Annotated in this window: 56 protein-coding genes, 1 tRNA gene and 1 pseudogene (2 of these 58 only partly in view); 15 read left to right on the top strand and 43 right to left on the bottom strand. The window is 65.6% G+C overall.

Annotated features, from left to right (window positions below):
• From atpD to rpmE, 13 genes are all read right to left on the bottom strand, one after another.
• Window positions 1–534, bottom strand: the 5' portion of a protein-coding gene (gene atpD, locus ACIA48_RS25885; RefSeq protein WP_396738405.1) for a F0F1 ATP synthase subunit beta. It extends 972 nt beyond the left edge of the window; the window shows 534 of its 1,506 coding nt (coding positions 1–534); its start codon is at window positions 532–534; its stop codon lies off the left edge, out of view.
• A gap of 24 nt (window positions 535–558) precedes the next feature.
• Entirely contained in the window at window positions 559–1,488 is a 930-nt protein-coding gene (locus tag ACIA48_RS25880; RefSeq protein WP_396738402.1) for a F0F1 ATP synthase subunit gamma, read from the bottom strand.
• Between the two features lie 27 nt (window positions 1,489–1,515).
• On the bottom strand, window positions 1,516–3,159 hold the full coding sequence (gene atpA, locus ACIA48_RS25875) for a F0F1 ATP synthase subunit alpha (RefSeq protein WP_396738399.1): 1,644 nt from the start codon (window positions 3,157–3,159) through the stop codon (window positions 1,516–1,518).
• Window positions 3,160–3,206: 47 nt separating this feature from the next.
• Complete coding sequence (locus ACIA48_RS25870) at window positions 3,207–4,541, bottom strand: F0F1 ATP synthase subunit B/delta (RefSeq protein WP_396738397.1); 1,335 nt, start codon at window positions 4,539–4,541, stop codon at window positions 3,207–3,209.
• Window positions 4,542–5,042 (bottom strand): F0F1 ATP synthase subunit B, encoded by a 501-nt coding sequence (locus tag ACIA48_RS25865; RefSeq protein ID WP_396738394.1) that lies wholly within the window; start codon window positions 5,040–5,042, stop codon window positions 4,542–4,544.
• A gap of 9 nt (window positions 5,043–5,051) precedes the next feature.
• The gene (locus tag ACIA48_RS25860) at window positions 5,052–5,306 is read right to left on the bottom strand and encodes a F0F1 ATP synthase subunit C (RefSeq protein ID WP_014212097.1); all 255 of its coding nucleotides are present in this window, start codon (window positions 5,304–5,306) and stop codon (window positions 5,052–5,054) included.
• An 88-nt stretch (window positions 5,307–5,394) separates the two neighbouring features.
• The gene (gene atpB, locus ACIA48_RS25855; RefSeq protein ID WP_396738391.1) at window positions 5,395–6,177 is read right to left on the bottom strand and encodes a F0F1 ATP synthase subunit A; all 783 of its coding nucleotides are present in this window, start codon (window positions 6,175–6,177) and stop codon (window positions 5,395–5,397) included.
• A gap of 10 nt (window positions 6,178–6,187) precedes the next feature.
• Window positions 6,188–6,634, bottom strand: a complete 447-nt coding sequence (locus ACIA48_RS25850; RefSeq protein WP_396738389.1) for an ATP synthase subunit I — start codon at window positions 6,632–6,634, stop codon at window positions 6,188–6,190.
• A gap of 245 nt (window positions 6,635–6,879) precedes the next feature.
• Window positions 6,880–8,082, bottom strand: coding sequence for a glycosyltransferase family 4 protein (locus ACIA48_RS25845; protein ID WP_396738386.1), 1,203 nt, complete (start codon window positions 8,080–8,082; stop codon window positions 6,880–6,882).
• An 11-nt stretch (window positions 8,083–8,093) separates the two neighbouring features.
• Window positions 8,094–8,747, bottom strand: a complete 654-nt coding sequence (locus ACIA48_RS25840) for an L-threonylcarbamoyladenylate synthase (RefSeq protein WP_396738383.1) — start codon at window positions 8,745–8,747, stop codon at window positions 8,094–8,096.
• A gap of 12 nt (window positions 8,748–8,759) precedes the next feature.
• A complete protein-coding gene (gene prmC, locus ACIA48_RS25835; protein WP_396738380.1) occupies window positions 8,760–9,596 on the bottom strand; it encodes a peptide chain release factor N(5)-glutamine methyltransferase in 837 nt (278 codons plus the stop codon).
• Entirely contained in the window at window positions 9,593–10,666 is a 1,074-nt protein-coding gene (prfA, locus tag ACIA48_RS25830) for a peptide chain release factor 1 (protein WP_396738377.1), read from the bottom strand. Before prfA ends, prmC begins: the two co-directional genes overlap by 4 nt.
• Window positions 10,667–10,767: 101 nt before the next feature.
• On the bottom strand, window positions 10,768–11,004 hold the full coding sequence (gene rpmE / locus ACIA48_RS25825; RefSeq protein WP_396738374.1) for a 50S ribosomal protein L31: 237 nt from the start codon (window positions 11,002–11,004) through the stop codon (window positions 10,768–10,770).
• Between the two features lie 205 nt (window positions 11,005–11,209).
• Between rpmE and ACIA48_RS25820 the strand changes: the two genes are divergently transcribed.
• Entirely contained in the window at window positions 11,210–11,815 is a 606-nt protein-coding gene (locus ACIA48_RS25820; protein WP_396738371.1) for a TetR/AcrR family transcriptional regulator, read from the top strand.
• 52 nt (window positions 11,816–11,867) lie between these two features.
• Here ACIA48_RS25820 and rho read toward each other — a convergent pair whose 3' ends face one another.
• From rho to argS, 6 genes are all read right to left on the bottom strand, one after another.
• Entirely contained in the window at window positions 11,868–13,799 is a 1,932-nt protein-coding gene (gene rho, locus ACIA48_RS25815) for a transcription termination factor Rho (RefSeq protein ID WP_396738368.1), read from the bottom strand.
• A 299-nt stretch (window positions 13,800–14,098) separates the two neighbouring features.
• On the bottom strand, window positions 14,099–15,043 hold the full coding sequence (gene thrB / locus ACIA48_RS25810) for a homoserine kinase (protein WP_396738366.1): 945 nt from the start codon (window positions 15,041–15,043) through the stop codon (window positions 14,099–14,101).
• Window positions 15,044–15,058: 15 nt separating this feature from the next.
• A complete protein-coding gene (thrC, locus tag ACIA48_RS25805) occupies window positions 15,059–16,168 on the bottom strand; it encodes a threonine synthase (RefSeq protein WP_396738363.1) in 1,110 nt (369 codons plus the stop codon).
• Entirely contained in the window at window positions 16,165–17,490 is a 1,326-nt protein-coding gene (locus tag ACIA48_RS25800; protein WP_396738361.1) for a homoserine dehydrogenase, read from the bottom strand. Before ACIA48_RS25800 ends, thrC begins: the two co-directional genes overlap by 4 nt.
• 2 nt (window positions 17,491–17,492) lie before the next feature.
• Entirely contained in the window at window positions 17,493–18,842 is a 1,350-nt protein-coding gene (lysA, locus tag ACIA48_RS25795) for a diaminopimelate decarboxylase (RefSeq protein WP_396738499.1), read from the bottom strand.
• A 65-nt stretch (window positions 18,843–18,907) separates the two neighbouring features.
• A complete protein-coding gene (argS, locus tag ACIA48_RS25790) occupies window positions 18,908–20,560 on the bottom strand; it encodes an arginine--tRNA ligase (RefSeq protein WP_396738359.1) in 1,653 nt (550 codons plus the stop codon).
• 104 nt (window positions 20,561–20,664) lie between these two features.
• On the opposite strand from argS, the gene ACIA48_RS25785 reads away from it, so the two are divergent.
• A tRNA-Arg gene (locus ACIA48_RS25785) sits at window positions 20,665–20,737 on the top strand.
• Between the two features lie 59 nt (window positions 20,738–20,796).
• Complete coding sequence (locus ACIA48_RS25780) at window positions 20,797–21,171, top strand: hypothetical protein (protein WP_396738356.1); 375 nt, start codon at window positions 20,797–20,799, stop codon at window positions 21,169–21,171.
• A 4-nt stretch (window positions 21,172–21,175) separates the two neighbouring features.
• Here the strand turns inward: ACIA48_RS25780 and ACIA48_RS25775 are convergent, their stop codons facing one another.
• The gene (locus ACIA48_RS25775) at window positions 21,176–22,576 is read right to left on the bottom strand and encodes a serine/threonine-protein kinase (protein WP_396738353.1); all 1,401 of its coding nucleotides are present in this window, start codon (window positions 22,574–22,576) and stop codon (window positions 21,176–21,178) included.
• A 206-nt stretch (window positions 22,577–22,782) separates the two neighbouring features.
• Between ACIA48_RS25775 and ACIA48_RS25770 the strand changes: the two genes are divergently transcribed.
• The gene (locus ACIA48_RS25770; RefSeq protein WP_396738350.1) at window positions 22,783–23,751 is read left to right on the top strand and encodes an alpha/beta fold hydrolase; all 969 of its coding nucleotides are present in this window, start codon (window positions 22,783–22,785) and stop codon (window positions 23,749–23,751) included.
• A gap of 56 nt (window positions 23,752–23,807) precedes the next feature.
• Here ACIA48_RS25770 and ACIA48_RS25765 read toward each other — a convergent pair whose 3' ends face one another.
• Both ACIA48_RS25765 and ACIA48_RS25760 read right to left on the bottom strand, forming a co-directional pair.
• Window positions 23,808–24,707, bottom strand: a complete 900-nt coding sequence (locus tag ACIA48_RS25765) for an SDR family NAD(P)-dependent oxidoreductase (protein WP_396738348.1) — start codon at window positions 24,705–24,707, stop codon at window positions 23,808–23,810.
• A 23-nt stretch (window positions 24,708–24,730) separates the two neighbouring features.
• Window positions 24,731–25,399: a DUF899 domain-containing protein gene (locus tag ACIA48_RS25760; protein WP_396738345.1), complete on the bottom strand. Its 669-nt coding sequence runs from the start codon at window positions 25,397–25,399 to the stop codon at window positions 24,731–24,733.
• A 39-nt stretch (window positions 25,400–25,438) separates the two neighbouring features.
• Between ACIA48_RS25760 and ACIA48_RS25755 the strand changes: the two genes are divergently transcribed.
• Entirely contained in the window at window positions 25,439–25,873 is a 435-nt protein-coding gene (locus ACIA48_RS25755) for a hypothetical protein (RefSeq protein ID WP_396738342.1), read from the top strand.
• On the opposite strand, the gene ACIA48_RS25750 is transcribed toward ACIA48_RS25755, so the two are convergent.
• Entirely contained in the window at window positions 25,858–26,748 is an 891-nt protein-coding gene (locus ACIA48_RS25750) for an LLM class flavin-dependent oxidoreductase (protein ID WP_396738498.1), read from the bottom strand. The two genes, ACIA48_RS25755 and ACIA48_RS25750, sit on opposite strands and share 16 nt — an antisense overlap.
• Window positions 26,749–26,788: 40 nt before the next feature.
• Here ACIA48_RS25750 and ACIA48_RS25745 point away from each other — a divergent pair, with 40 nt between their 5' ends.
• A complete protein-coding gene (locus ACIA48_RS25745) occupies window positions 26,789–27,202 on the top strand; it encodes a VOC family protein (protein ID WP_396738339.1) in 414 nt (137 codons plus the stop codon).
• On the opposite strand, the gene ACIA48_RS25740 is transcribed toward ACIA48_RS25745, so the two are convergent.
• The 4 genes from ACIA48_RS25740 to ACIA48_RS25725 form a co-directional block, all read right to left on the bottom strand.
• Window positions 27,203–28,048 (bottom strand): class I SAM-dependent methyltransferase, encoded by an 846-nt coding sequence (locus ACIA48_RS25740; protein ID WP_396738337.1) that lies wholly within the window; start codon window positions 28,046–28,048, stop codon window positions 27,203–27,205.
• Between the two features lie 75 nt (window positions 28,049–28,123).
• Window positions 28,124–29,464, bottom strand: a complete 1,341-nt coding sequence (locus ACIA48_RS25735; RefSeq protein ID WP_396738335.1) for a flavin monoamine oxidase family protein — start codon at window positions 29,462–29,464, stop codon at window positions 28,124–28,126.
• A 49-nt stretch (window positions 29,465–29,513) separates the two neighbouring features.
• Window positions 29,514–30,530 carry a nitronate monooxygenase gene (locus tag ACIA48_RS25730; protein WP_396738332.1) on the bottom strand — a complete coding sequence of 339 codons (1,017 nt, stop codon included), beginning with the start codon at window positions 30,528–30,530 and terminating at the stop codon, window positions 29,514–29,516.
• On the bottom strand, window positions 30,530–31,057 hold the full coding sequence (locus tag ACIA48_RS25725) for a GNAT family N-acetyltransferase (RefSeq protein ID WP_396738329.1): 528 nt from the start codon (window positions 31,055–31,057) through the stop codon (window positions 30,530–30,532). Before ACIA48_RS25725 ends, ACIA48_RS25730 begins: the two co-directional genes overlap by 1 nt.
• Window positions 31,058–31,112: 55 nt before the next feature.
• Here ACIA48_RS25725 and ACIA48_RS25720 point away from each other — a divergent pair, with 55 nt between their 5' ends.
• Complete coding sequence (locus ACIA48_RS25720; protein WP_396738325.1) at window positions 31,113–31,505, top strand: VOC family protein; 393 nt, start codon at window positions 31,113–31,115, stop codon at window positions 31,503–31,505.
• Here ACIA48_RS25720 and ACIA48_RS25715 read toward each other — a convergent pair.
• Window positions 31,474–32,133: a maleylpyruvate isomerase family mycothiol-dependent enzyme gene (locus ACIA48_RS25715; RefSeq protein WP_396738322.1), complete on the bottom strand. Its 660-nt coding sequence runs from the start codon at window positions 32,131–32,133 to the stop codon at window positions 31,474–31,476. The two genes, ACIA48_RS25720 and ACIA48_RS25715, sit on opposite strands and share 32 nt — an antisense overlap.
• A pseudogene (locus ACIA48_RS25710) lies at window positions 32,120–33,034 on the bottom strand (alpha/beta hydrolase); the annotation flags it as partial. The pseudogene ACIA48_RS25710 and the gene ACIA48_RS25715, both read right to left, overlap by 14 nt.
• A gap of 67 nt (window positions 33,035–33,101) precedes the next feature.
• Between ACIA48_RS25710 and ACIA48_RS25705 the strand changes: the two are divergent.
• On the top strand, window positions 33,102–33,743 hold the full coding sequence (locus tag ACIA48_RS25705; protein ID WP_396738319.1) for a TetR/AcrR family transcriptional regulator C-terminal domain-containing protein: 642 nt from the start codon (window positions 33,102–33,104) through the stop codon (window positions 33,741–33,743).
• Window positions 33,744–33,752: 9 nt separating this feature from the next.
• On the opposite strand, the gene ACIA48_RS25700 is transcribed toward ACIA48_RS25705, so the two are convergent.
• Genes ACIA48_RS25700 through cysD form a run of 4 tightly spaced genes read right to left on the bottom strand, consistent with a single transcriptional unit; the run spans window position 33,753 to window position 37,736 of the window.
• Window positions 33,753–34,229, bottom strand: a complete 477-nt coding sequence (locus tag ACIA48_RS25700) for an Rrf2 family transcriptional regulator (RefSeq protein ID WP_396738316.1) — start codon at window positions 34,227–34,229, stop codon at window positions 33,753–33,755.
• Between the two features lie 8 nt (window positions 34,230–34,237).
• Complete coding sequence (locus tag ACIA48_RS25695; RefSeq protein ID WP_396738313.1) at window positions 34,238–34,969, bottom strand: 3'(2'),5'-bisphosphate nucleotidase CysQ; 732 nt, start codon at window positions 34,967–34,969, stop codon at window positions 34,238–34,240.
• Window positions 34,966–36,810 carry a sulfate adenylyltransferase subunit CysN gene (gene cysN / locus ACIA48_RS25690; protein ID WP_396738311.1) on the bottom strand — a complete coding sequence of 615 codons (1,845 nt, stop codon included), beginning with the start codon at window positions 36,808–36,810 and terminating at the stop codon, window positions 34,966–34,968. The genes ACIA48_RS25695 and cysN overlap by 4 nt, the downstream gene beginning before the upstream one ends.
• Window positions 36,810–37,736: a sulfate adenylyltransferase subunit CysD gene (gene cysD / locus ACIA48_RS25685; protein WP_396738309.1), complete on the bottom strand. Its 927-nt coding sequence runs from the start codon at window positions 37,734–37,736 to the stop codon at window positions 36,810–36,812. The genes cysN and cysD overlap by 1 nt, the downstream gene beginning before the upstream one ends.
• Window positions 37,737–37,932: 196 nt before the next feature.
• Between cysD and ACIA48_RS25680 the strand changes: the two genes are divergently transcribed.
• On the top strand, window positions 37,933–38,358 hold the full coding sequence (locus tag ACIA48_RS25680) for a PaaI family thioesterase (protein WP_396738306.1): 426 nt from the start codon (window positions 37,933–37,935) through the stop codon (window positions 38,356–38,358).
• Window positions 38,359–38,363: 5 nt separating this feature from the next.
• On the opposite strand, the gene ACIA48_RS25675 is transcribed toward ACIA48_RS25680, so the two are convergent.
• From ACIA48_RS25675 to ACIA48_RS25650, 6 genes are all read right to left on the bottom strand, one after another.
• Window positions 38,364–38,855: a beta-class carbonic anhydrase gene (locus ACIA48_RS25675; protein WP_396738304.1), complete on the bottom strand. Its 492-nt coding sequence runs from the start codon at window positions 38,853–38,855 to the stop codon at window positions 38,364–38,366.
• A gap of 105 nt (window positions 38,856–38,960) precedes the next feature.
• Complete coding sequence (locus tag ACIA48_RS25670) at window positions 38,961–40,874, bottom strand: ArnT family glycosyltransferase (protein WP_396738301.1); 1,914 nt, start codon at window positions 40,872–40,874, stop codon at window positions 38,961–38,963.
• Window positions 40,871–42,172 (bottom strand): glycosyltransferase, encoded by a 1,302-nt coding sequence (locus ACIA48_RS25665; protein ID WP_396738298.1) that lies wholly within the window; start codon window positions 42,170–42,172, stop codon window positions 40,871–40,873. Before ACIA48_RS25665 ends, ACIA48_RS25670 begins: the two co-directional genes overlap by 4 nt.
• Before the next feature lie 47 nt (window positions 42,173–42,219).
• Complete coding sequence (locus ACIA48_RS25660; RefSeq protein WP_396738496.1) at window positions 42,220–44,061, bottom strand: ArnT family glycosyltransferase; 1,842 nt, start codon at window positions 44,059–44,061, stop codon at window positions 42,220–42,222.
• A 62-nt stretch (window positions 44,062–44,123) separates the two neighbouring features.
• Window positions 44,124–45,707 (bottom strand): sensor histidine kinase, encoded by a 1,584-nt coding sequence (locus tag ACIA48_RS25655; RefSeq protein WP_396738295.1) that lies wholly within the window; start codon window positions 45,705–45,707, stop codon window positions 44,124–44,126.
• Window positions 45,685–46,389, bottom strand: a complete 705-nt coding sequence (locus ACIA48_RS25650; protein ID WP_396738494.1) for a response regulator transcription factor — start codon at window positions 46,387–46,389, stop codon at window positions 45,685–45,687. Before ACIA48_RS25650 ends, ACIA48_RS25655 begins: the two co-directional genes overlap by 23 nt.
• A 186-nt stretch (window positions 46,390–46,575) precedes the next feature.
• Between ACIA48_RS25650 and ACIA48_RS25645 the strand changes: the two genes are divergently transcribed.
• Window positions 46,576–47,112: a hypothetical protein gene (locus tag ACIA48_RS25645; protein WP_396738292.1), complete on the top strand. Its 537-nt coding sequence runs from the start codon at window positions 46,576–46,578 to the stop codon at window positions 47,110–47,112.
• 4 nt (window positions 47,113–47,116) lie between these two features.
• Here the strand turns inward: ACIA48_RS25645 and ACIA48_RS25640 are convergent, their stop codons facing one another.
• Both ACIA48_RS25640 and ACIA48_RS25635 read right to left on the bottom strand, forming a co-directional pair.
• Entirely contained in the window at window positions 47,117–47,347 is a 231-nt protein-coding gene (locus ACIA48_RS25640; protein ID WP_396738289.1) for a hypothetical protein, read from the bottom strand.
• Window positions 47,348–47,469: 122 nt separating this feature from the next.
• Complete coding sequence (locus ACIA48_RS25635; RefSeq protein WP_396738286.1) at window positions 47,470–47,736, bottom strand: hypothetical protein; 267 nt, start codon at window positions 47,734–47,736, stop codon at window positions 47,470–47,472.
• 184 nt (window positions 47,737–47,920) lie between these two features.
• Here ACIA48_RS25635 and ACIA48_RS25630 point away from each other — a divergent pair, with 184 nt between their 5' ends.
• From ACIA48_RS25630 to ACIA48_RS25615, 4 genes are read left to right on the top strand one after another with little or no spacing between them, the layout of a single operon-like run.
• Window positions 47,921–48,898 (top strand): ABC transporter permease, encoded by a 978-nt coding sequence (locus ACIA48_RS25630; RefSeq protein ID WP_396738283.1) that lies wholly within the window; start codon window positions 47,921–47,923, stop codon window positions 48,896–48,898.
• Entirely contained in the window at window positions 48,895–49,824 is a 930-nt protein-coding gene (locus ACIA48_RS25625) for an ABC transporter permease (RefSeq protein WP_396738280.1), read from the top strand. The genes ACIA48_RS25630 and ACIA48_RS25625 overlap by 4 nt, the downstream gene beginning before the upstream one ends.
• Window positions 49,821–51,689 carry a dipeptide ABC transporter ATP-binding protein gene (locus tag ACIA48_RS25620; RefSeq protein WP_396738277.1) on the top strand — a complete coding sequence of 623 codons (1,869 nt, stop codon included), beginning with the start codon at window positions 49,821–49,823 and terminating at the stop codon, window positions 51,687–51,689. Before ACIA48_RS25625 ends, ACIA48_RS25620 begins: the two co-directional genes overlap by 4 nt.
• 11 nt (window positions 51,690–51,700) lie before the next feature.
• Window positions 51,701–53,368 (top strand): ABC transporter family substrate-binding protein, encoded by a 1,668-nt coding sequence (locus ACIA48_RS25615; protein WP_396738275.1) that lies wholly within the window; start codon window positions 51,701–51,703, stop codon window positions 53,366–53,368.
• On the opposite strand, the gene ACIA48_RS25610 is transcribed toward ACIA48_RS25615, so the two are convergent.
• Window positions 53,358–54,620, bottom strand: coding sequence for an alpha/beta fold hydrolase (locus ACIA48_RS25610; RefSeq protein WP_396738272.1), 1,263 nt, complete (start codon window positions 54,618–54,620; stop codon window positions 53,358–53,360). The two genes, ACIA48_RS25615 and ACIA48_RS25610, sit on opposite strands and share 11 nt — an antisense overlap.
• A gap of 81 nt (window positions 54,621–54,701) precedes the next feature.
• Between ACIA48_RS25610 and ACIA48_RS25605 the strand changes: the two genes are divergently transcribed.
• Complete coding sequence (locus ACIA48_RS25605; protein WP_396738269.1) at window positions 54,702–55,115, top strand: DUF1622 domain-containing protein; 414 nt, start codon at window positions 54,702–54,704, stop codon at window positions 55,113–55,115.
• Between the two features lie 3 nt (window positions 55,116–55,118).
• Here the strand turns inward: ACIA48_RS25605 and ACIA48_RS25600 are convergent, their stop codons facing one another.
• On the bottom strand, window positions 55,119–56,410 hold the 3' portion of the coding sequence (locus tag ACIA48_RS25600) for a GMC family oxidoreductase (protein ID WP_396738267.1). Its footprint extends 244 nt past the window's final position; only the last 1,292 of its 1,536 coding nucleotides appear in the window; its start codon lies off the right edge, out of view; the stop codon is at window positions 55,119–55,121.

The raw sequence follows: 56,410 nt of genomic DNA, 5'->3' as shown, positions 1-56,410 counted from the left end.
GGCGATGCGGTTGATCATCTCCTGGATGAGCACCGTCTTACCCACGCCGGCACCACCGAACAGGGCGATCTTGCCGCCACGCACGTAGGGGGTCAGCAGGTCGACGACCTTGAGGCCGGTCTCCAGCATCTCGGTGCGAGGCTCGAGGTCGGCGAATGCCGGCGGCTTGCGGTGGATCGACCAGTGATCGAAGTCCTTGCCGTAGCCGGGCTCGTCGAGGCAGTCGCCGAGGGCGTTGAACACGTGGCCCTTCACGCCGTCACCGACGGGCACCGAGATCGAGGCACCGGTATCGGTCACCTCGACACCACGCACCAGGCCGTCGGTCGGCTGCATGGAGATGGCGCGCACCAGGTTGTCCCCGAGGTGCTGCGCGACCTCCAGCGTCAGCGTCTTGGCCATCTGCTTGTACGTGATCTCGGCGTGCAACGCGTTGAACAGTTCAGGCACGGAGCCGCGCGGGAACTCCACGTCGACAACCGGACCCGTGATGCGGACTACCCGGCCTGCGGTCTTTTCTGCGGTAGCAGTCATATCTCTCTTCGCTTCCTACGGGGCTTACTTGGCGTCGGCCAGCGCGTTGGCGCCGCCGACGATCTCGCTGATTTCCTGGGTGATCTGGGCCTGACGTTCACGGTTGGCCATCAAGGTCAGATCCTTGATCAGATCGTCGGCGTTGTCGGTGGCGGACTTCATCGCGCGGCGCCGCGAGGCCGACTCGGACGCCGCGGCTTCCAGTAGTGCGGCGTAGACCCGGGTGGCGACGTAGCGCGGGAGCAGCGCGTCGAACAGCGTCTCGGGGTCCGGCTCGAACGAGAACAGGGTTTGCGGACCGTCTTCCGGCGTCTCGTCCTCGACGTACTCGACGACCATCGGCGCGATGCGTCGCGCGACCGCACTCTGGGCCAGCATCGACTTGAACTCCGTGAAGACGATGTGCAGTTCGTCGACACCGAGAATGCCGTCCTCGCCCGGGTCGTCGTCATCGTCGTCAGCGCCCGACATGAAGGACGTCACCAGGGTCTCGGCGATCTCGCGGGCATTCTCATACGTCGGCCGCTCCGAGAAGCCGGTCCACGATTCGACCACCTCGCGCTGCCGGAAGCTGAAGTAGCCCAACGCTTTCCGCCCGACGGTATAGAGCACCGGACTCTTACCCTCTTCACGGAGCAGCGCGAACAGCTCCTCGGCCTGCCGCAGCACGTTGGCGTTGTAGGCACCGCACAGGCCGCGGTCCGACGACACCACCAGCACAGCCGCCCGCTTCGGGTTCTCCCGCTGAACGAGCAACGGGTGGTCGAGCGCGCTGGCGCTGGCGAGTTCGGTGAGCATGTTGGTGATCTCGGTCGAGTAGGGCCGAGCGGCCTCTACTCGGGCCTGCGCCTTGGCGATTCGCGACGTGGCGATCAGTTCCTGAGCCTTGGTGATCTTCTTGATCGACCCGGCGGAACGGATGCGCCCGCGTAGCTCACGCAGTGTTGCAGCCATCTAGCTTCTCCAGACCCTTTCGGTGTCTTACTTCTTGCCGGCCTTGCGGACCTTGACGGATTCCTTCTCGACGTCTTCCTCGTCCATGGCCTCGGCGTCGGCCTCGTTCACCACGACCGAGCTGCCGTCACTGGCCGAGAAGCCCTTCTTGAACTCGTTGATGACGTTGGAGAGCTGCTCCTCGGCCTCCTCGGAGAGCTTCTTGGACTCGCGGATCCCCTTGAGGATGTCGTCGTGCGAAGCCTTGACGTGCTCCAGCACCTCCTGCTCGAAACGCGCGACGTCCTCGATCGGCACCGAGTCCAGGTGACCGCCGGTGCCCAGGAAGATCGAAACCACCTGGTTCTCAACCGGGTAGGGCGTGTACTGCGGCTGCTTGAGCAGTTCCACCAGACGCGCACCACGGTCCAACTGCGCCTTGGAGGCCGCATCCAGGTCGGAGGCGAAGGCGGCGAACGACTCGAGTTCGCGGTACTGCGAAAGCTCCAGTCGCAGCGAGCCTGCCACCTCTTTCATGGCCTTGATCTGTGCGGCGCCACCGACTCGGGACACCGATACACCGACGTTGATGGCCGGTCGGACACCCTGGTTGAACAGGTCGGACTCCAGGAAGCACTGACCGTCGGTGATCGAGATGACGTTGGTGGGGATGAACGCCGAGATGTCGTTGGCCTTGGTCTCGATGATCGGCAGTCCGGTCATCGAGCCGCCACCCAACTCGTCGGACAGCTTCGCGCAACGCTCCAGCAGCCGCGAGTGCAGGTAGAAAACGTCGCCGGGGAAGGCTTCGCGGCCCGGCGGGCGACGCAGCAGCAGTGAGATCGCCCGGTAGGCGTCGGCCTGCTTGGTGAGGTCGTCGAACACGATCAGCACGTGCTTGCCGTCGTACATCCAGTGCTGGCCGATGGCCGAACCCGTGTAGGGCGCAAGCCATTTGAAGCCGGCGGCGTCGGATGCGGGCGCGGCGACGATGGTGGTGTACTCCATCGCGCCACCCTCCTCGAGAGCGCGCTTCACACTGGCGATCGTGGTGCCCTTCTGGCCGATCGCCACGTAGACGCAACGCACCTGTTGGTCCGGATCGCCGGTTTCCCAGGCCTCACGCTGGTTGAGGATGGTGTCGACGCAGACCGCGGTCTTGCCGGTCTTGCGGTCGCCGATGATGAGCTGGCGCTGACCACGGCCGATCGGGGTCATCGAGTCGATGGCCTTGATGCCGGTCTGCAGCGGCTCCGAAACACCTTGGCGCTGAACCACGGACGGCGCCTGCAGCTCGAGTGCGCGACGGGCGTCGGATTCGATGTCGCCCTGTCCGTCGATCGGCTCACCGAGCGGGTTGATGACGCGTCCGAGGAACGCGTCGCCAACCGGCACCGAGAGGACATCGCCGGTGCGCTTGACCTGCTGGCCCTCCTCGATCTTCTCGAACTCGCCGAGGATCACGGCGCCGACGCTGTGCTCGTCGAGGTTCAGCGCCACGCCGAGTACGCCGCCCTCGAATTCGAGCAGTTCCTGCGTCATGACCGAGGGCAATCCCTCGACGTGGGCGATGCCGTCACCGGCATCGATGACGGTGCCGATCTCTTCCCGCTCGGTGTCGGCGGAGAACGAGGATACGTAATCCTCGATGGCACCTTCGATGTCAGCAGCGGAGATGGTCAGCTCTGCCATGGTTTCTCGTCTTCCTACCTTGCGTTAACGGGTGGTCTTGGGGGTTATCAGTCGGGCAACTGGCTCTCGGCGGCCGCGAGGCGAGATGCGATCGAGCCGTCGATCACCTCGTCGCCGACGGTGACGGAGAGTCCGCCGAGCAGTTCGGGCTCGACATGGATCTGCACAGCGACGGGATGGCCGTAGATACGGGTGAGCACCTCGGTGAGCCGGGTGCGCTGCGCGTCGGACAAGTCGGCCGCAGCGGTGACGTGGGCGACGATCTCGCCCCGTCGTGCAACGGCCAGCTCGGCCAGATCGAGGACAGCCTCATCGGCCCGTTCACCGCGCAGCAAGCGCACGGTCTGCGTCAGCAGAGCCTTGGCCGTCTGGTTGGCGCCGTCGCCGTCAAGCACCTTGTCCAGCAGCTCGATTCGGCGTTCGGCGGCAATGGGGTAGTTGCTGAGCAGCGTCGTCAACTGCGGCTGCGCGTCAAGGACGCGGCCGAACCGGAACAGCTGTTCCTCCACGTCATCCACTTCGTCGTTGAGCTCTGCGAGCTTCAGCAGCGCGAGCCGCGCGATGTGCTCGATTCCGGCCAGCAGGTCGGCATCCGACGACCAGCGCTGGGAAGCCGCGGTCCGCAGCAGTTCCAGAGTGTGGGTGTCCAGCTTGTCCGACAGCAGACGGTCGACAAGACCGATCTTGGCGTCCGAGTTGTCGCTGGGCTCCGCGAGGTGCCGGTTCAGAATGGGCTCGTTCACGAGAAGCGTGACGACGGAGGTCAATTCGTCGGCCAGCGTGGTGAGGCCGGGTTCGCGCAGCCGACCCGCGACGTTGTCGAACTCCTCCGTCAACGCGGTCATCGCCTGTCGGCTGGCGGCACGCAGCCTGGCCGATGCCCCGGTCTCGATCACCGCGGTCGACGAGGACATGCCGTCGAGGTCGTCGAGGAAGCGGTCGACGGTCGCGGCTTGGGCCGCTGGATCGGCGACATGAGCACGCACGAGTTCGGCGGCCTTCTGTACCGACCCCTCACCGAGGCCGGTGCGCAGCTGCCGGATGACCTGTTGACGGAGCAGATGGACCTGTTGTGCGCCTTGGGCTTTGATCCGTTCGGCGTCGGTACCCGCCTGCTCTTGCAACTGTTCGGCGATTCGCTCGGAATCCTGTCGCGCCTCGTCGGTCACCTTCGCGGATTCGGCTTTGGCATCCTCCACCGCCCGGGCGTGCATCGCGTCGGCGTCTTCGAGTTTCTTCGCCGCCTCGGCGCTCTCTTCGAGAGCGGTGCGGATCGCGTCCTGCTGCTTGCGCATCATGTCGCGCACCAGCGGAACAACCCACTTCATCAGAATGAAGACGATGACGGCGAAGCCGATCAGCTGACCGATGAAAGTCGACATCTATTGCTTCCCACCTGGTTTCACGTCTACGCCGAGAATCTTGCTGGCCAACGTCGCCGACAGCCCGTCGACCGACGAGTACAGCTCGGTCTGAGTTGCCGCGCCCTGCGCCGACAGCCGCTGTTCGGCGTCATGCAGGGTGCTGGCGACCTCGCCGTTCGCCTCCGCGCGCTTCTCGTCGATGACCTTCCGGCCGGCCGTACGAGCCTCGTCGCGGATGGCCGACGCCTCGCTGCGCGCACCGGCCATCTTCTCGTCATAGTCGGCCTGCGCGGCCGCGAGTTGCTCAGCCGACTTGCGGTTGTCGGCCGTCGTCTTGGCCAGCATGGCTTCGCGTGCGGCAAGTACCTTGCCGACCGGAGGCACCACCCACTTCCAGATCACGGCGAGCGTGATCAGGAAGATGAGCAGCACCGCGAAGAAGGTGCCGTTGGGGACGAGGAAGTTACTCTGTCCCCCACCTTCTTCCGCGGCGAGGATGGTTGTGGTCAGTTCGGTCATGCTGTTGGACTACGACGCACCCGGCGTGGCGAAGACGAACAGCGCCATGAAGGCCAGGTTGATGAAGTAGGCCGCCTCGACCAGACCAACCGTGATGAAGAACGGCGTGAACAGCCGGCCCTGGGCCTCGGGCTGACGGGCGATGCCGGCGATCAACGCGTTACCCGCGATGCCGTCACCGATACCGGCACCGATGGCGCCGCCACCCATGATCAATCCACCGCCGATCAGAGCGCCAGCCGTGATGAGGGCGTTTGGATCCATTTCCTTTTTCCTCCTTGATAACTGGCGGCCGCGCCACCAGAGTTCTTGGTCGTTGGTGCTACAAGATTCAGTTGTTTCGGTCTAGCGCTCAGTGATGCTCGTCTTCGAGCTCCATCGATTGGCTGAAGTACAAAATTGTCAGCAGCGAGAAGATGAATGCCTGGATGAGGCCGACGAAGAGGTCGAACGTCTTCCAGATCGCGTTCGGCGCCCACTGGATGTACCAGGGGAACATCGCGATCAGCGCCACCAGGATGCCGCCGGCGAAGATGTTGCCGAAAAGTCGGAGTGCCAACGAGATCGGCTTCGCGAGTTCCTCGACGATGTTGATCGGCGCCAGGAGCGCGACGTGACCCTTCACGACCTTGATCGGGTGACCGATGATGCCGCGCCGCCAGATGCCGGCCGCGTGGTAGCAGACGAACACGAACAAGGCGAGCGCGAGCACGAAGTTGATGTCTGATGCTGGCGGCTTGTAGAGCTCCGCCGCGGCGCCGTCGGCCCCGCCGTACTGCAACGGCAGGACTGCCAGCCAGTTGGAGATGAGGATGAAGACGAAGATCGCGATGGCCAGCGGCAGAACGAAAGGCGCAACCTTCATACCAATGGCGCTCTCGATCTGATTGCGCATCTGGATGGTCAGCGCCTCCCAGAACAGCTGCACCCCACCGGGAACGCCCGTCGACGTGACCTTGGCCCGCAGGACGAACGCCAAGGCGATGACAATCAACGCGGTGATCCCGGTCGCCATGATGGTGTCGCCGTTGAACGTCATGCCGAACAACTGGAACACCATCGTGTGATGGCCGACGTGGATGGCGGCGCCGCCCTCTTCCGCGGCGGCGAGAACGATCTGCGACGTCCCTGTCATGAAAGTCTGCTCAACCCTTCGAATCCGTGTCCACGAAATCCAGACCGTCTTTTCGGATCTTCTTCAGCACGGGAATGCTGGTGCTGAACACCAGCAGCGGCTGGAAGACCGCGAGTCCGATTAACACTCCAAGTCCACCGTTGGTCCTGAATACGAACGCGATGGTGAGCGCGATCGCGGTGATCACGAGCAACCTCGTCGCCGAATTCAGCGCCATCTTCTTCTTCAGCGGGTGATCCTCGGCGGTGATCGACTCCACCGCCCGCTTCACCAGGATGGCGTTGAGCAAACCGAGCAACAGTCCGACGCCGAAGAAGGCACCGAACAGTGGGTGGCCGGTGAACCAGGCTGCGGTGACCGCGATGGCGGTGAGCGCAACGCAGACGATGAGCAGCCGCAACGGCCGAAATGCTACCGACGGAAACACCAACGGCGCGTCTTGCGCTGGTGTCGTCACTGCTTCACCTCAATCTGGCGGTCAGAGGAAGATTGCCCTGATGATCCCAATGTTCCTGTGAGTGGCGCCCCGAGCGTATCGGAGTGCATTGGGCTCACTGGAATCACCCTGGGGTCGCTCCCTTTGTCGGTCGTTGTTCCGCGCCGATCGGTGGTCAACCGATGGCCCGGAGGCCGGCAACCCGCGAGGTTTTTTCGGGTTCTGACTGCACCCTAACACATGGTGAGAGCCATAAAAGCGGTCTACTACTTTTTGTCGTACATTTCATCCAGCTGCCCGTCTTGGCGGCGCAGCAGAGGGATCAGCGTGACCACCATCGCGACCAGAATCGCCGCCAGCATGACGGCCCCGGTGTAGCGCGGATCGAAGAAAATCGTGCTGGCCGCGCCAACCGCAATGATGCCCACCCAGAGGTAGATGAGCAGCACCACCCGCCGGTGTGAATGACCGATCTGAAGCAGCCTGTGGTGCAGATGCATCTTGTCTGGACTGAACGGGCTGCGGCCTGCCCGGGTACGCCGCACAATCGCCAGCAGCATGTCCAGAGCGGGAACGAACAGAACGGCGACGACCAACAGAAACGGTGACAGCAACGCGAACACGTCGCGGGCGCCGTAGGCGGTCTGCGATATCGGGCCCGCGGCGGTGGTGGAGGCCGCGGCGAGCATCAGGCCGATCAGCATCGAGCCCGAGTCGCCCATGAAGATCTTCGCGGGGTGGAAGTTGTGCGGCAGGAAACCCAGGCACGCCCCGGCGAGCACCACTGAGATCACCGCCGGCGGATAGAACAGAACATCGCCGCCGTGGTCGCGCAGCAGCCCGATCGAGAAGATGCAGATGGCCGACGCGGTGATCAGACCCAGGCCCGCGGCCAGGCCGTCCAGCCCGTCGACGAAGTTCATGGCGTTGACGATCGCGACGGTCAGCGCCAGCGTCAGCAGGATCGACGCCACCTGGTCCAACACGATCGTGCCGACACCGGGGATGTAGAGCACGCTCCAGGCGACGCCCATCGTGACGAGCACGCTCGCAGCGGTGATCTGGCCGGCGAACTTGGTCAGCGCATCAAGCCCCCACCGGTCGTCGATCAGACCAATCGCCATGATGAGCCCGCCGGCGACGACGACCGCGGGCATCCCAGAGGAGTACACGAACCCACGGGTGAGCGCGGGCAGCTGCGACGCCAACAGAACGGCGGCCAGTACGCCGATGTACATCGCCAGCCCGCCCATTCGCGGCGTCGGCTGCAGATGAACGTCGCGTTCGCGCGGATACGCGACCGCGCCGAGGCGCCGGGCGATGACGCGCACCCACCCCGTAGCGAAGTAGGTGATGATCGCTGCTGTGAGTCCGACCAGAGCGAGCTCGCGTAGTGGGACGCCCGTACCGCGATCGTTGAGCGCCAGCAGACTGTCTGCCGCGTAGACCACCGATGAACCGTTTGTCACGTCGCCTCAGATCAATCCGCCAGCGTCGCGGGTTCAACAGCGAGTACTTGCGCCACCGCGTCGACGGTCACCGGCCCCTGCCGCAGCACTCTGGGATGTGCACCGGTGAGGTCGACGATCGTCGACGCCGCCTGCTGTTCGGACGGTCCGGCGTCGAGATAGACCTCGACGAGGTCGCCGAGTTGATCGCGGGCGTCTTTCGCGGTGACGGCCGGCGGACGGCCCGAGATGTTCGCACTCGACACCGCCATCGGCCCGACCTCGCGCAGCAGCTCGATGGCCACCGGATGCAGGGGCATGCGCACCATGACAGTGCCGTGGGCATCGCCGAGGTCCCATTGCAGCGATGGCGCCTGCCGTACGACGAGACTCAGGGCGCCCGGCCAGAAGGCACGGATCAGTTCGCGGGCGGTGTTCGGGACGGAGTACACCAGGCCCTCGATCGTGTGCCAGGAGCCGACGAGCACCGGAACGGGCATGTCACGACCGCGGCCCTTGGCCGAGAGCAGCGCCGCCACGGCCTCACTGTCGAAGGCGTCGGCACCGATGCCGTAGACGGTGTCGGTGGGCATGACCACCAGGCTGCCGCCCTTGACCGCGCTGACGGCCGAGGCGATACCGATCGCCCGCGTCTGCTCATCGAGGCAGTCGAACGTCTCCGTCATGGGTCCAGCATGTCACCGGTTCCTGACCGCGGTGACGAAGCGGGGCCGTCCCGTCAGGTCGCGGCGGCTGGTGACGTCATCGAATCGCCCTGTCCGGGTGAACGCTTCGACCGTGCGCTCCGCGGTGGTGTCGTCGTGCTCGACGGCACACCACCCGCCGGCACGCAGCCACCTGACAGCGAGCTCGGCGATCGCATCGATGACAGCCATTCCATCCGGGCCGCCGAACAGCGCATGCGGTGGATCGTGTTCGGCCACTTCGGGTTCGAGGATCGCGCCGTCGGGAATGTAGGGCGGGTTGGCGACGAGGAGGTCCACGGTGCCGTCGAGTTCGGGCAGCAGATCCGGTGCTGTGACATCAGCGCGCATCAGTTCGACGCCGGTGCCTGCGAGGTTTCTGCTCGCGTAGGTCAGCGCACTCTCTGAATCGTCGACGGCGATGATGCGGGCGGTGGGCCAGTTCTTCGACAGCGCGAACGCCAGCGCACCGCTGCCGGTGCACAGGTCGACGATCACCGATTCTGGTGATAGTTGTTGTGCGACAGACCATTCCAGCATCGATTCGGTCTCGGGGCGCGGAACGAAGACACCCGGACCGACGTGCACGGTGACCGGGCCGAACGCCGCGGTTCCGACGATGTGCTGAAGCGGCTTTCGGCTGACACGCTCGGCGACGAGTCCGTCAAAGGTTTCATAGAAGTCCGGTCCGGCGTCGAAGAACGCCAGCCGCCCGCGCTCCACACCGGCGGCGTGGGAGGCGAGAAGTTCCGCGTCAGCCCGGGGGGACCCGACTCCCGCCTGCGCCAATGCCGCCTCGGCGGCATCGATCGCCTGGCGGAGGCCCGTCATGTGATCTGTAGCCGGGACTGCTTGTCGGCCTCGGCGAGCGCGTCGAACATCGGATCGAGGTCACCGTCGAGGACCTGGTCGAGATTGTGGGCCTTGAAGTTGATCCGGTGATCGGCGATCCGGTTCTCCGGGAAGTTGTACGTGCGGATCCGCTCGCTGCGGTCGACGGTGCGGATCTGGCTGGCCCGGTCCGCGGACGCGTCAGCGCTGGCTTGCTCTTCGGCCAGGGCCTGCAGCCGTGCTGCCAGCACCAACATGGCGCGGGCCTTGTTCTGCAGCTGGCTGCGCTCGTTCTGGCAGGTGACGACGATGCCGGTCGGCAGGTGCGTGATGCGCACCGCCGAGTCCGTCGTGTTGACGCCCTGACCGCCCTTACCCGACGACCGGTAGACGTCGATGCGCAGATCGGATTCGTCGATCTGGACTTCCTCGACCTCTTCGGGTTCGGGGTAGACGAGCACGCCGGCCGCGGAGGTGTGCACCCGGCCCTGCGACTCGGTGACCGGTACGCGCTGGACACGGTGCACGCCGCCCTCGAACTTGAGCCGCGACCAGACGCCGTCGGCCGTGTCGCCCTTGCTGCGGATCGACAGTGTCGCGTCCTTGTAGCCGCCGAGGTCCGAGAACGTCTCGTCGAGCATGGTGACCGACCAGCCGTGCCGCTCGGCGTACCGGATGTACATCCGCGCCAGATCGGCGGCGAACAGCGCCGACTCCTCGCCACCCTCACCGGACTTGACCTCGAGGACGATGTCGTCGGCGTCGTGCGGGTCGCGGGGCGCGAGCTGATCGGTCAGCTGCGTGTCGAGCTGTGCGACGGTGGCCTCGAGCTCGGGCACCTCCGCGGCGAACGACTCGTCGTCGGCGGCCAGTTCCCGGGCCGCCTCGAGGTCGCCGCGAGCGGCTTCGAGCTTGCGGTAGGTCGAGACGATCGGCGAGACCTGGGCGAACCGTCGACCGACCTTGCGGGCGGCGGCGGCATCGGCGTGCAGATTCGGATCGGAGAGCTGGCGCTCGAGGTCGGCATGCTCGGCGAGCATCGCCTCGATCACGGGTGCCGTGTCGGCCATGTCGTCCTCCTTACCGCTGCTGTAAGCCCGCCGTTCTTTCGCCAAACGCAAACCGACGCCCGGGCTGCGCAAGCGCGCAGCGTCGGGCGTCGGAGAGACAGCTAGTTGTCGGCGGCCTTATCGGCCCCGGCCTTGCGCTTGCCGTAGCGCTTCTCGAAGCGGGCCACGCGGCCGCCGCTGTCGAGGATCTTCTGCTTGCCGGTGTAGAAGGGATGGCACTGCGAGCAGACCTCGACGTGGATCTGGCCGCCCTTCTTGGTGCTGCGGGTCTGGAACGTGTTGCCACAGCCGCAGTGCACCGTCGTGTCGGCATAGTCAGGGTGAATGCCTGATTTCATGGTTTCCTCTTCAATCGTGGGCCCCGGGTCGCCCCTCCGAGGACCACTTGGGCCCAGGAGGTATCGGCGTGAACCGGAACCGAGGGTGTCGGCGCCATTATGCCAGGTCAACCGCCAAAGGCCTAAACGCGTGCGCCGGGGCCGCTATTCCTTGCCGTCAGCGTGAACAGATCCGCCAAAGTGTTCACAGTGGCAGAATGCTTACGTGACGACGGGCACCGCCACCAAGAACGTCCGCGATCGACTGACCGACGCGGCAGAGATCTGTATGCGCGCAAAGGGCATCCGCGCAACGACGGTGTCCGAGGTCGCCGAAGTCGCCGGGGTATCGCGCGGCTGGCTGTACCGCCACTTCCCCGACAAAGTCACGCTGCTCGGCGCGGCGATCGTGCGACTGAACGAGGCGTACTGGTCGGATGCGCACGCGATGCTCGAGCAGGTCGACTGCCTAGACCTCCAGATGGCGCTGGGCATCCGTCACGCGCGCACCGCATACGACGATCCGGGTGCGCTGCTGATGAAGCTGCGGATGGAAGAACCCGAGGAGTTCGCCGCCTGTGCGGGCGCGGGTGTCCAGGGGCTGGTGCCCGACCTGGCGGACTTCTGGTCGCGCTACCTCATCGCGGCCCGCGATCGCGGCGAGATCCACGCCGACATCGACATGGCCGAAGCATCGGAATGGATAGCGCGCGTGATGATTTCGCTTGCGACCGTGCCGGGCGACACGCTCGATCCCGAAGACGCCGACGCCCTGCTCGTGCACGTGCGCCGCTACGTGATGCCCGGCCTGAAGGCCGACCCCGCCGTGTGATTTGTGTGCGTTTCCGTGCGCTGAGCGCACGCGAAAGCACACAAATCGCGGCTTAGTCGGAGTCCGCGGAGCCCGGAGCGGTCTTGGAGACCTGGACCAGGAACTCGTAGTTGTTCTTGGTCTTACGCAGCTGGCTCATCAGCAAGTCGATGGCCTGGTGCGGGTCAAGGCCCGAGAGCACGCGACGCAGCTTGTGCACCACCCCGAACTCGTCGGTGGACAGCAGCAGCTCATCCTTGCGGGTGCCTGACGGGTTGACGTCGACCGCGGGGAACACGCGCCGCTCGGCGATCTTGCGGTCGAGCTTGAGCTCGGCGTTGCCGGTGCCCTTGAACTCTTCGAAGATCACCGTGTCACCGGTCGAGCCGGTTTCGACCATGGCCGTGGCGATGATCGTCAGGGACCCGCCCTCTTCGATGTTGCGCGCCGCACCGAGGAACCGCTTCGGCGGATACAGCGCGGTCGAGTCGACACCACCGGAAAGGATGCGGCCCGACGCCGGGGACGCGTTGTTATAGGCGCGGCCGAGGCGGGTGATCGAGTCGAGCAGCACGACGACGTCCTTGCCCTGTTCGACGAGACGCTTGGCCCGCTCGATCGCGAGCTCGGCGGCCTGAGTGTGGTCTGACGGCGGGCGGTCGAAGGTCGAAGCGATGACCTCACCCTTGACCGAACGCTGCATGTCGGTGACCTCTTCCGGGCGCTCGTCGACGAGCACGACCATCAGATGGCATTCCGGATTGTTGCGGGTGATCGCGTTGGCGATGTCCTGCATGATCGTCGTCTTACCAGCCTTGGGCGGCGACACGATCAGGGCGCGCTGGCCCTTGCCGATCGGCATGATCAGGTCGATCACGCGGGTCGTCAGCTTCTCCGCCGTGGTCTCCAGGCGCAGCCGCTGGTTCGGGTACAGCGGGGTCAGCTTGGTGAACTCGGGACGGTTCTTCGCGTCCTCGACGGGTCCGCCGTTGACCGTGTCCAGCCGAACGAGCGGGTTGAACTTCTGCCGCGGGTTCTGACCGCCGCCTTCACCCTCTTTCGGGACGCGGACGGCGCCCGTCACCGCGTCGCCGCGGCGCAGACCGTTCTTGCGGACCATGTTCATGGACACGTACACGTCGTTCGGCCCGGCCAGGTAGCCCGACGTGCGGACGAACGCATAGTTGTCGAGCACGTCGAGGATGCCCGCAACGGGCTGCACGACATCGTCCTCGCGCAACTCGGTGTCGCGGTCTCCCCCGCCGCCACCTTCGCCGCCGCGCTCACGGCGCCTGCGGTCACGGAACCGGCGACCACGGCGACCGCCACGGCCCTCGCCGTCGTCGTCGCCGTCGTTGTCGTTCTGGTTGTTGCGGTTCTGATTCTGGTTTTGATTGCGGTTCTGGTTGTTGCGGTTCTGCTGGCCGCCCTGCTGGTCGTCGCCGTCGGACTTGTCACCCTCGGACTGGCCGCGTTGCTTGGCAGGTTGCTCGTCGGCGTCGGACTTGGGGTCCTGTCCGCCGTCCTGAGCGGGCTGGTCGGAGCCACTCGGGGCCCCCGACTCACGTGAGGAACCGCGACGCTCCCGGCGCGGGCGCTGCTGCTCGGTCTGCTCGCCGGCCTCGGCCGGCGCTTCTGGAGCAGTCGTCGTGGAGGCAGGCGCTGCGTCTGCCGGGGCGGCCTTGGCGTCGTCGGCCTTGGCGGTCGCGCCGTTCGAGTCGCCGCGACGCTCGCGGATAGCGGCGACCAATTCGCCCTTGCGCATTCCGGAGGCGCCCTCGACCCCGATCTGCTTGGCAAGTGCCCGCAGTTCGGGCAGCACCATGGTCGATAGTGAGCCCGCACGGTTGCCGGACGCTACGCCGGACGTCGCTACGGTTTCCGCGGTGGGCGTGCTGGTAGACGCTTCTTCAGCCGCGGGAGTCGAGATGTCTGAATTCACGGGGCTCGACAGCTGTTCGTTGTCGCTGTTACCGCCAGCCGTGATCAGGTCCGTTTCGGTCACGGATTTCCTTTCTTTCCCTCGCTGATCGAGTCATGCGGGGGTTCGTTGCGTTCAGCTAATCCGCTGAACGCGGGGTCCCACCATTGCCTCTGCAACAGTGATCGCCGGGATTCGCCGCTAAACGGCGAACCGTCATTCCACGAGATGAACACTTGAAAGAAGAGTGGTCGTCCTAGTGTCGACGCAGGCAGAGACGCTGCAATTGCTGGACGAGAGCGAGAATAACCCGCTTCCGTGCTGGAAGCAAGAAAGACACTGGTTCGCATGTGACTCATGTTGTCGGTGCGTTCCAGCTCAGATCACGTCCGGACAGCAACACCCGACGCCCAGCGGACGCCCTCGCCAACCGCCACCTCGTTGACGGTGAACCCGTTTACGGTGCCGTACTCCAGGGCTTCGGCCGGCAGTTCCGAATGCGTACTCAATGCAATAACCGCAGGCCCAGCACCGGATAGCACCGCTGGAACACCACAACGCCGAAGAATCTGCAGGTATTCCGCCGAGCGCGGCATCGCAGCAGCACGTTGCGGTTGGTGCAAGACGTCCTCGGTGGCCTCCATCAATAGGTCCGGCCGCTGCGTCAGGGCCACCACCAGCAATGCGGCGCGGCTCAGGTTGAACCGGGCATCGGTGTGGCTGACGTGCTCCGGTAGCAACACGCGCGTCTGGGCTGTCGAGGAACGCTCCTCGGGGATCGCGGGGAACAAATGTATGTCGGGGTGTAGCCGCACCGGCACCGCCGAGTAGCGCGGCAAAGCGCCTTCATGTTCGGTCCACGACACCACGGCCCCACCGAGCACCGCCGCCGATGCGTTGTCGGGGTGACCTTCGAACTCGCTGGCCAGCTGGATCAACTCAGCTTCATCCAGTGGATCCGAACCCACTTGTGTCACAAGGCCGTTGACAACAGCCAGCCCGCCGACAACCGCCGAGGCAGACGATCCCAGCCCTCGCGAATGCGGAATGTCATTGCGGCAGCTGAGCTTTAGACCCGGCACTTCTACGCCTGCGCTCTGCAGCCCATGCTTGATCGCACGCACGACAAGATGCGTCGAGTCCAGCGGAGCCTGGCCGGCGCCCTCACCCTCGACCTCCACGACGAGGCCGGATTCGATGATCTCCACGACGATCTCGTCGTACAGGCTCAACGCGAGACCCAGGCTGTCGAAGCCGGGACCCAGGTTCGCGCTCGACGCCGCCACGACGGCGGTGGCCGTCAGCCCGACCGGCAGGGTTTGCGTCACCGACGAAGCCACCTGCTAGACCAAACCCAGTTCTTCGACGACGGCTGACGGGTCGACCGGTAGCGCGGTGACCGTCGGCATCCCCTTGAGCGCCGTATCGGGATCCTTCAGGCCATTGCCGGTGACCGTGCAGACGACCGTCGAACCCTTGGCGACCCAACCGTCCTCGATCGACTTGAGCAACCCGGCGATGCTTGCCGCCGACGCGGGTTCCACGAACACGGCTTCGGTGCGCGCTACCAGGTGATATGCGGCGAGAATCTCCTCGTCGGTGGCCGCGAGGAAGCGGCCGTTGGACTGTTCCTGCGCCTCGACCGCCGTCGTCCACGACGCAGGTGAACCGATCCGGATCGCCGTGGCGATCGTCTCGGGATTGGTCACCGGCTCACCCAGTACCAGCGGCGCGGCACCGGCGGCCTGAGTACCCAGCATCCGCGGCAGTCGATCGGACACTCCGTCGCGGTGGTACTCCTTGTAGCCCTTCCAGTAGGCGGTGATGTTGCCTGCGTTGCCGACCGGCAGTGAATGCACGTCCGGAGCAGCGCCGAGCGCGTCGACGATCTCGAACGCGGCGGTCTTCTGCCCCTCGATGCGGAACGGGTTGACCGAGTTGACGAGCGACACCGTCGGATAGTCGTTGGTGAGCTTGCGGGCCAGTTCGAGGCAGTCGTCGAAGTTCCCGTCGATCTGAATGATTTTCGCACCATGCATGACGGCCTGCGCCAGCTTGCCCATCGCGATCTTGCCCTGGGGCACCAACACCGCACAGGTGATGCCCGCGCGGGCAGCGTAGGCGGCCGCCGACGCGGACGTGTTTCCGGTGGACGCGCACAGCACGGCCTGCTGGCCGCGGGCGACGGCCTCGGTCACGGCCATCGTCATACCGCGGTCCTTGAACGAACCCGTGGGGTTTAGACCTTCGACCTTCAGATGCACTGTGCAGCCGGTGTATTCAGACAGCCGAGGTGCGGGCAGCAGCGGAGTGCCGCCCTCGTGCAGTGTGATCGGGGTCCAGCCGTCCTCGACCGGGAGGCGATCGCGATAAGCGGCGATCAACCCGGGCCAGGGCTGATGAACTGTGCCCCTCGCTGCGCTGGCGGTACCCCCATTGGAAGGAGAACTCATTCGCTGGTTCCTTCCAGTCGAAGCACGCTGTTGATGCCCTCGACGGCATCGAGGTCGGCCAGCGCCTCGACAGTCTCGGACAGCGCGGCATCAGTGGCCTGATGGGTGACGACGACAATCCGGGCGCCGCACCGCTGGCCTTCCTCGTCGACCATGCCCTCCTGGCGCACTTCGGCGATACTGACCTCGCGCTTACTGAATTCGGCTGCCACGGAGGACAACACGCCGGGGCGGTCAGCGACGTTAATGCTCACGTAGTACCGGGTGGGGATGAATCCGATGGGCGAGATCGGCAGCTTGGCGTACTTGGACTCGCGTGGGCCCCGGCCACCCTGCACCCGGTTACGCGCGGCCATCACCAGATCACCCATCACCGCGGACGCGGTCGGCGCGCCGCCCGCGCCCTGACCGTAGAACATCAGCCGTCCCGCGGCCTCGGCCTCGACGACAACCGCGTTGAACGCGCCGTTGACCGAGGCTAGGGGGTGGGTCAGCGGTACTAGCGCCGGGTACACGCGCGCCGAAACCCGCTGCTGCCCTTCGTCGGTGGTAAGACGTTCGCAGATCGCCAGCAATTTGATAGTGCAACTCAGTGCGCGCGCGGAGACAAAGTCCGCCGATGTGACCTTGCTTATCCCCTCGCGGTACACGTCATCGGCGGTGACGCGGGTGTGGAAAGCGATCGAGGCGAGGATCGCGGCCTTCGCGGCAGCGTCGTATCCCTCGACGTCGGCGGTCGGGTCGGCTTCTGCGTAGCCGAGCGCACTCGCATCGGCCAGCGCCGAGGCGTAGTCAGCGCCCGTGCTGTCCATCTCGGAGAGGATGTAGTTGGTGGTTCCGTTGACGATGCCCGCGACGCGGATCACGGTGTCGCCGGCCAGCGACTGGGTGAGCGGGCGGATGACGGGGATCGCGCCGGCAACGGCCGCCTCGAAATACAAGTCGACGTGGGCGTGTTCGGCGGCCTGCGCCAATTCGCCAGTGGATACGGCCATCAGCGCCTTATTGGCGGTGACGACGGACTTGCCCTGTTCGAGTGCGGACAGGATGGCCTTGCGCGCGGGTTCGACTGGACCCATCAACTCGACGACGATATCGACGTCGTCGCGCGACACGAGTTCGTCGATGTTGTCGGTCAGCAGTTCGACGGGCACGCCGCGATCGTCGGCGACTCGGCGCACCCCGATCCCGCGCAGCTCCAATGGAGCACCGATTCGGGCCGCGAGGTCCTGTGCGCTCTCCTCGATGATGCGGACGACCTGACTACCCACGTTTCCGTAACCCAAGACCGCTACGCCAATGGGCTTTACGTCTGTGCTCACTGTTACCTCACTTCCAGACTTAGTAGATCGTCGACGGTCTCCCGGCGCAGAATCAGACGGGCTTGCCCATCGCGCACGGCCACGACCGCAGGGCGACCGATCAGGTTGTAACGGCTTGACATGGAATAGCAGTACGCGCCCGTGGCGGCGACGCCAAGCAGATCGCCCGGCCGGATGTCATCCGGCACCCACGTGTCCTTCACAACGATATCGCCGCTCTCGCAGTGCTTTCCGACGACGCGCCCCAGAGTCGATGAGCCTTCACTCGCACGGGAGATCAGGCGGACGTCGTATTCCGCTCCGTACAACGAGGTGCGGATGTTGTCGCTCATGCCCCCGTCGACACTGACGTAACGGCGGTACCGATCGGCGGCGACGGCCACATCCTTGACGGTGCCGACCTGATAGAGCGTGATGGTTCCCGGACCCGCGATCGCGCGGCCGGGTTCGACCACCAGTTGAGGCGTGGGCAGCCCGACCGCCGCCGACTCGTCGCGCACGATGGCGCTCAGCTTGGCCGCCAGCTCAGCGACCGGTGGCGGATCGTCCTGCGGCAGATAGGAAATGCCGAGCCCTCCGCCGAGGTCGACGATCGACATCTGCGAGGTCTTCTCGACGCCGAACTCGGCAACGACGTCGGCCAGCAGTCCGATGACACGGTGCGCGGCGATCTCGAACCCCGCGACGTCGAAGATCTGCGATCCGATATGGCTGTGCAGGCCGACCAGGCGCAGATGGTCGGTCGCGAACACACGACGCACGGCGGCCAGGGCCGCGCCACTGGCGAGCGACAGGCCGAACTTCTGGTCTTCGTGTGCGGTCGAGATGAACTCGTGGGTGTGCGCTTCGACGCCGACGGTGACGCGTACCAGGACATCCTGGACGACACCCGCGGCTCCGGCGATCTCGTCGAGGCGCTCGATCTCGACCATCGAATCGACCACGACGTGCTCGATGCCCGCATTGACGGCGGCGGTCAGCTCTTCGATCGACTTGTTATTGCCGTGCAACGCAATCCGATTAGCCGGGAATCCGGCGTGCAACGCGACAGCCATCTCGCCGCCGGTCGCGACGTCGAGGGACAGCCCCTCTTCGGCGATCCAGCGGGCCACCTCGGAGCACATGAACGCCTTGGCCGCGTAGCGCACGTTCTCCCCGCCGCCGAATGCCGCGGCGATCTCGCGGCACCGTGACCGGAAGTCGTCCTCGTCGATCACGAACGTCGGGGTGCCGAATTCGGCGGCGATGTCGGCGACGGAGACGCCGGCAATCGATACCACGCCGTCGTCGCCGCGAACTGTGTTGCGCGGCCAGACGTTCGGGGCAAGCAGCAAGACCTCGGCCGCCGACAGCGGGCGGGGCGGGGCACCACCGTGGTGGACCTCTTCGGCGTGCCGGGGACCGGCGGGGTGCGCGATCACATGCGCTCCGGAGCGCTGACGCCGAGGATGCCGAGACCGTTGGCGATGACCTGGCGCGTCGCATCGCACAGCGCCAAGCGCGCGGCATGCAGATCATTCGGCGCTTCGTCGCCCTGCGGCAGCACACGACATGAGTCGTAGAACCGGTGGTAGTCCCCGGCCAGGTCTTCGAGGTATCGGGAGACCCGGTGCGGTTCACGCAGTGCGGCAGCGGTTTTCAGTACACGGGGAAACTCCCCGATGTTGCGGATCAGCACGCCCTCCTTGTCGTGCGTCAGCAGCTCAAGGTGGTCAGTGCTCGCGGCAAGGCCCAGCTCGGCAGCGTTGCGAGCCAGCGCGGAGAGCCGGGCGTGCGCGTATTGCACGTAGTAGACCGGGTTTTCGTTGGATGCCGAAGACCACAACGCGAGGTCGATATCGATGGGGCTGTCCACCGAGGAGCGGATCAGCGAGTACCGCGCGGCATCGACACCGATCGCGTCCACGAGGTCGTCGAGCGTGATGACCGTTCCGGCACGCTTACTCATCCGGACCGGCTGGCCGTCGCGGACCAGGTTGACCATCTGGCCGATCAACACCTCGACGGTGGCGGGATCCTGACCCAGCGAGGACGCGATGGCCTTGAGCCGGGCGATGTATCCGTGGTGATCTGCGCCGAGCATGTAAATACACAGGTCGAACCCGCGCTCACGCTTGTCGAGGTAGTAGGCGATGTCCGCGGCGACGTAGGCCGGAGCACCGTCGCTCTTGATGACGACGCGGTCCTTATCGTCGCCGAAGTCGGTAGTGCGCAGCCAGACTGCGCCGTCCTTCTCATAGACCTTGCCCGCCTCGCGCAGCTTGGCGATCGCCTGCTCGACCCGGCCGGACGTGTGCATCGAGTCTTCATGGGTGTAGACGTCGAAGTCGGTGCCGAACTCGTGCAGCGAGGCCTTGATGTGAGTGAACATCAGGTCGACACCGATGGCACGGAATGTCTCCCGCATCTCGGCGTCTGGCAGGCCTAATACATCGGGTTCCTTGGCAACCACTTGTGCGGCAATGTCTTTGATGTAGTCGCCCGCGTATCCGTCTTCAGGCGTCGGCTCACCTTTGGCCGCGGCGATCAATGAATTGGAGAACCGGTCGATCTGGGCGCCGTGATCGTTGAAGTAGTACTCACGAACGACCTGCGCACCCTGCGTCGACAGCAGCCGGCCCAGCGCGTCGCCGACGGCGGCCCAGCGGGTGCCGCCGATGTGGATCGGCCCGGTCGGATTCGCCGAGACGAACTCCAGGTTGATGTTCTCGGCTTTCAGCTCCTCGCTGTGCCCGTAGGCCGGGCCCGCGGCGAGGACGTTGTTGACGATCACGCCCTGGGCGGAGGCGTCGAGGCGCAGGTTGACGAAGCCAGGCCCCGCGACATCGGCGGCGGCGATGCCGTCGGTCTGAGCCAGCGCGGTGGCGAGCCAGCCGGCCAGCTCACGCGGGTTCGCGCCGACCTTCTTGCCCAGCTGAAGGGCCAGATTCGTGGCGTAATCGCCGTGGTCAGGATTGCGCGGGCGCTCGACAGTGACCGTGTCCGGTAGCGCGGCGGTATCGAGTCCATGCTCGGAGAGCACCGCGGCCGCGGTGGTCTTGAGCAGCTCGGCCAAGTCGGCTGGGGTCACGAGGGTCCATCCTATGGTCTGACGTGGTCAGCCCCCGAATCGGTTTCCGGTCACTCGAATGCGTTAGGCTGTGCGGGCCCATTGGCGCAGGTTCATGCACGTGCGCCCCCGTAGCTCAGGGGATAGAGCGTCTGCCTCCGGAGCAGAAGGCCGCAGGTTCGAATCCTGCCGGGGGCACCCTTTCATCGCAGTTCAGTTGATACCGACCGGTACGTGGGTCCATCGATAATGGTCTGATGCCAACTGGCGAAACCGCGGGCAAGAAATCAATGGCGGCCGTGGTCAGAGCTGCCTGCGTGATCTGCGGGATTGCTGCGTTCGGCCTGTCCCTCTGGACGTACATGGACGTATCCATGTTCGGCTTTCCGGACGGGTACGTCACCGAATACCAGAAGTCGGCGGAGACCCCTCTGACGGTCCTCACCTGGGTAGCGGCGGGTATCGGTCTGCTGTTCTCGGTGCTTGCCTTCGCGCCCATGCGCGCCAGGACACGATTCCACGGTTGGCTCGGCGCGTTCATTGTGCTCGTGCTTGTCACGACACTCGCACAGGCCGGCATCCCCTGGTACTACGGAATCCATCTCGGACTCGACAACGGCGTCGGCGGCTGAGTCGTTATTGGACCTTCCACTCATACTGCGGGCAGAACGCAGCGGTCGATGCGCCGATCAAGAACGCCGCGTCTTCGGCGCTCATATGGGGAGTCAGGGAGGCGACCTCTTGGTCGAAGGTGGCCCCGGCGTCCCAGTCGGTGCATACGCCGCGTCCGGCCGCGACCATGTTGGCCGGGGTGGCTCCCGGCCACGTGACTCCTTGCCCATTGAGAGCGCCGATGAATGCGTTTTCCGGACTGGTATCCGAAACGGGGGTGGGCGTCGGTGATGGCGTCGATGGAGGCGCCGGCGGCGGGGGAACACGGGTTGTCGTCGTGGTTGTACTGGTTGTCGAGGGCATCACGGTCGAGGTTTCTGTGGCCACGGAGTCGTCCTCCAGCGATTGCCATACCAGGACAGTCGCACCGACACCGAGCGCAAGCGCAGCCGCGCCGACCGGAAGGATCCACTTCAACGGGATGTTGCGCTCCGCCCGCGTCGGGACACTTGTTGCTTGGGGTGCATGAGCAAGTGGGATTGGCGCCGGTGCGGTTGGCGCTGAGGGTAGCGGCGGTGACGGTGTGTGCACCTGGTCGGTGAAGGCCCGCGCGAAGTCGCCGCACCGGATGAACCGTCCTTGGGGACTCTTGCTCAGGGCCTTTGACAGGACCCAGTCGAGCGCGAACAACTCTGGGCGCACCGCCGACACTGGCAGCGGTACCGAGTTCAGATGGTGGGTGATGACGACCGCTGCATTTGAGTGCGGGAAAAGGGCAGCGCCCGTGAGCAGACGGTAGGCGGTTGCGGCCAGAGCGTATTGGTCGGCGCGGCCATCTACGGTTTCGCCCATCAACTGTTCGGGTGCTGAATATGCAATCGTGCCTACCGTCATATTCGTCATCGTGAGACCGCTCACGTCGTCGAGATCCCGCGCAATACCGAAGTCAGTCAGAAGTGCGCGACGCTTACCTTCGTCATCGACTTGCGTGAGCATGATGTTGGCGGGCTTGACGTCACGATGCAGCAACCCTTGCTTGTGCGCATAGTCGAGTGCGCTGGCCACCGCAGCGACGATCTCGGCGACCTGGCCCGGCGGCATTCCGGCCGGGTACTGCTCAGTGAGTAGGCGTCCTGCGTCGACACCATCGACGAAGTCCATTGAGATCCATAGCTGGCCCTCGTACTCACCCCTGTCGTGCACGCCGACGATATGCGGATGCCACAGGGTGGAGACAAGGTCGGCCTCGCGGTTGAACCGCGCGCGGTAGTCGGGATCAGCCGAGACGTCGGCCGGAAGTACCTTCAGTGCATCGCGGCGCGGCAGGCGGGGATGCTGGACCAGATAAACCTCGCCCATGCCGCCAGATCCGAGTAGCCGGATGACCCTGTACCCGGCAATGTTCGCACCGCTCCCCAACGGCATGGACGGATGTTAGCCGCTGATACAGGGCTGCTTCGCCACCTTGCTTGAATACGACCACGGTATCGAGTTCGCTTGTTGCGACTTCAACGAGAAGTGGCGTCCCCCGGGGCAATTCCTCAGCGGAAGCGCTGCTTCGCGGGTCTCCAAGAAATCACCAAGTGCTTCCTTTCAGGCTTCGCAGAACGCCTGACAGAAGGGAGACTCCAATGCCTGCTTCACGTCCCGACGCGCGCTCGGCGCGCGAGGTCACACCGTCGCTGCAGTTCCGCACCATTCACGGTTATCGTCGCGCTTTTCGCATCGCCGGTTCGGGCCCCGCGGTGCTGCTGATCCACGGCGTCGGCGACAACTCCACCACGTGGAACGCCGTGCATTCGAAACTTGCGCAACGGTTTACGGTCATTGCGCCGGACCTTCTCGGTCACGGTGAGTCGGACAAGCCGCGCGCCGATTACTCGCTGGCGTCTTTTGCGAATGGCATGCGCGACCTACTCACCGTGCTCGGGATCGACCGCGTCACCCTTGTGGGCCATTCCCTTGGCGGCGGTATCGCCGCACAGTTTGCCTACCAATACCCCCATATGGTCGAACGCCTCGTCTTCGTCAGCTGTGGCGGCGTGACGAAGGACGTGACGCCGGCTCTGCGGCTGGCCGCATTGCCGATGGGAGCCGAGTCGCTGGCCGCATTACGTCTCCCAGGCGCGGTTCCAGCCCTGAGGTTCGCCGGCCTCGCAGCCAAATCCCTGCTCGGTGCGACCAAGCACGGGCGCGACCTGTCGAGCGGCATGGATCTGCTCGCAAGGCTGGCCGATCCGAAGGCATTGTCGGCGTTTGCACGCACGGTGCGGGGCGTGGTGGACGGTCGCGGACAGTTCGTCACGATGCTCGATCGTGCCTACCTCATGCCGTCGATGCCCAAGCAGATCATCTGGGGTGAAGACGATTTGGTGATTCCGGTGAACCATGCGCGGATAGCCCATGAGGCGATGCCCGAATCACATCTGGAGATCTTCGAAAACTCCGGACACATGCCCTTTCACGACCATCCAGACCGCTTCGTCTCCGTCGTGGAGCGGTTCATCGACTCGACGCTGCCTGCCGAATACGACCAAGCCGATCTTGGCTCGCTTATGCGGGGCGACGTCGAGGAGGACACCGCGTCGCTCAGCGCCTGAGCAATTCTGCGACGCCGATCCGCCGGAGCAGATCAGCGAGCCCTTCGAATTCAGCGTCATCTGCCCTTGATCGGGAATGTCGTGCCCGTCTCGTTCTCTGCGAAATCCCAAAGTTTCTGGGCGTCTTCGTAATCGCAGGCGTTTGCCGTCCGGCCGCCGAGTGTCGGCCCGCCCTTGAATCCGAATCGTCCGTCGATGGCTACGAAACTGCCCGGCGGGATGGGCTCGCTGATGCAGTACAGGGACGTCGCGGCGCCCGCGTCGATGTCGTTGCCGATTCTGTTGGCGATCGAGGTCACCACCGAGTGGAACGCGGACATGACGCGGGTGTCGGACACGTTCGACAGATTGGACGCCACCCAACCCGGATGCGTCAGATACGACGTCACCGGTGAATTCGCCTCGCGCAGCCGGCGATCCAACTCCAGCCCCCACAACATGACGGCCAGTTTCGAGCGCGCGTACGCCGGAAGGGAAGACCACTTCCGCGTACGCAGGTGCGGATCGTCGAACGCGATGGTGCCCCCTTTGTGGGCATCGGAGCCGACGTTGATGATCTTCGACTTCACCCGCTCGAAGAGCAGGTTGGTCAACGCAAACGGGCCGAGGAAGTTCGTGCCGAGCATCATCTCGAAGCCGTCGACGGTGTCGCTTCGCGTCTGCGCGACCAGGCCCGCGTTGTTGATCAGGATGTCCACGTCACCCTCGATCAGGTCGGGAAACGCACGCACCGACGTCAGATCGGCGAGATCGAGTTTGACGACGGAGGTGTCGCCGCCCATCTCGGCCGCGCGCTGCGCGCCCAGATCCAGGTTGCGCACCGCGAGAATCACGTGCGCACCCGTGCGGACCAACGCCCGAGCCGTCCCCAGGCCTACACCGTTCGTCGCGCCCGTGACGATGATGCGCTTGCCACTCAAATCGCCGAGTCGGCTCGGCGTCCAGTTCGAGGTCACGGTCTGAGATTAGCGATACAGCGTCAGTAGGAGTCGGCCAGCCGCATCCACTCGTACGGCGGCTGCTGCGGCCAGCCCTCCGGTGACTGTTCCCACGTCTCCTGCCGCCCGTACGGCGTGAGATCGAGCAGGTCGAACACGACCATGAACGGCTCCTCGCCGCGGCTGAAGGTCTGCCACGTGTGGAAGACCCGGTCGCCATCGCGCAGGAATACGCTCACCGACTGGCGCTCCTCGCCGTCAACCGTCGCACCGAAGTCCTCGTTGAACGTCGTTCCTTCCGACGACACCCACGGAAGCTGCCAGCCCATCCGGTCACGGAATCTCAGCAGCGCTGACAGCGGAGCGCGCGAAACCAGCACGAACGACGTGTCTTTCGCATGCAGGTGCGACAGTGGGCCGACGTGCTCGGCCATCATGGAACATCCGTCGCACCCTTGGTCCCAATCGCTACCGAACATGAAGTGCTGCAGAATCAACTGCCTGCGCCCGCCGAACAGATCGAGCAATGTCATCGCGCCGTGTTCGGATTGGAACACGTACGACTCGGTGATCTCGACCATCGGCAAGCGGCGCCGGGCAGCGCTGACGGAGTCCTTGAGCCGCGTCAGTTCCTTTTCCCGAAGCAGCAATTCCGCGCGGGCCTTCTCCCATTCGGACCGCGACACGATTGGCGGCAGCGGAGTCGTCATGGGTTCAGCCTGCCACGGCCTTCCTGATAGTTTCGGCGCGTGCGCACCACGTTCGAGTTTGATTTCGTGACGACTGCGACGCCGGTACAAGTCGTCGAGATGATGACGGATTTCTCCCCGAACCGCCCCCACCGGTGGCCGGCGTCTTCGGTCGAAGCCTTCGAGGTGTATCGAATCGGGGAGAACGACGCCGACATCCGCGAAGGCCAGAACGTCCCCAAACTCTGGGCGAAATGGCATTACGACTGGTCGGAGCCGAACTCGGTGGTCCTGACAGTCGTCGAGAGCGACGACCTCGAGACGGGCGGTTACATGTCGCTTACGGCGACGCCTCGCGACGGCGGCAGCACAGTACACGGGGCTTGGCAACAGACATCGAAAAGCGTCAGGGGCCTGCTGGCCGTGACCCTGATGCGGTTCGTCGGGCGGCGTTCGCTGGCGTCGTACTACAAGAGGGTCTACGACGGCCTCTGAAGCTCCTTGACCACCTCGGCGACCTGCCGTACCTGATCGAGGTCCGAACTCGTTGGGATCAAATGGATTTCGTCAGCGCCGATCGCCTCGAATCCGCGCAACACCGCCAGTAGCTCACTTTCGGTTCCCGCCCAACCGGTGGTGGGTGCCATCGCGTCGACGTATTCGACCGGAATCCAGTTCATGTAGCGCCGCAGATGCTCGTGGACCTGCGCCCGGGGTTCCTCACCGTCGCCGATCGCGAACCAGAACGACGTGGCCAGGTGCGGGCGATCCTTGCCCGCCTGCGCCCACGCCTCGCGTGCGACGTCGAACAATTTGCTCTCCTTCTCGACGTCGAGGTCCAACGTCGTCCCCGCCAGCCCGTCGGCCCACGCGGCGGCACTGCGCACGGTCTTGGGGCCCATAGTTCCAACGAGCAATTGCGGTCCCCCGTTCTGTACCGGCTGCGGTCCGACCGGCTCGACCGAATCGGTGACCTTCTCCCCCGCCCAGACACGTCGCATCACCGCGACGCTGTCGGCCATCCCGCGCATCGTCTGGGTCGCGACATCCGCACCCACGGCGTTGTAGTCCTCGTTCCGGCCGCCCACACCCAGTCCGACGGTCAGCCGACCACCGCTGAGCATGTCGCCGGTGGCCAGGGCCTTGGCCAGCATGACGGGATCGTGCAGCTGGGGAACGATGACCGTCGTCACCAACCGCACCCGATCGGTCCACGCCGACAACGCGCCCAGCAGCGTCGGGGAGTCCGGGTTGCTGAACGCGATGCGCTCACCCCAGCACAACGACGAGAACGGCCCGCCGTCGATCACCTGCGCCCATTCCCGGAGCGTCGAGGCATCCAGGTTGGGCTCCATCACCGGCATCGTCATCCCGATCTGCACGATCGCGATTCTGGCACGATGAACATCCATGGCGATCAACACCACGTCTATTGCCCACGTCCGACTCACCGTGACCGACATCGATCGATCCCGGCAGTTCTACGACAGCGTGTTCGGTTGGCCCGTTCTCATAGAGATGCCCGAACCGGCCGACGCGGCAACGCGCGAGATGCTGAGCTTTCTGTTCGGCGGCGTGATCTACGACCTCGGCGGCACACTGATTGGGTTGCGCCCGGTTGCCACCGATCGCTTCGACGAGGACCGCACCGGCCTGGACCATCTCGCGTTCCGGGTCGGCAGCAAGGATGAATTGGATTCCGCGGTAGATCATCTCGATTTCCTCGGCATCGCGCATGAGCCGATCAAGGACATCGGCCCGGCATACATTTTGGAGTTTCGAGACCCCGACAACATCGCGCTGGAGCTCAGCGCCCCGAAATAGTCACCGGGTGAGCCGGACGATGCCGCTGTAGGTATTGCGGCCCGGGTTACGGGGATCGGGCTGGGGTAGATACGCCGCGGGGCGCATCCACCATGGCAGCCGGTCGAATCGATGCGCCGCGGCGAACACCGAATCGCATTCGACCGGGCGCCAGCCGAGATCTTCGTAGAAGGCCAGCCCGTTGGCGGGCGCAAATTTGATCGGCGCGCTGTTGAGCATGCCGCCGGTGCCCTTGTTGAGCCGCTTCTGCAGTCCCGGGCCGGCGAAGTCCAGCATCCACCAGGCGATCTCAGGGCGGATGAAGGATGCCGACAGCGACCGGACATCGCTCTCTTCCAGGTACATCAGCAGACCCTCGGTCAATACGAGGGCCTTGGCTGCGCCGCTGAGTTCCTCATCCAGGAATGCCTCGCGGGTGGGCGCGTCGGCGAGATCGACGGCGTGTGTCGTCAGCCGGCATCGCGGCGTCTCGTCTGCGAGCAACCGCTGTTTTTCCTCGAGCAGGCCCGGCAGGTCCGCCTCGACCCACCGGAAGTCCGGCGGCAGATCCAGTCGGAAGGGCCGGGTGTCGAGACCGGCGGCCAGGTTCAGGACCCGGTCGCATCCGTCGGCGATCGCGTGCATCACGATGTCGTCGATGACCTTGGTGCGCGCCACCAGGAACCACCCGGTGCGCATTGCCCGTGGCGCCGCGGCGACCATCGCGCGGCCGCGCTCCCCTGACAGCCGCTCGGCGAGGTGGTCGTGGAACAGCGCATCGGGACGCGCGGTCTCGCGGGCCCGGTAGGTCGCGACCCAGCGTGCGGTGTCGGAGACGTTCGTGATCGGGGAGTCAGACGCAGGCACGCAAGCGAGTCTCGCATGCTCGGCATCACCGTCCGTTCGGAGAACGGCGACGCGCTCGCAAGCGATCTGCAGTGGCTAGCCGAGAATCCTGTCGGCTTCGCGGACCCCGCTGAGGTACGCGCCGTGTAAGGTGCCGAAGAACTCCGCATTGGTGGCTTCACCGGCGAACGCGAGCCTTTCGTTGACCGGTTCGGCGAGCGCCTCCATATCGTCGGGACTCGAGCCGACGGCGATGAAGCTGTACGAGCCCCGCGCATAGGGGTCCGCGGCCCAGCGGGTGACGAGCGATCCGGTCGGGGGCGGTGCGCCGAGCGCCGTCACGACCTGAGACACCGCGTCTTGGTCGGAAAGGGACTCGCGCGCACGCGCATCGGAACCGCCACGTAGGCCGACCAACAACGGGACATCAGCGAACGTCTCACCGTTGATCAGAAACGGCAGCGGCTGCTCGCTGCCTACGAGCCCGATCACGTCCGCGTCCGGCCAGAACGGCTGGTCGAATTTGAGCACCACCTTGTCGAGCAGACCGAAACCGAGTCGTTCGATCGCTGCCTGCTTTTCGTCGGGCAGCGGCGGCTCGAACGCAATCGTGCTCGCCTTGAGCACACCTAGCGGAATGGTGACGATCGCTCGGTCCGCCTCGAGGACACCTTGGGACGTCTCGATCCGGACCCCCGAGCCGCCGTAGTTGACGCGGCTGACCTCGGCGCTCAACCGGATCGTCAGCCCACGCGCAAGATGTTGTGCCAGTTGGATATAGCCGCCGGGCAGGATCAGATCGGGTCCGCTGAACTCACCTTCGTTGCCCAACCATTTGAGCGAGAGCTCATCTGGATCGGCCGCATAGTCGCCGACGATCTCGCTGGCCACACTCCACTGGACAAACGGGTTGTCCATGTTGGCGACCTGCGCGAGGCCGCTTGCGACCGACTCGTCTTCCCCGGCGTCCTCACTCAGCGCCCCAAGCTCTTTGGCGATCTCCTGCCAGCCCGCCAGCGTGCTCTCCACCATGTCTGCGCCGACTTCGGCACCGTTACGGAACAAAACGGGCTTGTCGAAGTCGGTCTCGACCCGCCGCGCGCCGACCTGGTCCGCGAGTTCGGTGATCGGGTTGCCTTCGGGGCCGTGGATCCATGCCGCACCCAGATCGATTGGCACGCCGAGCGACGCGTCAGTCCATGTGCGTCCACCGATGCGGTCGCGGGCTTCCACCACGGTGACGTCCATGCCGGCATCGGCTAGGCGCCGTGCGGCGGCGAGGCCCGCCATGCCTGCGCCGATCACCACGATGCGCTCTTTCGGCGCGCTGGGCGCTTTCGACGCGCCGGGCTCGTCACTGCTGCTACACCCCGGGAGCAGTTGCGAGGCCGCAAGCGCGCCGCAGCCCACCCCGAAGGCACGCCGGGAAAGCTGCATGGTTCGAGAGAGTAGCTTGCCGGCGCCGCCGTCACGGTGATATTGACGTCTACGTCAGCCTCGCGAAGATCTCGGCGACCGAACCCGCGCACACGGCGCGAAATCCCGTTCCCGCCCACACGTTCACACCATGCGGATCGCCCGCGCGCACCGCCGCCGCCCGCACGGGGCTGGTCAGATAGTGCACCTCGGGGTAACCGAACGGTGCCTCGGCCTCGTGCTCGTCGATGAATCGGTTCCGCAGCCCGCGTGCGTAGCGGCCGGAAAACGACCGGGTGACAGCGGTTTCGGTGAACTGCGGGTCCTTCAGCGCGGCACGGTGAACGGGGCTGCTGCCCGCTTCGTCGGCCAGCAGGAAGGCCGTGCCGAGTTGCGCCGCGATCGCGCCGGCCGCCATCACCCGCGCGACGTCGTCGGCGGTGGACAGTCCGCCCGCCGCGATCACCGGAATATTGGCGGCATTCCGCAGCGCGGCCAACAGTTGGTCCAGCGGCTCGGATGCCGGTTGCGCAGACGGATCGAACGTTCCGCGATGTCCGCCTGCCGACGGGCCTTGGGCCGCCAGCACATCCACGCCGGCGGCGATGGCCGCTTGCGCCTCGGCCACCGTCGTCACGGTGCCGACGGTCGTAATTCCGGCATCGCGCAGTCGCTTGCATTCGTCCGCGCTCGGGACGCCGAAGGTGAACGACGCCACGTCTGGCCGAAGATCGAGCAGCACGTCCACCTTCGCTGCCCACGCGTCGTCGTCGAACCGGGGCGCACCGAGAGTCGCGTCGTAGCGCTGCTCCTCGGTAGCCAGCGCCTTGGCGTACGCCTCGATCGCGGCGGGCGTGCCCGCACTCGGCTGTGGCGCAAACAGATTGGCACCGATCGGACCGGTGGCGAGCTGGCGGGCCTTGGCGACGCGGTCGGCGAACACCTCAGCCGTCAGGTATCCCCCTGGGACGAACCCGAGGCCGCCGGCATTCGTGCCCGCGGCAGCCAGTTCGGGCGTCGAAGGCCCACCGGCCATCGGCGCGACGATGATCGGGACCGAGAGGTCGCGAAGGTCGAATGCACTCATCACTTCACCGCCTTGGCGAACAGCAGACAATCCTGCGGCTCATCGCTGATGTTGGGTAACAGGGTGTAGCGACGCAGTCGGCCTTCGAGACTGAGCCCACTACGCTCCAGCACTTTCGCTGACGCTGTGTTGTCGACGTAGCAACAGGCGGAGACGCGGTACACGGTCGGATCGCGCTCGACGCTGTCGAGGACGAGTCGCACCGCCTCCGACATGAACCCCTGCCCCCACCATTGCCGACCCAGGTAGTAGCCGAAGTCGACGCTGTGTGGTTGCGGGCGCCGCCAGCCGATGGCGCCGATCACGCTCCCGTCTTCACGAAGGTCGATCAGCCGCGTGGTCTCGCCACCGACGTTGAGCACGTCAGTAATGACGCGCCGGCTCTCGTCGACATTCCGGTGTGGTCGCCACGACATGTACCTCGGCACCTCGGGGTCGGACGCGATGTCGAACAGAGGTTCTGCGTCATCCAGGGTGGGTGCCCGCAGCGTCACCCGTGGTCCGGTGAGGACGTCAGCGTGCGTCATACCCCCCATGGTGCATCGTTGCCGTCCGGTCGAAGGCGGTGGTTCTATGGATTGAATGGCCATAACGTTCAACCACACCATCGTCGCCGCGAAGGACCGTGAGGAATCGGCCCAATTCTTCACCGACCTCTTCGGCCTGCCGGCCGCCAAGGAGTTCGGCCCGTTCCTCGTCGTCGAACTCGACCACGGCGCCAGCCTCGACTACGCCCAAGTGGGCACTGACGAGGACATCCGCCCGCAGCACTATGCGTTCCTCGTGTCCGAGGACGAGTTCGACGCCATTTACGGCCGTATCCGCGGGCAGGATCTGCAGCACTGGGCGGATCCCAGGGGCAGCAGGCCCGGGGAGATCAACCACAACGACGGCGGTCGCGGCGTGTACTTCCAGGATCCCGGCGGGCACTACTTGGAGATCATCACCCGCCCCTACGGATCCGGGACGGGCTGACCCGCGACGCGAGCAGTTCCACACCGTCGCCGCGCAGTGCGGACACCATGCGTGGCCGGTTCCCCAGGACGGAAACCAACTCGATGCCCCGCCCTTCGACGAGTGGCCCTGTGTCGCCGTGCGCCCAGTCGATGTCGGTGGCGCGCAGTCGCAATCCCCTACTGTTGCGGAACGCGGGCACGAACGGATTCGGTAGCGCCACTTGCGTATTGAGCACAGCAACCACAGCCTCACCCGGGATCCGCGGCACAAGATCGAGGGCGAACAGTATGTCGAGTTCGTGGGTGATGTGATCACCCAGTAGCAACTGCTTCGGGAAGATGCGTCCAAGGCCTCGCGGTCGATATACCAGTTCCCCGAACTCGTCGAGCAGTTCGTCGGGACTGCGAGTAGCGGCGAGCGCGCACGCCATCGCGGTGTTCGCCCGATCGAATGAGCCACCGTGGCGCAGCATCTCGCGCATGGTCATTCCGGCGCCCGAGCGGTAGCCGATGACGAGATGTGCCAGCACGTCATGGTTCGTCCAGGCGTCGCACAGGCTGGGCTGCGCCCATTCGGCGGGGCCGAGGCCGGCCGCCATCGCGCGGAATCTTTCGTCGTTGTCGCGCAACGCGTCACGCACGGACATCGAGATGCTCCGTCAGGAAGGCGGTCTGGTCAGCAAGCACCTGACCGACGAGCGGCGGATGGTAGATCGCGAAATGGTCGGAGTCGTAGTGCCGGGCGACGCCGTCGGGTGCCCGGCGCGCGACCAGTTCTGCGTAGCCGGGGTCCATCAGGTTCTCCCGGTCGCACACGCACACCAGCAGGGGCGCCGTGACGTCGCGTGCGTGGCGCAACGCTGACGTCGTCACCATGGCCAACGCGTCCGCGGCCGCGATCCGGTTGTCGAACCGACCACCGGGCGGCACGGTCGAGTTCCACCCCTCCTCGGCATCCGCGACGGTGACCATTGCGAATCCTCCCGACGGTCCCACGATCGGTACGTAACGGCGGCCGCGCCGCGTCACACGGCGCAGAAGGTCCTCGGTGATCGCCGGCGTGAGCCGGAGCGCCGCGAGAAGTCCGAGTCGGCGGGCGGCGCCGGGCCCGTGCACGATCGGGCACTGGACCACCGCGACGGCGACATCGTCGCGGGTGGCCGCGACGCGAACCACGTTCATGCCGCCGAGGCTCGTACCCCACAGCCCGATGCGTGCGGCATCAATGTCCGACCGCCCGCCAAGATGGTCGATGGCCGCGACGACATCGCGGCATTGGCTTCGTGTCGAGATGTGTTGACGCGGTTGACCGTCCGACGCCCCGGTGTTGCGGTAGTCGAAGGCCAAGACGGCGATGCCCGCCGCGGCGAAGTGCTGTTCGTACTGAGCCAGCATCATGTCGTGCGTCGCACCCAGACCGTGCACCAGGACGACCGCCGGGTGCGGGCCGGCACCTTCCGGCAGCGTCAACCACGCCGCGCAGCGCGTGCCACTGGACTCGAAGTCCACGCGTTCGGTCGGAATCGTCACCGTCATCGCCCACTCCTTATAAGTACGTTGTACGTATAGTTAGACTGCTTCACGTACGCCGTACTTGTCAAGAAAGCTGGAAAAAATGCGCGCTCGGTTCACCACCGACGAGATCGCCGCCGCGGCACTGGGCATCGTCGACGACGCCGGCGCCAGCGCGTTGAGCATGCGCGCGCTGGCCACCGCGCTGGGCACCGGTCCGATGACCGTCTACAACTACGTGCCCGACAAGGAGGGCCTGGAGGAACTCGTGGTCGCCGCGGTCGTCGCCGAAGTGAGAATTCCTGAGCCGACCGCGAACTGGATCGACGATGTCTACGCACTCGCCGAGGCCATGTGGCGGGGCATCCGCGCCCATCCCGCTGCCATTCCGTTGGTGCTGACCCGCCGCACATCGTCGGCGACCGGATTCGCCGTGGCCGACGCGCTCATCGCCGCACTCGGTCGTGGGGGCCTGTCCGATTCAGACCGCCTCGCGGCGTTTCACGCCGTCTTCGCGCTGGTCGTGGGAGCGGCCCAGGCCGAACTCGCCGGGCCGTTCACACGCGGACGCGACGCGCGCGACGCCGCGGCGCGCATCGGATCGGCGGCGCGCGCGGCTCATCCCCACATCGAAGCGCTCTCCCATGTCGCCGAAGAGGTGTCGGTGGAACAGGACTTCGCGCAGGGTCTGCGCATGCTGCTCGACGGGATCGCCGCGCGGGGCAAGAAGCGGCCTCGGCGCTGACTCAGGCCGCTAGCCCAGCGAGTGGCCGCGGTTCTCTTCTTGCGCGCGGTAGTCGTCAGCGAGCTTCCCGACGTGCTTGGGCAACGCGCCGGCGGCGACTTCGGCGAGGCTGGTCTGTTCGAGCACCGACCGCATGCTGGCCCGTAGCGCCCGCCACACGTCGGTCAGCGCCGCCGTCGGTCCCGAATACGGGAGGTCGCCGAGCCCGATGTCGCGCACGCTGGCCAGCGGGCCGTCGATGCATCTCAGCACGTCAGCGATGCTGATTTCGGCCGCGGGCCGCGCCAGCGTGTACCCACCGTCGCGGCCGCGGTGACTGCGCACCAGACGGTCGGTACGCAGGTCGGACAGGATGTCGACCAGAAATTGGGCCGGGATGCCCTGGGCTTTGGCCAGGTCGTCGGTCTTGACCACCGCGCCCTCGTCGGCGGTCGCCAGCTGAATCATCGCGCGGACGGCGTATTCAGCTTTGGCCGACATCCGCATGAGCCCAGTCAATCACGTGTGACCGCGAGCACCGCCTCTGCGAGCTCCGGCCGGCACACCACTACGTCGGGTAATCGCGGGTCGCGCCTGTTGTAGGTGAGGGGTGAACCGTCGATGCGCGACGTGTGCAGCCCGGCCGCCCTGGCCACGGAAACCGGGGCCGCCGAATCCCATTCGTACTGACCGCCCGCATGGACATAGACGTCGGACAGCCCCTGCACCACAGAGGCAACCTTGGCGCCCGCCGAGCCCATTTCGACCAACACACCGCCCAGCGCGTCACGCACGGCCAAGGCCACGGCGGGCGGGCGGGTGCGCGAGACCACCACGCGTGGTTGCGCGGGAGCGGCGGGCGGTGCGCTGACGTCCGGGGTGGCGAGCGTGATGCCCTGCGCCGGAAGCGCGACCGCACCGGCGACCAACTCGCCCGCCTGCCAGAGGGCGACATGCACTGCCCAGTCGTCACGCCCCAACTCGGAGAACTCGCGGGTGCCGTCGAGCGGGTCGATGATCCACACCCGGTCGGCGGACAGCCGAACCGGGTCGTCCGCACCCTCTTCGGACAGCACCGCGTCGTCGGGCCGTTCGGCGGCCAACGCTGCCATCAGGAAGTCGTGAGATCGCTTGTCCCCCGCTGCCTTCCGTTCGTCCTGGCTGGCCTCGGCGAGTTCATCGCGAACCTCGAGCAGCAGTTTGCCCGCGTCTGTCGCCAACCGGGCGGCGACGTCGTGATCGCTCACTGCCTACTCTCCAGCAGCTCGACGACCCTGTCCGCGAGCTCATCCGGCGTGGAGTCGGGAGTGAGTCGCAGATCGGGCGACTTCGGCCGCTGGTATGGACTGTCGATCCCGGTGAAATGGGTGATCTCGCCCGCACGCGCCTTCTTGTACAGCCCTTTCGGGTCACGCCGCTCGCAGTCCTCCAGCGGGGTGTCGCAAAACACCTCGAAGAAGTCGAGACCTGCCTCGGTGGTGACCTGCCGCGCCAACGCCCGGTGCTCTTCGAGCGGGCTGATGGCGGGTACCAGCACGACCTGGCCGGAGTCGGCGAGGATGGCGGCGATGTGGGCCAGTCGCCGCTGATTCTCGGCGCGGTCCGCCATCGAGAACCCAAGGTCGGCGTTGAGACCGTGGCGCAGGTTGTCACCGTCGAGAACATAAGCGGGCAAACCCTTTTCGAGCAGCTTCTGCTCGACGAGCATCGCCACCGATGACTTGCCCGACCCGGACAGGCCCGTGAACCACACGGTCCTACCCTTGGACAGCCGATCCTCCGCCTTGCACAGCGATTCGTGGCGCACGGTGTTCGGGCTCGCAGCGCGCGCCGTCACCTGCGGCAGGATCATGCCGGCCGCGACGGTGCCGTTGGTGTTCGGATCGATCAGGATGAACGAACCGGTGGCTGCGTTGCGACTGTATTCGTCGAGCAGCAGCGGTACCTGGGTGCGTAGCGAGATGCGGCCCAGCTCATTGAGTTTGAGCGCAGTGGCCGTCTTATCGCGGTGCAAGGAGTTGACGTCGAGCCGGTAGTCCAGCGCCGTCACCTTGGCCCGCGTGGTGCGGGTCGTGTGTTTGACGATGTAGTCGCGGCCCGGTTCCAGTGAGGCCTCGTCGGCCATCCAACACACGGTTGCATCGAAATCCTGTGCCACCCTTGGCTGGTTGTTGGGCCGGGCAATCAGGTCGCCCCGCGAAATGTCGATGTCGTCGGCCAGGCTGATCGACACCGCCATCGGCGGGAACGCCTCCTCGACGGGCCCGCCGGGTCCCTCGATCTCGGTGATGCGGCTCGTCTTACCGGTGGGCAGCACGACGACCTCGTCACCGGGACGCATCACACCACTGGCGACTGTGCCCGCATAGCTGCGGTGGTCGGCGTGGTCGTGGGTCTGCGGCCTGATCACGTACTGGACGGGGAATCGGACGTCGACGAGGTTGCGATCGCCCGCGATGTACACGTCCTCGAGATGTGACAGCAGCGCCGGTCCGTCGTACCAGGGGGTGACCTCGGATTTGGTGACGACGTTGTCGCCCTTGAGTGCTGACAGCGGAATCGTCGTCACATCATGGATGTCGAGGCGCGCGGCGAACTCGTGGAAGTCGTCGCGGATCTTCTCGAAACGTTCCTGATCCCAGTCGACGAGGTCCATCTTGTTGACCGCCAGCACGATGTGCCGAATACCGAGCAGTGAGGCCAGGAACGCGTGCCGACGGGATTGTTCGAGCAGGCCGTGGCGGGCGTCGACGAGCACGATCGCCAACTGGGCCGTCGACGTTCCGGTCACCATGTTCCGCGTGTACTGGATGTGGCCCGGGGTGTCGGCGATGATGAACTTGCGCTTGGACGTGGCGAAGTACCGGTACGCGACGTCGATCGTGATGCCCTGCTCGCGCTCGGCGCGCAGGCCGTCGGTCACCAAAGCCAGGTCGGTGTAGTCGTTTCCGCGTTCTTTGGAGGTGCGCTCGACCGCGGCGAGCTGATCCTCCATGACGGCCTTGGAGTCATAGAGCAACCGACCGATGAGGGTCGACTTGCCGTCGTCGACGGAGCCGGCGGTCGCGATGCGCAGCAGTGTCGCCATCAGAAGTAGCCCTCTCGCTTACGATCTTCCATACCTGCTTCGGAGATTCGGTCATCGGCGCGGGTGGCGCCACGTTCGGTCAAGCGTGAGACGGCGGTCTCGGCGATCACCTCGGACACCGTTCCCGCAAGGGATTCCACACAGCCGGTGCAGGTGACGTCACCGACGGTGCGGAAGCGCACAGTCTTTTCGACGATCTCCTCGTCCTTGCGCGGCTGCAGGTACTTGTGCACGGCGAGCAGCATGCCGTCACGTTCGAAGACCTGACGCTGATGCGCGTAGTAGATGGACGGCAGTTTGATCTTCTCGGCGCCGATGTAGGACCAGATGTCGAACTCAGTCCAGTTGGACAACGGGAACACGCGGATGTGCTCACCCTTGTGATGGCGACCGTTGTACAGGTTCCACAGCTCGGGCCGCTGCGCCTTGGGGTCCCATTGGCCGAACTCGTCGCGGAACGAGAACACCCGCTCCTTGGCGCGTGCCTTCTCCTCGTCGCGGCGGGCACCGCCGAACGCGGCATCGAACTTGTTCTCGCGAATGGCGCGCAGCAGCGTGAAGGTCTGCATCGGGTTGCGCGACGGGATGGTCTCGACGACACGGCCCGCGTCGATATCGTCCTGCACCTTGGCGACGACGAGACGCACGCCGGACTCGGCCACGAGTTCGTCGCGGGCCTGCAGCACCTCCTCGAAGTTGTGCCCGGTGTCGACGTGCATCACGGGGAACGGCAGGCGGCCGGGCCGGAACGCCTTCAGCGCGAGATGCAGCATGACGATGGAGTCCTTGCCGCCGGAGAACAGCAGCACCGGCTTCTCGAACTCGGCGGCCACCTCCCGGATGATGTGGATGGCTTCGGCCTCGAGCGAGCGCAGATGGCTCAGCTCGTACCGGCCCGCGTTGAGCTGCTCAGCGGTATCAGTCATGTTTTCCTCGTAAAGTTGGTAGAAATGACCAGCTTTATCTGCATAACCGGATATAAAACCAGGGATGGCCTGCCATGTCAACGGCCGAATTTCCGGCGCGGGCCCACGCGTCAGCTGGGAACGCACGCTCGCGACAGGTAGCGACTACCCCGGAGGTAATTGAACTGGCTACAGCCCGCGGCCAGACTTCCTACTCATGTCGACCACTACCCCACCCCAGACCGGCGCCGAGGTCATGGCGCAGTTCATCCCCGCGTCCCCGTTCGTCGCGAAGCTCGGCATCGTCGCCGAGGTCCTCGACGGCGACGAGGTGCGGCTCCGGCTGCCGTGGGACGAATCCAACGTCACGCTCGGCGACATGGTCCACGGTGGCGCCGTCGCCGCGCTGGCCGATGTCGCGGTGATGGCCGCCGCGTGGGCGGGCGCAGAGGTACCCGACTCGCTGCGCGGCGTGACGACGTCGATGGCCGTGCAGTTTCTCGCCCCGGCCCAGGCGACAGATCTGATCGCGATCGGGCGGGTGCTGCGGCGCGGTAAGACGTTGGTCAATTGCGACGTCGACGTCGTCACCCCGGAAGGCGACGCGGTCGCGAAGGCGATCGCGACCTACAAGGTGGGGTGAGAGCGCTAGAGCGTCACCTCGTTGAGGCGGCCCGTCGCCACGTCGAAGACGAACCCACGCAGGGAGTCGTGCTTGGTGACAAACGGGCTCGCCTCGATGCGGCGCAGTGACTGGCGGACGTCCTCGTCGAGATCGACGAACGCTTCGGCCGCCCACTCTGGCTTGATGCCGGTGTCGTCCTGGATCTGTTGTTTGAACCCGTCGTCGGTGAACGTGAGCATGCCGCAGTCGGTGTGGTGAATCAGGATGATCTCTTTGGTACCGAGAAGACGTTGGCTGATCGCCAGTGAGCGGATCTCATCGTCGGTGATCACGCCGCCGGCGTTGCGGATGACGTGCGCCTCACCGTCGCCGAGACCGAGGATCCGGTAGACGTCGAGCCGGGCGTCCATACACGCCACCACGGCGACATGCTTGCTCGGCGGCAGCGGCAGCGGGCCCGTGAAGGAACTCGCGTACGCCTCGTTGTTCTTCAGGTACTCGTCGGTCACGGACATCGTTGCACTGTAACCCCGTCCGGTGGCGTGTGAGACGAAGAGAATCATCCCGATCGAATTGACGACGGCCGATCATGACTGTTTCCCTTCCTTCCTTGAGACACATCACTTGCTGATCTGTGCGTCGAGGTCGTACACAGTCGCTCCCGCGACGTCCAGGGGCGCGAAGTTCTGCTTCACCCACGTGGTGATGTCGCTGGCGGCCCCCGATTCACGCCAGGGCGGCGCCCCGTCGCGGCTCCCCGAGATGAAATAGCGCACCTCATGGTTGGCGACGTAGTCCTGGAACTGTGCGAGTGTGGGCGAGTTGTCCGAGCCGGTGAACCCGCCGATCGACATGACTGACGCACCGGTCTTCAACTCGAGGTTGCCTGCCGTCATCGAGCCGACAGTCGCTGCCGCCCAACGGTTGTGCGCACCCTTGACCAGGTTCTCGAGTGTGGGATTGTCAACAGCGCCCCGCCCCGGGCCCCCGGGCCCGTCGGCGCCTCCTGGCAGCGCCATGTCGGCGGAGGGGCTCGGACCGGCCACCGCCATCGGCCCTCGGCTGTGCGGGCTCGTCACGGTCTGGATGGAGAACGCGGCCGGCCCGAGAAGACCGAAAAGCATTGCGCCGGCGATCAAGACAGCCGTCCAGCGGCCAAGGCGATGCGCTCCGACGACCAGGATCGACGCGACGGTGATCGAGCCGACCAGGGCGATCCAGCGCACGGCGGGCCACCACTCCGGCGTCCGATTCATCAGGATGAACGCCCACACGCCGGTGCCAGCCAACATCGTCGCCAGCACGATACGAGGCACCAGGAACTCTCTGCCCCGCCATAATTCTCGTACCGATATCCCGACCAGCGCCGCGATCGCCGGTGCCAGCGCCACGGTGTAGTAGGGGTGGATGATGCCGTCCATGAAGCTGAACACCGCGGCGCTCACGATCAGCCAGCCACCCCACAGGAGCAGCGCCGCGCGCACACCAGCGGTGCGTGCGGTGCGGCGGGTGAACCACAATCCGGCGAGCAGACCGATCAGCGCTGCGGGCAACAGCCACGAGGCTTGGGTGCCCATCGACTGGCCGAACAATCGACCGATACCCGGATCTCCCCCGAACATGAGGTGGTGCGCGCCTCCGGCGCTGTCTCCCGGACCACCCGGCGGGGGCCCGCCGGACGGACGCCCTTCACCACCGCCGAGCACACGGTCGATGCCGTTGTAGCCCAACGTGAGCTGCAGCAGACTGTTGTCCGACGAGCCGCCGATGTAGGGCCGGGAATCGGCGGGCCACACGCTGACTAGGGCGACGTACCACCCCGCTGACACGATCATCGCGACGGCGCCCACCGCGAGCTTGCCGAGACGCGCCCACACGCCGACGGGCGCGGCGACGAGGAACGCCAGCGCCAAGCCCGGGACGACGAGAAAGGCCTGCAACAGCTTCGTCAGGAAGGCGAAGCCGACCACGAAGCCCGCCATGGCAATCCAGCGGGTGCTCGCGGTCTCGATGGCGCGCACCATGCAGTACGCGGCCACCACCAACAACAGCACCAGTAGCGCATCCGGATTGTTGAACCGGAACATCAGCGCCGCGACCGGCGTCAGGGCCAGCACCGCGCCAGCGAAAAGGCCCGCTGCCGGACCGCTGCACCGGCGCACCGCCGCATACAGCGTCGCGACGGCGCCGACACCCATCAACGCCTGCGGCAGCAACATCGTGAAGGCGCTGAAGCCGAAGATCCTGCCGGACAGAGCCATTACCCAGAGCGCAGCGGGCGGCTTGTCGACGGTGATCGCGTTGCCCGCGTCCAGCGAGCCGAACAGCCACGCCTTCCAATCCTGCGTGCCCGCCTGCACAGCGGCCGCGTAGTAGTCGTTGGCCCAGCCGGAGAAACCGAGCCCCCACAGATAGAGCACCGCGGTGGCCGCCAGGAGGACGAACAGGGCGGGACGCACCCAGCGCGGCTGCGTAACCTGTGAAGGGTCGGCCGGCGCGGGGGTGTGCGAGTGCAGGTCAGCGGTGATGGTCATCGATGCATTGCCTTATCGGTCAGCGGGATTTCAAGGGACCGGCGGGGGTGAAACACCCAGCCGCGCAGCAGGACGAACCGCGCCGCAGTGGCCACCAGATTGGCCAACACCAGCACGCCAAGCTCGATCAGATGGTGCGGGTCGGCGACGATGAGATGCAGTACGGCCAGCGATCCGCTGGTGATCGTCAACGCGATCGCGAACACAATGAGACCCTCGACGTGCTGACGGGTCACATTGGCCATGCCGCCGATCCCGAACGTGAAGCGTCGGTTGGCCGCGGTGTTGCCGATCGCCGTGAGTAGCAACGCGATCAGGTTCGCCGCCTGTGCGCCGAGCGATCCCTGCATCAACATGAACAGCACCACGTAGGCCGCCGAGGACACGACTCCGATGGCACCGAACCGCACCGCCTGCCGGAACAGCGAGCGCGGCGCCGCCGTCAACTGCGACGAACCTAGCTGCGCAGCAATCGCATTCACCGGAATCGAACCCTTCGCGAAACTGCGCAGCAGCCTGCCGATGCCCTTGAGGTCAGCCTTCGCCGTCGCGACGATGTCCACCCGGCTGTCCGGATCGTCCACCCAGTCCACCGGGACCTCGTGGATGCGCAGGCAGCTGCGTTCGGCCAGCACCAGCAGCTCCGTGTCGAAGAACCATCCGGTGTCGGCGACATGCGGTAATAGCAGTTGCGCGACGTCGGCCCGGATGGCCTTGAAACCGCACTGTGCATCGGAAAAACCCGCTGCGAGTGTCGATTTTAGGATGAAGTTGTAGCAGCGGGAGATGACCTCGCGCTTGGTGCCACGCACCACCCGCGAGCCGCGACCCAGCCGGGTGCCGATCGCCAGGTCGGAATGTCCCGAGACCAGCGGAGCGACCAGTGGTGCGAGCGCGGCGAGATCGGTGGACAGATCTACGTCCATGTAGACCAGCACCGGCGCGTCAGACGTCGACCACACGGTGTGCAGCGCCCGGCCGCGACCCTTATCGGGTACACGCACCACACGGGCATCACTCAGTTCGGCAGCCAGCTCTGCCGCGATTTGCGGGGTGTCGTCGACACTTGCGTTGTCGGCGATGGTGATACGCGCCGTGAACGGAAAGTGCTCCTGCAGGTGCCGGTGCAACCGGTGCACGGAGTCGGCGAGAGCGGCCTGTTCGTTGTACACCGGTACCACGACGTCGAGAACGGGAACACCGGCGTCACGCGCGATCTCGGTGGCGTTCGGTCGGCGTTCGAATCGGCTTCCGGCGGACGTGCCACGCTCGAAGGCGGTGTCTGTCATGAAATCCATCGTCGAGGTGCAGGTTGTGCTTGCCGTTGGCCCAAGCTGTATGCCAGCTATGAATTCCGCGGCGGTGCGCTGAGGTCGTAGACGACGGCACGCTCGATGACGAGCGGGACGTAATGCGTTTCCACCCACTGGGCGATGTCGGCGGCCTCCCGGCTCCCCCCGCTCGACGATCCCCAGCGGTCGGTCATCATCATCATCCGATCGCGAATGAAGTAATGGATCCGCCCGGTGGCGACGAGGTGCTGAAATTTCTCGAGCGTCGGTGCGGGGTCGGTGCCGTTGAAACCCCCGATGGCCATCACGGGCGCACCACTGGCCAGCTGATAGCCCGCGGCATTGTTGGAGCCGATTATCGCCGCGGCCCACGTGTAGTCGTCCGCATCGCGGGCCAGGGTGGCCGCGAGCTCGGTCGCAGGCGTCGGCGAATTCAGGAGGCCGCCCGCGCCGCCGACTCCGGGGCCGGATATGCGGTGGGATGGGCCGACGCTCGGTATCGCACCGCTGTGCGACGTCGCCGCCGTCGCGAGCGAGAAACCCGCGGGCGCGGCGAGACACGACATGACCGCCAGCGCCGCGACTGATCGCGCCACTACCGGCGCCAACCGGCCGGAGACGAGGAGCAGCACAGCCGTGCCCACTCCCCCGGCCGCGACACTCGCCCGCAGGCACGGCATCCACTCCTGATGGCGGAGCAACAGCACGGCGGCCAGGACGGTGGTGACGAGCACAACACCGGACAACGCGGTGGCGCTTCGGAGGTCGAATCGGTTCCGCCACAGCAGGGTTGCGCCGATACCGATGCATGCACCGATAGCCGGGGCCAATGCCACCGTGTAGTAGGCGTGGATGATGCCGTTGGAGTAGCTGAAGACCACCGCGGAGACGACCAGCCACGCACCCCAAAGGATCAGCGCCGCCCGCGCAGGGTCGGTGCGGGGTGCGCGTCGGGTGAGAATCAGTCCGGCCGCGAGACAGATCACCGCCGCCGGCAGCAGCCACGCGATGTCCAAACCCATGCTCGAGCCGAAGAGACGTCCCCAGCCCACGTCGTGGTTGAGGTTGCCAAGGCCGCCGGTCTCCTTGCCCGTCAACCGGCCTAACCCGTTGTAGCCCAACGTCAATTCGACGATGCTGTTGTGCTGCGAACCACCGATGTAGGGGCGTGACGACGGGGGCCACAGTTCGACGAGCGCGAGGTACCACCCACCGGACACCACCACGGCCGTGGCGGCGATGAACAGGTCGCCGATGCGCCCCAAAAGCGAACGGTGCGCGGCGACGAGGTAGGCCGTCGCGAATCCGGGAAGCACCAGAAACGCCTGAAGCATCTTGGCGAGGAATCCGAATCCAACGGCGGCACCCGCAGCCACCAACCACCAACGGCTGGCATCCTTTTCGCATGCGCGCTGCAGGCAGTACGCGGCGGCGACGAGTAGCAACACCAGCAGCGCGTCGGGGTTGTTGAATCGAAAGATCAACGCCGCGACCGGCGTTGCCGCGAGCACCGCGCCCGCCAGAAGTCCCGCGCCGGGTCCGGCGACACGTCGGACGGCCGCATAGAGCAACCCGACGGCCGCGACCCCCTCGAGTGCCTGCGGTACCAGCACGCTCCACGGGTTCAGTCCGAACAGCCGGACCGAGATATCCATGACCCACAACGCCGCCGGAGTCTTGTCGACGGTGACCGCGTTCGCGGGGTCGCTCGACCCGAACAACATCGCCGTCCAATTGTCCGCGCCCGCCTGCACCGCCGCGGTGTAAAAGGCATTCGCCCACCCGCTGTCGGCCAGTCGCCACAGGTAGAGCACCGCCGTCGCCACCAAGAGGAGCGCCAGTCCCAGCCGCGAAAAGACGGAGCTGGTTCGTTTTCCCGGCCGGGCAGCAACCATCTCCGTGTGCTCACACGGAAGAGGCAGGGTCGTCGTCACTGAGACGATCCTGTCTGGGGCGGCTAGGCGCCCGATTGGCTCGCGCTGTGACTCATCTGTGAATTGCCGGGAAACGTCACGGTGAAGACCGTCGCACCGGGTCCACTGCGCACATCGATGCTGCCGCGGTGCGCTTTGACGACGGCCGCGACGATCGCGAGCCCCAGACCCGTGCTGCCGCCGCGCCGAGAACGCGAGGTGTCACCCCTGGCGAACCGCTCGAAGATCTCGGGCTGCAGCCACTCAGGTATTCCCGGACCGTCGTCCGCCACCGTCAGTACAGCGCTCCCGCCGTCAGATCTGGCTAGCGACACCGTCACCGATGTGCCTGGCGGCGTATGGGTGCGCGCGTTGGCGAGCAGGTTGGCCAGCACCTGATGCAGCCGCGCTTCGTCGCCGGTGACGACGATGGGTTCGTCGGGTAGGTCGAGCGACCACTTGTGGTCGGGTCCTGCGACGTGGGCGTCGCTGACGGTGTCGACGATCAACCGCGAGAGGTCCACCGCCTCCTGCTGCAAGGGTCGCCCGGTGTCCAGGCGGGCGAGCAAAAGCATGTCCTCGACGAGCTGCGTCATCCGCTCCGTCTCGGACTCAACGCGGTTCATCGCGTGCGCGACGTCGTCGGGTACGTCGCCGCGCTTACGTTGTGCCAGTTCGGTATACCCGCGAATTGCGGCGAGCGGCGTGCGCAATTCGTGGCTCGCGTCGGCGACGAACTGACGCACCCGGGTCTCGCTGGCGTGCCGGGCGGACAGCGCACCCGAGATGCGGTCGAGCATCCGGTTCAGCGAGGAGCCGAGCTGGCCGATCTCGGTGTGCGCCCCCGCGGGGTCAACCTTCACGATCGGCGTCGGCAGCCGGACTTCGCCGCGATCGAGTTCCAGATCGGCCACCTGACGGGCAGCCGCAGAAACCGTTGACAGCGGCGCAAGTTGGCGCCGGATGATCAGGATTCCGGCAGTGGTGCCGCCGAACAGCGCTACGACACCGACCACGCTGAAGATGATCCCAACAGTGAGCAGCGTGTCATCCACCTCGGACGTCGGCAGACCGGTGACGATCGTCTGGCCGGGTGCGTGTGCGCGCATCGCGATCACGCGATAGCGGCCCAGGCCGTCGAGCTCGACCATCTTCGGCGCCTCGTGCGGCTCGACGTGCGCCAATTGTTCTGCCGCCGTTGGGCTGATCTTGTCGCGGGTGCCGTCGGCGGTGATGACGCCCGCGTCCAGCGGTGTCCCGCGGGAGATCACCGCGCCGACCGTGCGGGCAGCTTGGCCCGGCGCATTGAGGAACGACGGTCCAGGTCCCATATCGTCACGAATGATCATCCGTCGCGGGAAACCGGGAGGACCGGGGAAACCGGGCGGTGGCGGAGGCGGACCAAACTCGAAAATACCCGCAGAACGCCTGGCGGTCTCGGCCAATCGATCATCGAGCTGGTTGGTCAGAAAGTGTTGCAGCGCAATCATTGTGCCCACACCGATCCCGGCGCACACCAATGCCAGCAGGAGAATCTGAGATACGAGTAGTCGGGTCCGAAGCGACCAGGTGCGCGGTGACAGCAGTCGCGTCCTGCTCGCCGGCTCAGCGGGCGGGTTTGAGGACATAGCCGGCACCGCGCAACGTATGGATCATCGGTTCGCGCCCGCTGTCGATCTTCTTGCGGAGGTATGAGACGTACAACTCGACGATGTTCGACCTGCCGCCGAAGTCGTAACTCCACACCCGGTCCAGGATCTGCGCCTTGCTCAGCACGCGTTTGGAATTGCGCATCATGAACCGCAACAGTTCGAACTCGGTGGCGGTCAAGGTGATCAACTCACCGGCTCGGGTCACCTCGTGACTGTCTTCATCCAGCACCAGATCGCCGACGACGACCTTTGCGCCACCAACCTCACTGGTGACCCCCGTTCGTCGCAGCAGGGCGCGTAGTCGTAGCACCACCTCTTCGAGGCTGAACGGCTTCGTCACGTAGTCGTCGCCACCCGCGGTCAGCCCCGCGATACGGTCCTCGACCGAGTCCTTGGCCGTCAGCAGTAGCAGTGGCAGCCCCGGAATCTGCTCGCGAAGTTTGTGCAGGACATCCAGCCCGCTCATATCCGGCAGCATCACGTCGAGCACCACCACATCGGGTGGGGTCTGACGGGCCAGCGCGATGGCGCTCGCGCCATCACCCGCGGTCGCGATCTCCCAGCCCTCGTATCGAAGCGCCATCGACACCAACTCGGCGAGTACCGGTTCGTCGTCGACGACGAGTACGTGGATGGGCTTCCCATCGGCTCGGCGCATGACGACGCGCGCGGGCTCCTGGTCGTTGACCGCCGAACTGCTGGAACTCGCCACGCGTCCATTATCGGCAGGGGCTGTTGGTGATCCCTGTGCGTTGTCTATGCGCCCGCTGTGAATGTTCATACGCACACCAACCACTGATCACCCACACAGCTGACGCTCATCGAGCTCCGGCAGCGTGGACGCATGACGATCGACCAGTCCAATGACGACCCGGTTTGGGGTTCGCCGAACCCCGCCCCGAAGCGCTGGGGCATTCGGGAAACGCTCCTCGCCGTTGGCGTGGCCACCGTCATCGCTGGTCTCGGCGGTACTGCCATCTATGCCGCCATCGGATCGCACGCTGCGCGGCCGTTCGGACACGGCACACCGGGCGGGCCGCCGCCCGGCGGTTTCTCCGCTGCCCAGCACGTGACGGGCGCCCCGGCCTCCTTGCACGGCGAGTTCGTCGTCGCTGACGGCGGCGGCTTCTCCACGATGGTCACGCAAAACGGAACGGTGACTGCGATCTCGCCGACGTCCATCACGGTGCGAAGCGAGGACGGCTTCACCGTGACCTACGACCTGCAATCTGCGGCACACACCGACAAAACGGTCGCTGTTTCCGACGACGTCTCGATCGAGGGGCGACGCAACGGCCCGGCGGCGACTGCGACTGCCGTGGACATACAGATAGGTCCCGGCGGCCCTACCGGACCACCGGGACCCACTCCGCACAACTAGGTGCCTACGCGGTCGGCGCAGGCTCCGCTGTCACCTCGGGAACCGCGACCGAGGTCTCGGGCTCCGACGGCGCCGTCGTCGACGTCGTCGTCTCACCCATCGTGATCTCCGGGCTGGGGACCTCGACCTCATCCTGAGCGGAACTCACGCCCGCGGCCACACCCACAGCCCCCATAGCCAGCAGGGCGCCCGTGCCCAGCGTCGCCGCCCCCAGTTTCAGCTTCGTCGATTTCACCTCGACCACTCCATTTCGGTCTTCGGGAACCACGCCATCGCGGCTCGTCGAACAATGCGCTGAAGGGTCGTCGCTGACCCTTACAACTGTTGGGTAACCGATGTGAAGAGGGGTGAAACGACTTACTTGGCGGCCGCCTCCTCGGACGGCAGCGGCGCCGGACCCTTCAGAACAGGCTTGGCCACGCCCACGGCCGGTGCATTTGATGGTGTGGTCTGCGTGCTTGTGGAGCCCATGGACATCGAACCCGATTTCGCCACCGCGGCTCCGTCATGCTCCTGAGCGACCATCAATCCGATCGCGGCCATCGCGACAACGGCGCTGCCGCCGATCATGGCCGCGCACAGCCTCAGATCGGCGCGGGCTTTGCTCTTGTGCGGATTTTCCATGTCAACTGCTCCTCTGGTGTTGCCGGTCGCCCCTTCGGCGCGGCCACCGTGTGAAAACTGCAGGTGACAACAAGTGAACGCGCCGAATCTGGAGACCAGCTGCCCGCCACGTGTGAGTTGTCCGAAGGTCGACCGCCGGTATCTCATAACCTGTGCGCATGCAGCCCACGCACGGACCGGCCGGATGACGCGCTTTCTCGCGCGCCGGCTGCTCAACTACCTCGTGCTGCTGGCACTGGCGACGTTCATCGCGTACCTCCTGGCCGCCTGGCAATTCGACCCGCTCGAGAACCTGCTGAGCCGCAACCCACGTCCGCCGGAGGCGGTCATCGAGGCGAAGCGGGTCGAGCTGCATCTTGATCGGCCGATACTCGTTCAGTTCGGGCTGTGGGGCTCCGACGTCCTGCACGGCGATTTCGGGACGACGGTCAGTGGGCAACCGGTTGCCGACGAGCTGTGGCGGCGGGTCGGTGTCAGCCTGCGGCTGCTGGTTCTCGGTGCGGTGATCGGAACCTTCACCGGTGTGGTCATCGGCGCGTGGGGCGCGATCCGTCAGTACCGACTGAGCGACCGGGTCATCACTGCGCTGTCGCTGTTGATCATCAGCACACCGTCGTTCGTGATGGCGGCTCTACTGATCCTGTCGGCCTTGGGCATCAACTCGGCGCTGGGCGTTCAACTGTTCGAGTTCACCGGCGAGACATCGCCGGACGCGGTCGGCGGTGCATGGAACCAGTTCGTCGACCGCCTCCAGCATCTGGTGCTGCCCACCCTCACCCTGGCACTCGGGGGCATGGCCGGTTACAGCCGTTACCAACGAAACGCGATGCTCGACGTGCTCGGACAGGACTTCATCCGCACCGCCCGCGCCAAGGGATTGACCCGTCGCAGAGCACTTTTCAAGCACGGGCTGCGCACGGCGCTGATCCCGATGGCGACGATGTTCGCCTACAGTTTCGCGGGACTGTTCACCGGAGCGGTGTTCGTCGAGAAGATCTTCGGCTGGCACGGCATGGGTGAATGGTTCATTCAGGGCCTCAACACACAGGACATCAACATCATCTCCGCTATCGTCGTGTTCGCGGGTGTCACGGTCCTGTTGGCCGGATTGCTGTCCGACATCATCTACGCCGCGCTCGACCCGAGAGTGCGGGTGACATGACCGAACCCGTCACCACGGACACCTCCACGACCGCGAAGTCCGGCCTCGACGCCGCATCCTTCGCGTCAAGGCGCACTCTGGTCCTGCGGCGGTTCGTGCGCAACAGACCCGCTGTGGTGTCGATAGCGATACTCGTACTCCTGTTCATCGGCTGTTACGCACTGCCACCGTTTCTGCCCTACAGCTACAGCGATCTGGACTACTTCGCGTTGCAGCAGCCACCCAGCACCGAGCACTGGTTCGGCACCAACGCACTCGGGCAGGACCTGTTGGCCCAGACCCTGCGCGGCATGCAGAAGTCACTGCTCATCGGTGTCTGCGTCGCTTTCATCTCCACTGTCATCGCTGCCACGGTGGGGACGATCGCCGGGTATTTCGGCGGCTGGCGCGATCGCACCCTGATGTGGATCGTCGACCTAATGCTGGTGATACCGAGCTTCCTGCTCATCACCATCGTCGTGCAGCGCACGAAGGGCGACATCGTGTGGATGATCGTGCTGCTGTCCGTCTTCAGCTGGATGATCAGTTCGCGCATCGTGCGAGGTATGACGATGAGTCTGCGAGAACGCGAGTTCGTCGTCGCCGCACGATATATGGGCGTGAGCAACACCCGGATAATCCTGCGTCACATCATTCCGAACGTCGCGTCGATTATCATCATCGACACCGCGCTCAACGTCGGCATAGCGGTGCTTGCCGAAACCGCGCTGAGTTATCTGGGATTCGGCGTGCAGCCGCCCGACGTGTCGCTGGGCACCCTCATTGCCAGCGGCACCCCGTCGGCGACGACCTTCCCGTGGCTGTTCTTGTTCCCCGCGGGTGCGCTCGTGTTGATCATCTTCTGCGCCAACCTCATCGGCGACGGACTGCGCGACGCGCTCGACCCCGGAAGCAAGGCGTTGCGGCGGCGGAAGGCCCGCAAGTGAGCCTGCTCGAGGTGAGCGACCTGACGGTCGCGTTCCCCACCGATGCCGATGACGTCAATGCGGTGCGGGGAATGAACTTTCACGTCGACCCCCGAGAGGTTGTCGCGCTCGTCGGCGAATCGGGTGCCGGTAAGTCGGCGAGCGCGATGGCCGTCGTCGGCCTGCTGCCCGAGTATGCCGCGGTGTCCGGTTCGGTTCGGCTGCACGGCAACGAGCTCATCGGTCTTTCCGATCGAGAGATGTCGGAGATTCGCGGCAAGACCATCGGCACGGTGTTCCAGGACCCGATGTCGGCGCTCACGCCTGTCTACACGGTCGGAGACCAGATCGCCGAAGCGATCGAGATTCACCAGCGCGGCACCTCCAGGCGGACGGCCCGGGCGCGTGCCATCGAACTGCTCGATCTGGTCGGTATCTCCCAGCCCGAACAGCGGGCACGGGCATTCCCCCACGAACTGTCCGGTGGCGAGCGGCAACGCGTGGTCATCGCGATCGCGATCGCCAACGATCCGGATCTGTTGATCTGTGACGAGCCGACGACCGCGCTGGACGTCACGGTGCAAGCGCAGATCCTCGACGTGCTCAAGACCGCGCGCGACGTGACCGGCGCCGGCGTGCTGATCATCACCCACGACCTCGGGGTCGTCGCCGAGTTCGCGGACCGCGCGCTGGTGATGTACGCCGGACGGCCGGTCGAGATCGCATCGGTCGACGAGCTGTACGAGAACCGCCGAATGCCCTACACTGCAGGACTTCTCGGATCAGTGTCCCGACTGGACGCGCCGCAGGGGTCGCGGCTGGTGCCGATACCCGGCGCCCCGCCGTCCATGGCTGCGCTGCCGCCGGGCTGCCCGTTCGAGCCCCGCTGCCCGCTCGCGATCGATGACTGCCGTACTGCCGAACCGGAGCTGCTCGAGGTCGCGCCCGGAGCCGCCGCGGCGGCGACATCCAGTACAAGCCACCGGGCCGCCTGCATCCGCACCGACCAGGTCGCCGGGCGCAGCGCGGCGCAGATCTACGGCGTGTCGACCGAACCTCACGACACCGCCGAGGCGGACGCCGATCCGCAGGTCGTGCTGCGGGTTCGGGACCTGATGAAGACATACAAGCTGACCAAGGGTGTGGTGTTCCGCAGGCAGGTCGGCGAGGTGCGCGCGGTCGACGGCGTCAGCTTCGAACTGCAGCAGGGCCGCACGCTGGGCATCGTCGGTGAATCCGGCTCTGGCAAGTCGACCACGCTGCATCAAATTCTGGAATTGACCGCGCCGCAGTCGGGTTCGATCGAGGTGCTCGGCACCGACATCGCGACGCTCGATTCGCAGTCCCGCCGTGCATTGCGCGGCGATCTGCAGGCGGTGTTCCAGGACCCGGTGGCCTCACTGGATCCGCGGCTGCCGGTATTCGAAGTTCTCGCAGAGCCGTTGAGCGCCAATGGTTTCGACAAGAACCACATAGACGCCCGCGTGGCCGAGCTACTCGGCATCGTCGGTCTGCGACGGGAAGACGCCTCGCGATACCCGGCGGAGTTCTCCGGAGGACAGAAGCAGCGCATCGGCATTGCGCGAGCCCTGGCACTGCAACCCAAGATCCTCGCGCTCGACGAGCCGGTTTCGGCGCTCGACGTATCGATCCAGGCGGGCATCATCAACCTCCTGCTGGATCTGCAGGAGCGGTTCGGCCTGTCCTACCTGTTCGTCTCCCACGACCTGTCGGTGGTCAAGCACTTGGCGCACCGGGTGGCGGTGATGTACAAGGGCACGGTCGTCGAGCAGGGCGACGGTGACCAGGTGTTCAGCAACCCGCAACACGACTACACCCGCCGATTGCTTGCCGCGGTTCCGCAACCAGAGGTCAATCGCCGCTAGAGTCGATTCGCATGAGCTTCCGACGCCTGTTCGCGGCAACCATGATCGCGGCGTTGACACTGACCGCCTGCTCCGGCAGCAACCAGGAGGCGCCGTCGGCCGGCGGAGCCGCAGAAGTCGGCAGCACCAATGACACCAATCCACAGGACGTCGCGAACCTGAAGCAGGGCGGGAACCTGCGGCTGGCGCTCAACGACTTCCCGCCGAACTTCAACTCACTTCATATCGACGGCAACACCGGCGATGTCGCGTCGATCGAGCGTCCGACGATGCCGCGTGCGTTCCGGATCGCGGCCGACGGCTCGGCCACCGTCAACACCGACTACTTCACCAGTGTCGAGCTGACGGGCACCGACCCTCAGGTCGTCACCTACACCATCAATCCCAAGGCTGTGTGGAGCGATGGCACACCGATCACCTGGGAAGATCTCCAGTCCCAGATCAACGCCACCAGCGGCAAGGACAAGGAATACGCCATCGCGGCCACCAACGGCAGCGACCGGGTCGAGAAGGTGGAACGCGGAGTCGACGATCGCCAGGCGGTCATCACGTTCGCGAAGCCGTGGTCGGACTGGAAAGGGATGTTCGCCGGTAGCACGATGTTGCTGCCCAAGAGTTCGACGGCGACCCCGGAAGCGTTCAACCGCCTACAGCTATCCGACCCAGGCCCGTCGGCCGGACCGTTCGTCATCTCGAACCTCGACCGCGGCGCCAAGCGGATCACGTTGACACGCAACCCCAAATGGTGGGGTGAGCCGCCCCTGCTCGACAGCATCACGTACCTGATCCTGGATGACGCCGCGCGAATCCCCGCGCTGCAGAACAACACGATCGACGCCACTGGCCTTGCCACGCTCGACGAGATGGAGATCGCCAGGCGCACCAACGGTGTTGCGATCCGTCGCGCCCCTGGACTGGGCTGGTATCACTTCACATTCAACGGCTCGCCGGACCGGATCCTGGCCGACCCGGCACTGCGACGCGCCGTCGCACGGGGCATCGACCGCAACACCATCGCCGCGGTGGTCCAGCGCGGGCTCGCCGACAACCCGGTGCCGCTGAACAATCACATCTACGTCGCCGGCCAGGAGGGCTACCAGGACAACAGCGGCGTCGTCGCCTTCGACCCCGAGAAGGCCAAGCAGGAACTGGACGCGCTCGGCTGGAAGATGAACGGACAGTTCCGCGAGAAGGACGGGAAGCAGCTCGTCATCCGCGACGTCCTCTTCGATTCCCTCGGGACACGTCAGTACGCCCAGATCGCGCAGAACAATCTCGCCCAGATCGGCGTCAAGCTCGACCTCGACATTCGGCCCGCGGCAGGCTTCTTCACCGACTACATCACGGTCGGCAACTTCGACATCGCCCAATTCTCATGGAGCGGTGATGCTTTCCCGTTATCGAGCCTGACGCAGATCTACCGCACGGGTGCCGAGAGCAACTTCGGAAACATCAGCAGTCCGGCGATCGACGCCAAGATCGAGGAGACGGTAAGCGAGCTGGACCCCGCGAAAGCACGCACGCTCGCCAACGAGCTGGACAAATTGCTGTTCGAGGAGGTCTTCAGTCTTCCGTTGACGCAGTCCACCGGAAACGTTGCGGTACGAAACTCTCTGGCGAACTTCGGCGCGTTCGGTCTTGCCGACGCGAATTACTCAACGATCGGCTTCACGAAGTAGCCTTGCGCACTGTTCGCGGAATGGCCGCGGGCACTGCCGATTCGAGGGTGGCTGCCGCCTCGATACCCCAGATCAGCGCTCGGACTCCGAACCCGCCCGGCTTCGAATCCAGGCCGGCCTCGCGTTCAGGCAGCTGCTCGATCGTGCCGTCGTAGAGGGATTTCACGATATCCAGGGCCGCACTCTCGCGAAAGTCCACGATGCTGTGCCCAGCGGTCGACAGATTCACCAGGACCGCGTCGGGTATCAGCGACGCGACCCGCTGCGCCACCGTCGGCGGCGTGATCAGGTCCCGGCCTCCGGATATCACCACAGAGGGCCAGGTGAAGTTGGGCATCTCGGCTACCAGATCGAACGGTTCGGCATCGAATTCTGTTGTGCCTGTGTCGGCTTCGCGGTAGGCCGCGGCCGGGTCAAACGGTTTGCCGTCCGGCATGGCCCCGTAGTTGAGCTCCCGGTAGGCGATACGGTTGACCAGGTCTGGCTCGTTTCGGTACGGCGCCTTGCGTTCCAGGACGAGCCGGACGGCATGGGCCATACCCGACCACAACCAGTGCTTGCCGGTGAGGAGCAGGTCCAGTTGGCGCCGAAGCAGCCTGGGGCCCGCGAGGCCATAGACGGCGATGGCCAACTGGGTGGCCGCCGGAGTCAACTGATCGTCGCCGACCAACCGCCGCACCTTGGGTGCAAGGTCCGCGGTCTCGGGGTCGTCACCGTGCCAGAGCAGGCTGCGCGCCGCCTCGCGAACCGCGTCGATGTCGTGCGCGGACAGCACCGGTGAGTCGAGGATCATCGCGTGCACCCGTTGCGGGTGGCGCACACCGAAGCCCGCTGCGAGATAGGTGCCATAGGAGGTGCCGTAAATGACCGCCTTGTCGACACCCGCGTCGTCGAGCACCGCGGCCACGTCGTCGACCGCCTGCTCGATCGTCAACGCTTCGGGAGGCAGATCGGCACCGCGATCGTCATGGCGAGACATGCCGACACCGCGGTGCTCGACCATGATGACGTCCAACCCTTCGGCCGCTGCACGGCGGCGAAAGGCCCTGTACAGCGCGACCGATGCCGCTCCGGGACCGCCCGGGATGACGGCCAGCGGATGAGCGGACTTGCGCCCGGCGCGCACGTAGTAGAGGTCGAACTCGTCATCGGCGCCGTCCCGGCCACTTCGAACCGGCCGCCGGACTGCGCGAACACCGGGGAGCGCCGCGAGTCTGTCGTGCGCGCGCCGGCGTCTGGCGTTCATGGTCATCGGGCTCCATTCTGCCCTTCGCGAGCCCGGCTTCTATAGAGTCGCGGGACGAATCGATCACCCCACCGGAACCGAGGCAACGTGCGAACTGAGGAGTTCTTCGAGCGGGCGACGCAGACCTTCGAGGTGCTGGGCGTCCTGTCGATGGTCATCGGGTTCGTTTTCGCATTCGGGCTGGCGATCATCACCTGGAAGCGCACCAAAAGCGGTGGTCGCGCCTTCAAAACGCTGCGGGAATCCCTGGGCGGAGCAATTCTTCTCGGCCTCGAATTGCTCGTCGCGGCCGACATCGTCAAGACGGTCACGTCGACGCCGTCGCTGACCGACGCCGCCGTTCTCGGAATGATCGTACTCATCAGGACGGTGCTGAGTTTCACGATCGAGATCGAAATAGACGGTGTCCCACCGTGGCGTAAGGCGTTGCGCACCGGACCCGAGGTGTTGACCAGCGCGGCCCGCAAGGCCATGAATTCGGAGCCCGATTCCCCCGCCTGACGCTCAGGAGCGGATGAGGTCTGCGGCCTTCTCGCCGATCAGCACGCTGGGCGCATGGGTGTGCCCACGGATGATCGTCGGCATCACCGATGCGTCCGCTACCCGCAGCCCCTCGACGCCGCGGACCCGCAACTGCGGGTCGACGACACTCGCGTCGTCAGCACCCATACGGCAGGTGCCCACGGGGTGATAAAGCGTGTGCGACAACGAGTTCAGCGCACGGTCCAACGTTTCGTCGTCGAGGTTCGTAGAGTTCAGCGGCCTGGCGATCTTTCCGATGATGCCGTTCAGCGCGGGTGACTTTGCGATGGTCGCGCACATCCGCAGCCCGGCCATCAACGCCTCGCGATCCGCGCCGGCAGGGTCGGTCAGGTACCGCGGATCGATGATCGGCTTGTCCTTGGGATTCGAGGAGCGCAGGGTGATGGTGCCGCTGCTATAGGGCTTCAGCAGGATGGGGCCCATGACGACCGCGTGGGCCGGATACGGGTCACCGAGGCCCTCCTCGAAGTACGGTGCGGGCGCGAATATCAGCTCCAGATCTGGCAATTCGAGATCTGCGCGGCTCTTCACGAAGCCGTATGCCTCGCCGACGTTGGACGTCAGCATGCCGCGCCGGCGGATGAGGTAGTTCAGCAGTTCCAGCGGCTTTTCCGCGGCGAACAACGTGTCGTTGGGCACGTCGAATCCCAGCGGGACCACCAGATGATCGAGCAGATTGGCGCCTACACCCGAAGACTCGGCGACCACCTCGATGCCGTGCTCTTTCAACTGGTCGCGGTCACCTATTCCGGAGAGCATCAGCAGCTGCGGGCTGTTGATCGCGCCGCCGCACAGCACCACCTCGCGCTTCGCCCGCACCACCTGCTTGCGACCGTCTTTGTCGAACTTGACACCGACGGCGCGCCGTCCGTCGAAAATCACCGTGCTCGCGGTCGCTTCGGTCAGCAGCGTCAGGTTCGGACGCTTGAGCGCTGGCCGCAGATAGGCGTCCGCGGTGCTCCATCGCGCGCCGCGGCGCTGTGTCACTCGCGTTTCGCAGAAGCCCTGCGGCTCAGCTTGATTGGGCTCCTCGATGCGAAAGCCGCACTCCTGGACGGCGCTGAGCCATGCGCCGGTCGACGATCGGGGGCTGCGTTGACGAGCGATCGACAGCGGCCCGCTTTCGATGCGGGACAGGTACGGTTCAAGGTGGGCGTAGTTCCACTGCTCGCCGGCGGCGGCGCCCCACTCGTCGTAATCCGCCGCGAATCCGCGCACCCACATCATCGCGTTCATCGACGATGAGCCGCCGA

This window comes from Mycobacterium sp. NPDC051804, from assembly GCF_044452905.1.
Taxonomy (GTDB): Bacteria; Actinomycetota; Actinomycetes; order Mycobacteriales; family Mycobacteriaceae; genus Mycobacterium.
Note: the sequence above shows the minus strand (reverse complement) of the source record. Positions and strands in the feature narration are given on the sequence as shown.

What these genes read in the sequence shown, in the direction of transcription:
- ACIA48_RS25665 (WP_396738298.1), bottom strand. Translation starts at nt 42,172, where the DNA reads ATGGATTTCATGACAGACACCGCCTTCGAGCGTGGCACGTCCGCCGGA.
- ACIA48_RS25680 (WP_396738306.1), top strand. Translation starts at nt 37,933, where the DNA reads ATGTCGACCACTACCCCACCCCAGACCGGCGCCGAGGTCATGGCGCAG.
- ACIA48_RS25615 (WP_396738275.1), top strand. Translation starts at nt 51,701, where the DNA reads ATGAGCTTCCGACGCCTGTTCGCGGCAACCATGATCGCGGCGTTGACA.
- ACIA48_RS25610 (WP_396738272.1), bottom strand. Translation starts at nt 54,620, where the DNA reads ATGACCATGAACGCCAGACGCCGGCGCGCGCACGACAGACTCGCGGCG.
- ACIA48_RS25705 (WP_396738319.1), top strand. Translation starts at nt 33,102, where the DNA reads ATGCGCGCTCGGTTCACCACCGACGAGATCGCCGCCGCGGCACTGGGC.
- rpmE (WP_396738374.1), bottom strand. Translation starts at nt 11,004, where the DNA reads ATGAAATCAGGCATTCACCCTGACTATGCCGACACGACGGTGCACTGC.
- ACIA48_RS25675 (WP_396738304.1), bottom strand. Translation starts at nt 38,855, where the DNA reads ATGTCCGTGACCGACGAGTACCTGAAGAACAACGAGGCGTACGCGAGT.
- ACIA48_RS25770 (WP_396738350.1), top strand. Translation starts at nt 22,783, where the DNA reads ATGCCTGCTTCACGTCCCGACGCGCGCTCGGCGCGCGAGGTCACACCG.
- ACIA48_RS25625 (WP_396738280.1), top strand. Translation starts at nt 48,895, where the DNA reads ATGACCGAACCCGTCACCACGGACACCTCCACGACCGCGAAGTCCGGC.
- ACIA48_RS25745 (WP_396738339.1), top strand. Translation starts at nt 26,789, where the DNA reads ATGGCGATCAACACCACGTCTATTGCCCACGTCCGACTCACCGTGACC.
- ACIA48_RS25670 (WP_396738301.1), bottom strand. Translation starts at nt 40,874, where the DNA reads ATGACCATCACCGCTGACCTGCACTCGCACACCCCCGCGCCGGCCGAC.
- ACIA48_RS25735 (WP_396738335.1), bottom strand. Translation starts at nt 29,464, where the DNA reads ATGCAGCTTTCCCGGCGTGCCTTCGGGGTGGGCTGCGGCGCGCTTGCG.
- ACIA48_RS25700 (WP_396738316.1), bottom strand. Translation starts at nt 34,229, where the DNA reads ATGCGGATGTCGGCCAAAGCTGAATACGCCGTCCGCGCGATGATTCAG.
- ACIA48_RS25645 (WP_396738292.1), top strand. Translation starts at nt 46,576, where the DNA reads ATGACGATCGACCAGTCCAATGACGACCCGGTTTGGGGTTCGCCGAAC.
- atpB (WP_396738391.1), bottom strand. Translation starts at nt 6,177, where the DNA reads ATGACAGGGACGTCGCAGATCGTTCTCGCCGCCGCGGAAGAGGGCGGC.
- ACIA48_RS25730 (WP_396738332.1), bottom strand. Translation starts at nt 30,530, where the DNA reads ATGAGTGCATTCGACCTTCGCGACCTCTCGGTCCCGATCATCGTCGCG.
- ACIA48_RS25860 (WP_014212097.1), bottom strand. Translation starts at nt 5,306, where the DNA reads ATGGATCCAAACGCCCTCATCACGGCTGGCGCTCTGATCGGCGGTGGA.
- ACIA48_RS25720 (WP_396738325.1), top strand. Translation starts at nt 31,113, where the DNA reads ATGGCCATAACGTTCAACCACACCATCGTCGCCGCGAAGGACCGTGAG.
- ACIA48_RS25840 (WP_396738383.1), bottom strand. Translation starts at nt 8,747, where the DNA reads ATGACGGAGACGTTCGACTGCCTCGATGAGCAGACGCGGGCGATCGGT.
- ACIA48_RS25780 (WP_396738356.1), top strand. Translation starts at nt 20,797, where the DNA reads ATGCCAACTGGCGAAACCGCGGGCAAGAAATCAATGGCGGCCGTGGTC.
- ACIA48_RS25655 (WP_396738295.1), bottom strand. Translation starts at nt 45,707, where the DNA reads ATGTCCTCAAACCCGCCCGCTGAGCCGGCGAGCAGGACGCGACTGCTG.
- ACIA48_RS25880 (WP_396738402.1), bottom strand. Translation starts at nt 1,488, where the DNA reads ATGGCTGCAACACTGCGTGAGCTACGCGGGCGCATCCGTTCCGCCGGG.
- cysD (WP_396738309.1), bottom strand. Translation starts at nt 37,736, where the DNA reads ATGACTGATACCGCTGAGCAGCTCAACGCGGGCCGGTACGAGCTGAGC.
- ACIA48_RS25775 (WP_396738353.1), bottom strand. Translation starts at nt 22,576, where the DNA reads ATGCCGTTGGGGAGCGGTGCGAACATTGCCGGGTACAGGGTCATCCGG.
- thrC (WP_396738363.1), bottom strand. Translation starts at nt 16,168, where the DNA reads ATGAGTTCTCCTTCCAATGGGGGTACCGCCAGCGCAGCGAGGGGCACA.
- ACIA48_RS25870 (WP_396738397.1), bottom strand. Translation starts at nt 4,541, where the DNA reads ATGTCGACTTTCATCGGTCAGCTGATCGGCTTCGCCGTCATCGTCTTC.
- ACIA48_RS25750 (WP_396738498.1), bottom strand. Translation starts at nt 26,748, where the DNA reads ATGACGATGCCGGTGATGGAGCCCAACCTGGATGCCTCGACGCTCCGG.
- prmC (WP_396738380.1), bottom strand. Translation starts at nt 9,596, where the DNA reads ATGACGGGCCTCCGCCAGGCGATCGATGCCGCCGAGGCGGCATTGGCG.
- ACIA48_RS25635 (WP_396738286.1), bottom strand. Translation starts at nt 47,736, where the DNA reads ATGGAAAATCCGCACAAGAGCAAAGCCCGCGCCGATCTGAGGCTGTGC.
- ACIA48_RS25650 (WP_396738494.1), bottom strand. Translation starts at nt 46,389, where the DNA reads ATGCGCCGAGCCGATGGGAAGCCCATCCACGTACTCGTCGTCGACGAC.
- ACIA48_RS25760 (WP_396738345.1), bottom strand. Translation starts at nt 25,399, where the DNA reads ATGACGACTCCGCTGCCGCCAATCGTGTCGCGGTCCGAATGGGAGAAG.
- ACIA48_RS25630 (WP_396738283.1), top strand. Translation starts at nt 47,921, where the DNA reads ATGACGCGCTTTCTCGCGCGCCGGCTGCTCAACTACCTCGTGCTGCTG.
- ACIA48_RS25660 (WP_396738496.1), bottom strand. Translation starts at nt 44,061, where the DNA reads ATGGTTGCTGCCCGGCCGGGAAAACGAACCAGCTCCGTCTTTTCGCGG.
- cysN (WP_396738311.1), bottom strand. Translation starts at nt 36,810, where the DNA reads ATGGCGACACTGCTGCGCATCGCGACCGCCGGCTCCGTCGACGACGGC.
- prfA (WP_396738377.1), bottom strand. Translation starts at nt 10,666, where the DNA reads ATGGCCGACACGGCACCCGTGATCGAGGCGATGCTCGCCGAGCATGCC.
- atpA (WP_396738399.1), bottom strand. Translation starts at nt 3,159, where the DNA reads ATGGCAGAGCTGACCATCTCCGCTGCTGACATCGAAGGTGCCATCGAG.
- ACIA48_RS25715 (WP_396738322.1), bottom strand. Translation starts at nt 32,133, where the DNA reads ATGTCCGTGCGTGACGCGTTGCGCGACAACGACGAAAGATTCCGCGCG.
- ACIA48_RS25725 (WP_396738329.1), bottom strand. Translation starts at nt 31,057, where the DNA reads ATGACGCACGCTGACGTCCTCACCGGACCACGGGTGACGCTGCGGGCA.
- ACIA48_RS25865 (WP_396738394.1), bottom strand. Translation starts at nt 5,042, where the DNA reads ATGACCGAACTGACCACAACCATCCTCGCCGCGGAAGAAGGTGGGGGA.